The following is a 56,139-nucleotide window of genomic DNA, read 5'->3' on the forward strand; positions in this document are numbered from 1 at the left end:
TCTCGACAGCGGTGCGGGCGGGCAGCCTACTCCAGCAGCCGGACAGGTACGGAGGAGGTGCGCCGCTCGCAGCACAGGGCAAACCTACGCCACCCGGGTGTCGCGCATTTCCGTAGGCTGGCCGGATGCTCGCGACTCCTGCCGACAATCCGTACGAAGAGCCCCGTTCAGGGCGGCTGACCGCCTGGGGCAACGCCATGCTGGGCGGATTCGCACCGCCGGACAACGCGGCGGCCGCCGTCCTCGGTGACGACGACAGCCACCGGGTCACCGGACTGCCCGGCGACACCGGGGCCGACCGGCACGCGCTGACCTGGGCACTCGGGCGCCTCCGGGTGCTCGGCGTGACCGGCCTGCGCCTCGCACTGCCGAGCGCCGGCCATCCGCTCGGGCTGACCGGGCCCGCCGGGTTCAACGCCGGGGCGATGGCCGCGGGCGAGGCGGTGCTCGCCGTCGGGGCTCCGCTGGGGCTGGTTCCCGAGGTGGAGGTGTTCGGCCCGGCCGGGGACCGCTCGGCGACGGTGCTCTGGCGCTGCTCCGAGGTGAACGAGGCGCCGCCCGCCGACGTCCCCTCGCTGCACGAGGCGGAGCGAGAGCTGGCGGACGGACTGCGCGAGACGACGGTGCTGCTGGCCCGGCTGGACGTGGCCGGGGCGGGCCCGGCGGCGATGCGCGCGCTGGAGGCGTACCGCAGGCAGGGGCACGGCGAACTGCTGGCGCCCGGCTACCCGCCTCGCGCGGTGCGGGTGCTGCAGTCGGCCCGGCAGGTGTCGGCGCTGCTGTCGATCGCCTCTGGCGGACACGGGGCCGCGGTCAGCGCCTCCGAGATGGCCGCCCGCCAGGAGGTGCTCGCCCCGCTGCGGCGGACGGCCCGGCGGGCCCAGGTCGCGGCGTACAACGCGCTGGCGGACGAGCGCGGGGCCTGAGAACCCCGGTCGGTCGTGGCCGTCAGCTCTCCCGGGCCGCGCCGTTGCGCACCGCCCACAGTGCGGCCTGGGTGCGGTCGGCGACGTCCAGCTTCATCAGGATGTTGGAGACGTGCGTCTTGACCGTCTTCTCGGAGAGGTTGAGGCCACGGGCGATCTCGCGGTTGGAGCGGCCGTCCGCGATGTGGCCGAGCACCTCGCGCTCACGCTCCGTCAGGGTGCCGCCGCGGCCCTGCGGAGCGCGATGGGTGTCCTCGGACAGGAGCGCCTCGGCGAGCTCCGGCTGCAGCAGGACGTGGCCGGAGTGCACCGAGCGGATGGCGCCGGCCAGCGCCTCCGGGTCCACGTCCTTGTAGACGTACCCGGCGGCGCCGGCCCGCAGCGCGGGGACCATCGTGCGGTGCTCGGTGAAGCTGGTGACGATCAGGATCCGGGCCCGGCTGCCGCCCTCCTTGAGCATCCGCAGCGCCTCGATCCCGTCCACACCGGGCATCTTGAGGTCCATCAGGACGACGTCGGGGGCCAGCTCCTGCGTCTTGGCGACGCCCTCCGCGCCGTCGGCGGCCTCACCGACCACCTCGATGTCGTCCTGTACCTCCAGGAAGGTGCGCAGCCCCCGGCGCACCACCTGGTGGTCGTCCACCAGCAGCACGCGGATCGGCGGGTTGCCGGCCTCGGCGGGCGGGTTGCCGGGCTCGGCGGGCGGGTTCTCAGGCACCGGGGACCTCCAGTTCGACGGCCGTCCCCTTGCCGGGGGCCGAGTCCAGGGTGAGGCGGCCGCCGACGGCGGCGGCGCGGTCGCGCATCGAGACCAGGCCGAGGTGGCGCCCGGCCCGCCGGACGGAGTCGGGGTCGAATCCGCGGCCGTCGTCGGTGACGCGCAGCACGGCGCCCCGGGCCGGGGTGCCGGTGAGGGTGACGGTGACGCGCTCGGCACCGGAGTGCCGCAGGGCGTTGTGCAGGGCCTCCTGGGCGACCCTGAGCACGGCCGCCTCCTGGGCGGCCGGCAGGGCCCGGACGCCGTCGGCGCCGAAGGCCACCGCCGCCGTGTGCGCGCGGTCCAGCACCTGGACCTGGGAGGCCAGGGTGGCCACCAGACCGTCCTCCTCCAGGGCGGCCGGGCGCAGCTCGACGACCACCGTGCGCAGTTCGTCGGCGGCCTCGCCCGCGAGCCTGGCCACCTCGGCCAGTTCGGCCCGCGCGCGGGCGGGGTCGCGCTCGACCAGGGTGGCGGCGGCCTTGGCGGTCAGGCGCAGCGAGAACAGCTTCTGCGAGACGGCGTCGTGCAGGTCGTGGGCGATCCGGGCGCGTTCGCCGGCCAGGGTGAGTTCGCGGCTGCGCTCGTAGAGGCGGGCGTTGGAGAGCGCGATGGCGGCGTGGGCGGCGAGGATCCGCAGCAGTTCCTCGTCGTGGTCGGTGAAGCCGCCGCCGGCGCTCTTGTTGGCCAGGAAGATCACGCCCATCACCTCCTGCCCGGGGGGACCGCCCTCCTCCCCGGCGCCGCCGTCCAGGATGGGCATGCCGAGGAAGGCCACCATGTCGGGGTGCGCGGCGGGCCAGCCGCCGAAGGACGGCGCCCGGCGGACGTCGGCGAGGCGGGTGGGCCCGGTCTCGTGCAGCATCGTGGCGAGCACGCCGTGCTGGCGCGGCAGCGGCCCGATCGCGCGCCACTGCTCCTCGGTGATCCCGTCCACCACGAACTGGGCGAAGCCGCCGTGGTCGTCCGGTACGCCGAGGGCGGCGTACTCGGCGCCGAGCAGGCTGCGGGCGGAGGCGGTGATCCGGCGCAGCACCTCGCGCACCTCCAGGTGCCGGCTCATCGCCAGCACGGCGGCGCTGACGGCCTCGATGCCGCCCAGGCAGGGGTCGCAGTGCGGCGGGGTGGCTGCGGGGTCGGACGGCATATCGCCAACCTACCGCCGCCGGTCTTCGCGGCGCGTCGGTCCGGGGGCGGGCGGGGCGGGGGTCCGCGGACCTAGGTCCCGCCGGCTCCGCCGGGCGCGACGGCGACGGGCGGCCCTCCCGGCGTGGGAGGGCCGCCCGTGCGGACGGTCGGGCGGGTCAGCCCTTGCGCATGACCTCGGGCTCGTGGCGCTTCTGCAGGCGGGTCACCAGCACCCCGAGGAGGGCGGCGAGGATGATCAGGACCGCCCAGTCGCCGAACAGCTGGCCCACGTTGTGGCCCCAGATGGAGTCCCACACCGGGTGCTGCTGATCGCGGTTCCAGGGGCCCATCAGGTGGGAGAGGTCCAGCGTGGTGGCCACCGAGCCGACGCCCCAGCGGGCGGGCATCAGCCAGGCGAACTGCTCCAGGCCGGGCTTGTCGAAGATCTGGAACAGGCAGCCGGTGAACACGACCTGGACGATCGCGAACATCACCAGCAGCGGCATGGTCTTCTCGGCGGTCTTCACCAGGGCGGAGATGACCAGGCCGACCATCATCGAGGTGAAGCTCAGCAGGATGAGGCCGATCGCCATCTCGACCGCGGGCAGGTGGGCGAAGAGCAGGCCCTCGGTGGGCAGCTTGCGGCTCGGCAGGCCGGCGGCGGCGATGATCGTGCCCTGGACGATGCTGAAGAATCCGAGCACGATGACCTTCGACATCATGTACGCCGAGCGGGAGAGCCCGGTGGCCCGTTCACGCTCGTAGATCGCCCGTTCCTTGATCAGCTCCCGGACCGAGTTCGCCGCCCCGGAGAAGCAGGCGCCGATCGCCATGATCAGCAGGATGGTGGCGGCCTCGTTGTTGTAGCCGGGGCTGCCGTCCTTGAGGATCTTCCAGCTCAGGCCGCCCGCGGCCGGGATCACCGTGCTGACCCCGCCGAGGATGGCCGGCAGCAGGATCGAGAGCGCCATGAAGCCCCGGTCCGAGGCGATCACCGACAGGTAGCGGCGGATCAGCGTCCACAGCTGGGAGCCCCAGCTCTGCGGCTTCGGCGGGCGGATCGCCTGCTGCACGATCGGGGCGGACTGCGGGGCCGCCGCGTCGGCGTCGGCGGAGTACTGCTGGTAGTGCACCGAACCGCGGTAGCGGCCGGACCAGTCGTGGTCGGGGTAGTTCTCGAAGGCCTGGAACACGTCGGCCCAGGTCTCGTACCCGAAGAAGTGCAGGGCCTCGTCCGGCGGCCCGAAGTACGCCACCGCGCCGCCCGGGGCCATCACCAGCAGCCGGTCGCAGAGCGCGAGTTCGGCGACCGAGTGGGTGACCACCAGGATGGTGCGGCCGTCGTCGGCCAGGCCGCGCAGCATCTGCATGACCTCGCGGTCCATGCCCGGGTCGAGGCCGGAGGTGGGCTCGTCCAGGAAGATCAGCGAGGGCTTGGTGAGCAGTTCGAGCGCCACCGAGACGCGCTTCTGCTGGCCGCCGGAGAGGGCGGTGATGCGGTTCTCGGCGCGCTTGTCCAGGCGCAGTTCGTAGAGCACCTCGTCGATCCGGCGCTCGCGCTCCGCGGCCTCGGTGTCGCCGGGGAACCGCAGCCGGGCCGCGTACTTCAGCGCGGTGCGGACGGTGAGCTCCTTGTGCAGGATCTCCGACTGCGGGACGAGGCCGATCCGCGAGCGCAGTTCGGCGAACTGCTTGTAGAGGTTGCGGCCGTCGTAGAGGACGTCGCCGCGGTCGGCGGGGCGGTAGCCGGTGAGGGCGCGCAGCAGCGTCGACTTGCCCGAGCCGGACGGGCCGATGACGGCCACCAGCGACTTCTCCGGTACGCCGAAGCTGACGTCGTCGAGCAGGACCTTCTTGCCGCCCTTGAAGTCGACCTCGACGGTCAGGTGGCGGGCGGAGAAGGAGACCGCGCCGGTGTCGACGAACTCCTGCAGCTGGTCGCCGACCAGCACGAAGCTGGAGTGGCCGACGGTCAGCCGGTCCTGCGGACCCATCAGCTGGCGCTGGACGGGCTGGCCGTTGAGGAAGATGCCGTTGTGACTGCCGAGGTCGACGATCTCGTACCGGCCGTCGGGCAGCTGGCGCAGCTCGGCGTGGTGGCGGGAGACCTGGAGGTCGGAGACGACGACGTCGTTGTCGAGCGCGCGGCCGATCCGGACGGTGCGCATGCCGGCGGTCAGATTGCGGATCATCGTCGGCTGCGGGCCCTGGGCCGGCCGGCCGGCGAGGTCGGCCGGGAAGCCCTGCGGGCCGCCGTGCTGGGGGCCGGCCTGGTGCGGGAAACCCTGCTGCTGCGGGACGGCCGGCTGCGGGGGGAGGCCGGGCTGCGGATGCTGCGGGAAGCCCTGCTGCTGCGGGACGACCGGCTGCGGCGGGGAGGTGTTCCACTGCTGGTGCACCGGGGGCTGCTGGAGCGGCGGCTGCTGGGCCGGGGCCTGCGGGGCCCAGGGCTGGGCGACCGGGGCGGCGGCGGCGCGCGCGGTGGCGGCGTCGTGCCAGGCGGGGGCCGCGGCCGCGGCCTGGACCGGGGCGGAGAAGGCCAGCCTGGGGCCGTTCTCGCCGTTGCCGAGGTTGACCACCGCGCCGGGGAAGAGCTGCGCCTGCCGGGTGCGCGCACCGGCGACGTACGTCCCGTTCGTGCTGCCGTGGTCCTCCAGCTGCCAGCCCGCGCCGTTGAAGGTGATGGTGGCGTGCTGCCAGGAGATCCTGGCGTCGTCGAACGGGAAGTCCGACTGCGGGTTGCGCCCGATGGTGTAGGCCCGCCCCGGCTCCAGAGTCCGCTGTTGCCCGTTGATGTCAATGACGAGTTGCGGCACTGCGCGCCTGCCCCGCTCTCTCGGTCCCCCGGTTGACCCCCCTGCGGGGGTGCGCTGATCGTGAAGTGACGGGGGGAATCATTCCAGCCGGCCGACCGTTGGTGAAAGTCACCCTGGTGACTGTGACCAGGTGGCAACGATTCGCGGACGGTCCGTGACAGGGGCGGGGCGGCGCCGGTGAGCCGCCCGCGGGCTGCGTCGCGTCCACGGGCCGGACCGGTACCGCCGCCGCGACGGGCGCCGGGTAGCGTGGGTGGCACCATGAACGCATCGCCCCCGGCCGCTGAGCCCGTCCCCAGCCCGCAGCCCCGGACCGAGGACGAGCGCACCCTGCTCGTCAAGGTGTTCGGCAAGGACCGCCCTGGTATCACCGCCGGTCTGTTCGCCACGCTCGCCGACTTCGACGTCGACGTGATCGACATCGAACAGATGGTGACCCGGGGCCGGATAACTCTCTGTGCTCTGATCACTCCCCCGGCCGGCGGCTCGCCCGGCGCCGAGGGATCACTGCGGGCCACCGTGCACCGCTGGGCCGACGAGCTCAAGCTCCAGGCCGAGATCATCTCCGGTACGGGCGACAACCGGCCGCGCCGGGAGGGCCGTTCGCACGTCACCGTGCTGGGCCACCCGCTGACCGCCGCCGCGGTCTGCGCCCTCACCACCCGGATCACCACGGCCGGCGGCAACATCGACCGCGTCTTCCGGCTCGCCAAGTACCCAGTGACGGCCGTCGAGCTGGCCGTCTCCGGCGTGCCGACCGACGAGCTGCGGGCCGAGCTGGCCCAGGAGGCCGCCACCCAGCGGGTGGACATCGCGGTGGTGACGGCCGGGCTGCAGCGCCGGGCCAAGCGGCTGGTCGTGATGGACGTCGACTCCACGCTGATCCAGGACGAGGTGATCGAACTCTTCGCGGCGCACGCGGGCTGCGAGGAGAAGGTCGCCGAGGTGACGGCGGCCGCGATGGCCGGCGAGCTGGACTTCGCCGAGTCGCTGCGCGCCCGCGTCGCGCTGCTGGCCGGGCTGGACGCCGCCGTGACGGAGAAGGTGCGGACGGAGGTCCGGCTGACGCCGGGCGCCCGCACGCTGATCCGCACCCTGCAGCGGCTCGGGTTCCAGGTCGGCATCGTCTCGGGCGGGTTCACCCAGGTCACCGACCACCTGGTGGAGCTGCTCGGGCTGGACTTCGCGGCGGCCAACACCCTGGAGGTGGTGGACGGGAGGTTCACCGGCCGGGTCACGGGCGAGATCGTCGACCGGGCCGGCAAGGCCCGCTGGCTGGCCCGGTTCGCCGAGCAGGCGAAGGTGCCGCTGGAGCAGACGGTGGCGATCGGCGACGGCGCCAACGACCTGGACATGCTGAACGCGGCGGGCCTCGGGGTGGCCTTCAACGCCAAGCCGGTGGTGCGCCAGGCCGCCGACACCTCGGTCAACGTGCCCTTCCTGGACACCGTGCTCTACCTGCTGGGGATCACCCGCGAGGAGGTCGAGGCGGCCGACGCCCTGGACGGCACCCCGACGGAGTGACCCGTACGAAAGGGGGCGCGGGGTCACCCCCCGCGCCCCCTTTCCGTCCGTGCTCCCCGGCCGTGCTCCTCCGGGTCCGTCCGTCGTCCCCGGGTCTCAGTCCTGCGGCGTGTGGTACGACACCAGCGCCGCCACACCCGGCTCGACGCCCTTCCAGGAGCCGGTGAACGCCAGCACCGCGATGGCCGCCGTGGGGAAGCCGCCCAGCCGCAGCCGCTCCAGCGCCTCCCGGTCGCCCTCGTCGCCGGCCAGCACCTGGGTGAGGCCGAGCACGCCGGGGTTGTGGCCGACCAGGACCACGTCGGCGAACTCGTCCGGGGTCTCCTGGAGCACCGTGATGATCTCGCCGGGGCTGGCCTCGTAGACCCGCTCCTCGTACACGATCTTCTGTGGACGCTTCGGCAGCTCGTGCACGGCGAGCTTCCAGGTCTCCCTGGTGCGCAGGGCCGGCGAGCAGATCACGTAGTCGGGACTGATACCGGAGTCGGACAGCCAGCGGCCGGCGTCCGGCGCCTGGTGCCGGCCACGGTCGGCCAGCGGCCGCTCGTGGTCGTCCACCTGGTTCGGCCAGTCGGCCTTGGCGTGGCGGAGAACGATGATCCTGCGGGGCGTTTCGGCGCTCATACCCAGCAAGCTTGGCAGAAAACCGGCCGACGGGCGCGGTGCTCCGGGCAGCACCACCCGCAGGAGTGGGGCCGATCGGGCGCGCCCCCCGCGGCGGCGCCCGCTCTCAGCCGATGTTCTGCGCGACGATCGCGACCACGGAGAGCAGCACGACGATGCCGACGATCAGAGCGGCGATCTGGCCCAGCTTCTTGTGGCCGTCGGTGGGGTTCGGTTCGAGTACGGGCATGACCCGAGTCTCGCACCCCGCCCGCACCGTGCGGCCACCGGCCCCGGGCCCGGTGCGGGGGCGGGGCGGGCGCGGGAGCCGCGCGGTCAGCGAGCGGCCGGGCGGGCGGTCTCGTCCTCGATGTGCCGGGGCAGCGCGGCCCGCAGGCCGAACAGCATCTGCGGGACCAGCAGCACCGCCAGGAAGCCCATCGGCAGGTACCACCGGCCGGTGGCCTGGTAGAGGCTGCCGACCAGGATCGGACCGGGGATGGAGATCAGGTAGCCCAGGCCCTGCGCGAAGGCGGACAGCTGCGCGACGCCCCCCGAGGTCCGGGCGCGCAGCCCGATCATGGTCAGCACCAGCGGGAACGCGCAGTTCGACAGGCCCATCAGGGTGGCCCAGACCCAGGGGGCGCCGGCCGGCGCCAGGGCCAGGCCGGTGTACCCGACGATGCCGCAGGCCGCCAGGACCACCACGAAGATCCGCTGGTCGCCCCGGCGGGCGGCCCAGTTAGGCAGCACGAAGGAAACCGGCACGCCGACCACCATGGTGACCGCCAGCAGCACGCCCGAGGTGCCCGCCGAGATCCCCGCGTCCTGGAAGATCTGCGGCATCCAGCCCATCGTCACGTACGCGCCGGTGGCCTGGAGCCCGAAGAAGCAGGCCAGCGCCCAGGCGGTCCGGCTGCGCAGGATCGGCAGCCGCTCGGCGGCCCGGGCGGTGGCCGATCCCGCGCGCTCGCGGTGCAGGGCCAGCGTGACCAGCCACAGCACCACCGCGACCGCACCGGCCAGCGCCCAGATCCCGAGGCCCAGCCGCCAGCTGCCGCCGAGCGCCGAGGTCAGCGGCACGGTGACGGCCGCCGCCAGCGCCGTACCGGCGGACAGCGCCATCGAGTAGAGGCCGATCATCGGGCCGACCCGCTCCGGGAAGTACCGCTTGATGACCACCGGGATCAGCACGTTCGCGACCGCCACCCCGGCCAGCGACACCGCGGTGAGCAGCAGGAAGACCGCCGTACCGCCGGCGAAGGCGCGCGAGAGCAGGCCGACGGTGATGGCGCCCGTGCCGGCGGTGACCACCGCCACCGGGCCCATCCGGCGGGCCAGCACGGGCGCGGCGAAGCCGAAGGCGGCGAAGCAGAGCGAGGGGACGGCGGTGAGCAGGCCGGCCACGGTGGCGCTCATGCCGAGGTCCGCGCGGACCTGGTCGAGCAGCGGCCCGAGGCTGGTGACGACGGGGCGGAGGTTGAAGGCGGCCGCGGTGATCGCGACGGCGAGCAGCACGCCGAGGTACGGGGCGCGGGCGGTGGCGGTGGGAGTGGCGGTGGCGGGCGGCCCCGACGGTGCGCCGGAGTCGGTCCGGGTGCCGGTGGGGGTCTCTGCTGCGGTGGGCATGGACGTCATCATAGAATGATGGGATGAATTAGCGCATCCTCGTATCCGTCCCGCTCCGGTGGCGGCCCGCCAGCGCCCCCGGCCTGCCGCCCCCGACCCGCCGCACCGGTTGCGGCACCCGCTCTCGGGCCCCGTCCGCGCCCCGGCAGCGCCCCTGCCGCCGGGCCGGGCGCGGACTTGGCATGATGGCCCGACCCGACCTACCCGCGAGGAGTACCCGTGGCGCTGTCCGCTCCGAGGCGCATCCCCTTGTCCGACCAGGTGATCGCGCAGCTGCGCACCCAGATCACCTCCGGCGAGTGGCCGGTGGGCTCCCGGATCCCGACCGAGGTGGCCCTGGTCGAACAGCTCGGGGTGGCCCGCAACACCGTCCGGGAGGCCGTCCGGGCGCTGGCCCACAACGGGCTGCTGGACATCCGCCAGGGTTCGGGCACGTACGTGCTGGCCACCAGCGAGCTGGCCGGGGTGATGCACCGCCGCTTCGCGGACGCCGACCAGCGGCAGGTGGCCGAACTGCGTGCCACGCTGGAGTGCTCGGCCGCCGGGCTGGCCGCCGGGCGGCGCACCCCGCAGGACCTCGACCTGCTGGACGGCACGCTCGCCCGCCGTGAGGCCGCCTGGCGCTCCGGCGGCGCGGAGGACTTCGTCCAGGCCGACGCGGCCTTCCACCAGGCGGTGGTGGCGGCCGCCCACAACGAGGTGCTCGCCGCCGTCTACGCCGACCTGGGCGAGGTCATGCGGGCCCACCTGCGGTACGACGTCGGGCCCGAGCTGATCGCCGAGCGCTACGTCGGGCACGACGGCATCCTGGCCGCCATCCGGGCCGGGGACGCCCGGATGGCCTCGCTGGAGGCGGGCCGGGCCATCGGGGCCTGCGTACCGGCCGAGGCCTGACCGGGGCGCCGACCGCTCCCACGAGCGGACGCCCGGAACGCGCCTGCCCGGCGTCCGCTCGTGGGAGCGGGCGCCGGGCAGGCGGGTCGGTGCGGCCGGGGCCGCCGGGGTCAGGCGCCGATGGCGTGCAGACCGCCGTCGACGTGGATGATCTCGCCGGTGGTCTTCGGGAACCAGTCCGAGAGCAGCGCGACGACGCCGCGGCCGGCCGGCTCCGGGTCGGCGAGGTCCCACTTCAGCGGGGAGCGGGAGTCCCAGACGGCGGCCAGCTCGGAGAAGCCGGGGATGGACTTGGCGGCCATCGAGCCGATCGGGCCGGCCGAGACCAGGTTGCAGCGGATGTTGCGCGCGCCCAGGTCACGGGCCATGTAGCGGGAGGTGGCCTCCAGCGCGGCCTTGGCCGGACCCATCCAGTCGTACTGCGGCCAGGCGAACTGCGCGTCGAAGGTGAGGCCGACCACCGAGCCGCCGTCCTGCATCAGCGGCAGCAGCGCCGTGGTGAGCGACTTCAGCGAGAAGGCGGAGACCTGCATCGCGGTCGCCACGGACTCCCACGGGGTGTTCAGGAAGTTGCCGCCGAGCGCGTCCTGCGGGGCGAACCCGATCGAGTGGACGATGCCGTCCAGCGTCGGCAGGTGCTCGCGGACCTGGTCGGCGATGCCGGCCAGCTGCTCGTCGCTGGAGACGTCGAGCTCCAGCACCTTGACCGGCTTGGGCAGCTTGCGGGCGATCCGCTCGGTCAGGCTGGGCCGGGGGAACGCGGTGAGGATGATCTCCGCGCCCTGCTCCTGGGCCAGCTTCGCGGTGTGGAAGGCGATGGACGACTCCATCAGCACACCGGTGATCAGGATCCGCTTGCCTTCGAGAATTCCACTCATGTGATCAGTTCCCCATGCCCAATCCGCCGTCGACAGGAATGACGGCTCCGGTGATGTACGCGGCCTCGTCGGAGGCGAGGAACCGCACGGTCGAGGCGATCTCGGCGGGCGCGGCGTAACGGCCGAGCGGCACACCGGCGACGATCTCCTTGCGACGGTCGTCGCTGAGCACCGCGGTCATGTCGGTGTCCACGAAGCCGGGCGCGACGACGTTGACCGTGATGTTGCGCGGGCCGAGCTCGCGCGCCAGCGAGCGGGCGAAGCCCACCAGGCCGGCCTTGGACGCCGCGTAGTTCGCCTGGCCCGGCGATCCGCTGAGTCCGACCACCGAGGAGATCAGCACGACACGGCCCTTGCGGGCCCGCATCATCAGCTTGGACGCGCGCTTGACCACCCGGAAGGCCCCGGTGAGGTTGGTGTCGACGACGGAGGTGAAGTCCTCCTCCGTCATCCGGAGCAGCAGGGTGTCCTTGGTGATGCCGGCGTTGGCGACCAGCACCTCGACCGCGCCGTGCCGCGCCTCCACCTCGCCGAAGGCCGCGTCGACCTGCGCGGCGTCGGTGATGTCGCAGCGGACCGCGAGCACGTCGTACTTCGCCAGCGCCTCGGGGACCTCACCCGAGCGGCTGGTGATGGCGACCTTGTCGCCCGCCTCGGCGAAGGCCTGGGCGATCGCGAGGCCGATGCCCCGGTTGCCTCCGGTGACGAGAACCGAGCGGCTCACGATCCACCTCTCTCCGTGTTTGACCGTGGGACCCCGACGGCGCCCGGACCTGCCGGGACCTGGCCGTCAGGTCGTCCGCGTACGTCGAAACGCGTACGCAGTGTGACGCTATCGGTCGCGCGGAGGATGCGACGAATCGGGCTCCCACAGCGCCTCACCGGCTGAACTGTCGCGTTCTGACAACGCGCCGCCGGCCGCGGGGTGGTCCGGCCCGCCGGGAACAACTCGGGAGGGCGTGCCCGTTGCCCTCTGGGTGCGGGCAACCCGGGGCCGTTCGCTGTGGCGTTGCGCACCTCGGGCGTACGATGCCACCGCCCGGCCCACTCGACCTGACGAATCCCAGTGAAGGCAGAGCCCTGATGAGCGAGGCACAGTCCGCCACCCCCGGCCGACGGGGACGACTGCTGGCCCTGGCCGCCCTGGCGGCCGGCGCGGGAGCGGCCGCCTGGTCGCTGCGCGACCTTCCGGAGGCGTTCGGCCGGCGCCCGGACGCGGAGCGGGAGCAGCGGGTGCGCAACTCGCCGCAGTACCGCGAGGGCGTCTTCCACAACGCACCGTCCACGCTGGCCCGGAACAAGACCACCCCGGACGTCGATCTGGGGACGGTGCGGCGGATGCTGTTCGAGCGCAATGCCGGCACGCCCTCCCTCCCGGTGCCCACCGTCCGCCCCGAGGGCGGGAGCGGCCCGGCCGCCGAGGGCGTGGAGATCACCTGGTACGGGCACGCCTCCGCGCTGGTGGAGATCGAGGGCTCCCGGGTGCTGCTCGACCCGATCTGGAGCGACCGCTGCTCGCCCACCGAGCACGTCGGCCCCAAGCGGCTGCACCCCGTGCCGGTGGAGCTGGAGGAGCTGCCGAAGGTGGACGCCGTGCTGATCTCGCACGACCACTACGACCACCTGGACATGGCGACCGTCAAGCGGCTGGTGCGCAGCCAGTCCGCGCCGTTCGCGGTGCCGCTGGGCATCGGCGGCCACCTGCGGCGCTGGGGCGTGCCGGAGCACCGGATCATCGAGCTCGACTGGGACGAGACCTGCACCCTGGGCGACCTCGTCCTCACCCTCACCTCCGCGCACCACTTCTCGGGCCGGGGCCTGACCCGCAACACCACCCTCTGGGGCTCCTGGGTGATCGCCGGGCCGACCCGCCGGGTGTTCTACACCGGCGACTCGGGCTACTTCGAGGGGTACGCGGCGATCGGCGAGCAGTACGGCCCCTTCGACGCGGCGCTGGTCCAGATCGGCGCGTACGACCAGGCCTGGGCGGACATCCACATGACGCCGGAGGACGCCGTCCTCGCCCACCGCGATCTGCGGGCCGGGCTGCTCGTCCCGGTGCACTGGTGCACCTTCAACCTGGGCCTGCACCCCTGGGCCGAGCCGGTCGAGCGCCTGCTCGCGGAGGCGAAGGCGCAGGCCGTGCCGCTGGCCGTGCCGCGGCCCGGCGAGCGGGTGGACGTGGACAACCCGCCGGAGCTGGACGGCTGGTGGGAGGCGCTGGTCTGACCGGCGGATCCCGGCCGGCCGGCCCCGGCCGGAGGGGTCGGTCCGTGCGCGGGGCGGGCGGGCCGGGCCCCGGCTCGCCCGCCCCGCGCACAGCCATCCTCCGCCGGTGCCAGGGGTTTTGACGTCCGCCCGGGCCGGGCCGGTCGCCCCGGCGCGGGAGGGGTCCGGCGCGCCGGGCTCCGGCGAAACCTGCTGGCGATAAGCCCCTGGGCGGGGAATGATTCGGTACGGACACCCCTGTACGGGGGCGCCCGACCCTCCGAATCATCCCCTACCCAGGGAGCCCGATGCCCTCCACATCCAGCGCCGGCGCACCGCACGGCCGCGCCGTCGATCCGCAGTTCCTGGCCTATCCGCTGCGTGCGCTGGCCGACGCCGCACTCGGCCGCGCGCGCGAACTCGGCGCCTCGCACGCGGACTTCCGTCTGGAGCGGGTCCGCAGCGCGTCCTGGCGGCTGCGTGACGCCCGCCCGGCCGGCACCTCGGACAGCGTCCAACTGGGCTTCGCCGTACGGGTACTGCTGGACGGCGCGTGGGGCTTCGCGGCCGGCGTCGACCTGACCGCCGACGCGGCGGCCGCGGTCGCCGGGCAGGCGGTGGCGGTGGCCAGGCTCTCCGGCGGGATCAGCCGGGCGGCGGGCTCCGGCGAGCGGGTCGAACTGGCCGAGGAGCCGGTCTACCCGGACGCCACCTGGGTCTCCGCGTACGAGGTGAACCCGTTCGAGGTGCCCGACGCGGAGAAGACGGCGCTGCTGGCCGACTGGAGCGGCCGGCTGCTGGCCGCCGACGGCGTCAGCCACGTCCAGGCGACCCTGCTGACGGTGCAGGAGAACAAGTTCTACGCCGACACCGCCGGGACCGTCACCACCCAGCAGCGGATCCGCCTGCACCCCGTGCTGGAGGCCACCTCGGTGGACGAGCGCACCGGCGCCTTCGACAGCATGCGCACCATCGCACCGCCGGTCGGGCGGGGCTTCGAGTACCTGCGCGGCACCGGCTGGGACTGGGACGCCGAACTGGCCGAACTGCCGGTGCTGCTGGCCGAGAAGATGAAGGCCCCGAGCGTCGAGGCCGGCGCCTACGACCTGGTGATCGACCCGTCCAACCTCTGGCTGACCATCCACGAGTCGATCGGCCACGCCACCGAGCTGGACCGCGCGCTCGGCTACGAGGCCGCGTACGCGGGCACCTCGTTCGCCACCTTCGACAAGCTCGGCAGCCTGCGGTACGGCTCCGAGCTGATGCACGTCACGGGTGACCGCACCGCCGAGCACGGGCTGTCCACCATCGGCTACGACGACGAGGGCGTGGCCACGCAGTCCTGGGACCTGGTGAAGGACGGCGTCCTGACCGGCTACCAGCTGGACCGCGGCATGGCGGCGCTCAAGGGCCTGGGCCGCTCCAACGGCTGCGCGTTCGCCGACTCCCCCGCGCACGTACCCGTCCAGCGGATGGCCAACGTCTCGCTGCGGCCCGCCGAGGGCGGCCCGGACACCGAGGGCCTCTTCGAGGGCGTCGAGAAGGGCCTGTACATCGTCGGCGACCGCTCCTGGTCGATCGACATGCAGCGCTACAACTTCCAGTTCACCGGGCAGCGCGCCTACGCGATCAGGAACGGCCGGCTGGCCGGCCAGGTCAAGGACTTCGCGTACCAGGCCACCACCACCGACTTCTGGGGCTCGATGTCCGCCGTCGGCGGCCCGCAGACGTACGTGCTGGGCGGCGCCTTCAACTGCGGCAAGGCGCAGCCGGGCCAGGTCGCGGCGGTCAGCCACGGCTGCCCCTCCGCGTTGTTCCGCAACGTCAACGTGCTCAACACGCAGCAGGAGGCGGGTCACTGATGGCCGCGATTCAGCCCCACGAACTGGTCGAGCGGGCGCTCGGACTCTCCCTCGCCGACGGCTGCGTGGTGATCGCCGACGAGGAGTCGACGGCCAACCTGCGCTGGGCCGGCAACGCGTTGACCACCAACGGCGTCACCCGGGGCCGACGGCTCACCGTGATCTCCACGGTCGACGGCGGCCGGGGCACGGCGTCCGGTGTGGTGGCCCGCGAGGCCGTCACCCTCGACGAGGTGGAGAGCCTGGTCCGCGCCTCCGAGGCGGCCGCCCGGGACGCGGGACCGGCGGAGGACGCCCAGCCGCTGGTCGCCGAGAGGCCGGCCTCGGCCGACTTCACCACGCCTCCGGCCGAGACCTCGGTCGAGGTGTTCGCCGCCTTCGCACCCGCGCTGGGCGCGGCCTTCGCCCGGGCCGCCGCCCAGGGCGAGCTGCTGTACGGCTTCGCCCGCCACGAGGTCACGTCCAGCTATCTCGGCACCTCCACCGGCCTGCGGCTGCGGCACGACCAGCCCACCGGCACCGTCGAGCTGAACGCCAAGACCGCGGATCTCACCGGGTCCGCCTGGGCCGGCGCCGCCACCAGGGACTTCCTGGACGTGGACGTCACCGAGCTGCACCGCACCCTCAGCCGGCGACTGGCCTGGGGCGAACGGCGGATCGACCTGCCGGCCGGGCGCTACGAGACGCTGCTGCCGCCCTCGGCGGTGGCCGACCTGATGGTCTATCTGAGCTGGTCGGCCGGCGGGCGGGACGCGGCCGAGGGCCGCACGGTCTTCTCCCGGCCCGGCGGCGGCACCCGGATCGGCGACAAGCTGAGCCCGCTGCCGCTCACCCTGCGCTCCGATCCGGCCGAACCCGGCCTGGAGGCCGCGCCGTTCGTGCTGACGCACGCCACCGGCGGGGACGCCTCGGTGTTCGACAACGGCCTGCCGCTGACCGCCACCGACTGGATCCGCGACGGCGAGCTGGCCAACCTGCTGACCACCCGGCACTCCGCCGCGCTGACCGGCCTGCCGCTGACGCCCCCGGTCGACAACCTGGTGCTGGAGAGCGGGGACCAGAGCACCGCGCCGACGCTGGAGGAGATGATCGCCGGCACCGAGCGCGGGCTGCTGCTCACCTGCCTCTGGTACATCCGCGAGGTCGACCCGGCGACGCTGCTGCTCACGGGCCTCACCCGGGACGGCGTCTACCTGGTCGAGAACGGCGAGGTGGTCGGCGCCGTCAACAACTTCCGTTTCAACGACTCGCCCGTGGACCTCCTCGGGCGGATCACCGAGGTGGGCCGCACCGAACGCTGCCTGCCGCGCGAGTGGGGCGACTGGTTCACCCGCGCCGCGATGCCGCCCGTCCGGGTGGCGGACTTCAACATGAGCTCCGTGAGCCAGGCCTCGTAGGCCGGCGTCCGGCACCCGGCGGGGAGCGCGTCGCCCGCCCCTCTCGGAAGGCGCGGGCGCGGGCGCACTCGCGAGAGCGCCCGCCGGGTGTCGGTGGCTCCCCGGAGCAGAATCCGACGGGAACCGAAAAAGTGGACGAGAAACGACTGGTCAAGACCTCGAAGACGCTCTCCCGCGTCCTGCGGCACGACCCCGGCTCGGTGGGTCTCACCCTGGACGGGGCGGGGTGGGTCGGCGTGGCCGAACTCCTGGCCGCGCTGGCCGGCGCCGGGCGGGCGGTGAGCCGGGCCGAACTCGACCTGGTGGTCGAGAACAACAACAAGCGTCGTTTCGCCTTCTCCGAGGACGGCCTGTCGATCCGGGCCAGTCAGGGGCACTCGGTGGCGGTCGACCTCGGTCTGGCCGCCGCCGTGCCGCCCGCGGTGCTGTACCACGGCACGGCCACCCGCTCCCTGGAGGCGATCTTCCGGGACGGACTGCTGCCGATGTCGCGCCAGGACGTGCACCTGTCCGCGGACACCGAGACCGCCACCCGGGTCGGCTCCCGGCACGGCCGCCCGACCGTGCTGCGGGTCGACGCCGCGGCGATGGCGGCGGCGGGGCACGAGTTCCGGATCAGCGCGAACGGCGTCTGGCTGACCGACGCCGTCGCCCCGCGCTACCTCAGCCGCCCCACGGACGACGCCCGGGACCGCTCGGTCCGATAGCCGGTCCCGCTCACTCCGGGATCGCGGCCGTCGAGCCGGCGCCGCGCGTTGATGAGCCCGCCGCCACCTCCACCACACCGGAGGTCTTCGCCATGAGCAAGCCCGGCAACTGTCAACAACGCTCATGGTCAATACATCTAGCGCTTCGCGCGGTCGGCCCAGAGCGGTGCCACGGTCGCGATCACCACGATCGCGGCGCCCAGCTGGAACAGATGGCGCCACCAGTCGATCCCCGAGGTGTCCGCGACGCCGAACAGGTGCGCCACCCCGTTGCCGATCATCGCGCCGATCATGCCCAGGACCATGGTGAGCCAGACCGGGACGTCCTGCTTGCCCGGGATCAGCAGCCGGGCGAGGCCGCCGAGCACCAGGCCCTCGATCAGTGCCGAGACGACTGCCCACATGACGGCTCCAGGGGTCCGCGCCACCGACCTCCGGTGGCGCACCCGCATGGCTCACAGTCTTGGCCCCTCCCGGCCCACCCGCACCCCGGGCGGCGGGCAGGGCGCGCGACGCGGGTGGATCCACGCTCCCCCGCTCTCCTGCGCGCGGCCGACGCGGCGTACCGTGAGGATGCCGTGCTGCGAGGAGTGTGCGGCGTGGCGTGCGGGTGCTGACGAAGGCGGTAGGACATGGGCAAGAGCGCCGACGACGGACAGGTCTTCCGGATCACGGGGGCGCGGAGCAGTCTGAGCGAGGACGTCCGTGGCCGCCAGCGCCGCTACGTCGTCTCGATGCTGGCCCGCACGCTCTGCGTGCTGCTCGCCGTGATCATGTGGGACATCCAGCGGTACGTGGCGTACACCGCGCTGGTCGGCGCCGTGCTGCTGCCGTACTTCGCGGTGCTCATCGCCAACGCCGGCCGGGAGCGGGCCCCCGGACTGCCGAGCACCTTCGCGGTGCCGCCGCAGACCCCGCTGATGCTCGGCCCGGGCGGAACCGGCGGCGGCGGGGCCGACCGGTCGGGCGGCCGGCCGGACGCGTCGGAACCGGTCGGCGACTAACTGTCCGCTTCGTCCGGTTAGCTGAGCTTTCAACCCCTGGAAAGCTCAAAGGAACCTCAGATTAATCATGAAAGACCGCCCCGAACGGGGGGTTCGCCATGACATACTGCGTACGCGCTCCGCATCCCCCGTCGGAGCGACGGACCGACGCCGGGCGGCTCCCCCCGTGGCTGCCCGGCGTCGCCATGCCCGGACGCGATCGGCCGCCGGATTCCGGCGACGGCGCGGGTGCGAGACTGGCGGTGCACACTCCCGCCCCTCCCCGCAGCGGAGGGCACCGACGCTCATCAGGACGGCCCGCGATGCACACCCAGGACCAGCAGCCCCCGCTCGGCCTCTTCGCCGGGGCGGCGGGGCAGCCGCAGAGCCCGATCTGTTCCGGCAAGGGCTGCCGCGCCGCCGCGGCGTGGGTCCTGGTCTGGAACAACCCCAAGCTGCACACCCCGGACCGCCGCAAGACCTGGCTGGCCTGCGACGAGCACCGCGAGCACCTCGCGCAGTTCCTGGGCGTGCGGGGCTTCCTCAAGGAGGTCCTGCCGTTCGCCGAATGGACCACCGCCGAGGGCCCCGGAGCCGCGTCCCCCGGGCACTGACCACCGGGGCACTGACCACCCGGGCCACTGACCACCCGGGGCGCCCGTCCCGCCGGAGCACCGGCGGGGTGCGGCGCTAGCCGCCGATCGCGGACATCGGGCGCTCGGGCTGGAGGAACTCCGGGTTGTCGATGCCCGCGCCCGCCTTCTTGCCCCACATCGCGGCCCGCCACAGCTCGCCGATGCCGGCGTCCGGGACGCCGGAGCGCAGGGCCGTGCGCAGATCCGTCTCACCGGTGGCGAAGAGGCAGTTGCGGACCTGCCCGTCGGCCGTCAGCCGGGTGCGGTCGCAGGCCCGGCAGAACGGACGGGTGACCGAGGCGATCACGCCCACGCTCGCCGGCCCGCCGTCGACGAGCCAGCGCTCGGCCGGCGCGGCCCCCCGCACCGTGGACGGCTCGGCGGTGAGAGCGAAGCGTTCGCCGAGGCGGTCGAGGATCTCCTCGGCGGTGACCATCCGGGAGCGGTCCCAGCCGTGCTGCGCGTCCAGCGGCATCTGCTCGATGAAACGCAGCTCGTACCCGCGCTCCACGCACCAGCCGAGCAGGTCGGCGGCCTCGTGGTCGTTGACCCCGCGCATCAGCACCGCGTTGAGCTTGACCGGGTCGAGCCCTGCGGCCTCGGCCGCGGCCAGCCCGGCCAGCACGTCGTGGTGGCGGTGGCGGCGGGTGAGGGTGTGGAAGGTGTCCGGATCCAGCGTGTCCAGCGAGACGTTGACGCGGTCCAGCCCGGCGGCCTTGAGCGCGGCGGCGGTACGCGCCAGGCCGATGCCGTTGGTGGTGAGCGAGAGCTCGGGGCGCGGGGTCAGCTCCGCGCAGGCGGCGACGATCCCGACCAGCCCCGGGCGCAGCAGCGGCTCGCCGCCGGTGAAGCGGACTTCGCGGACACCGAGGTCGCGTACGCCGATGGTGACCAGGCGGACGATCTCCTCGTCGGTGAGCAGCTCCGGCTTGGCGAGCCACTGCAGGCCCTCCTCGGGCATGCAGTAGGTGCAGCGCAGGTTGCACCGGTCGGTCAGCGAGACCCGCAGATCGACGGCCTGACGACCGAAGGTGTCGAGGAGCACCGTGCGCCCCTTCCCTGAAGTGCGGCTGGCCCGGGCCGCTGTCGCGGCCGCCCCCCGCCAGCTTAGCCGCAGCCGCCGGCGACCGAGGAGCGCCGTCCGACCGGTGGAACCGGGCCCGCGCCGGACGGCGGCGGACGCGGCACGGGCGCGGCCGCGTCCTCCTCGACCGTGTCGGGGTGGAGCGGCCGCGCCCGTCGGCGGCTGCGCCGGTGCGCCACGCGGGCCGGGGCGCCTAGTGCGCGCCCAGTCCGGTGAGCGACCGGACCTCCAGTTCGGCGTACTTCGCCGGGTCGGCGCTCTCCTTGGAGAGCAGGGTGCCGATCCAGCCGAGCAGGAAGCCGATCGGGATGGAGACCAGGCCGGGGTTCTCCAGCGGGAACCAGTGGAAGTCCGAGTGCGGGAAGAGCGAGGTGGCCTTGCCCGAGGTGACGGTGGAGAACACCACCAGCAGCACCGAACTGATCAGGCCGCCGTAGACCGAGCAGACCGCGCCCCGGGTGTTGAAGCGCTTCCAGAACAGCGAGAAGAGCAGGGTGGGCAGGTTCGCCGAGGCCGCCACCGCGAAGGCCAGGGCGACCAGGGCCGCGGTGTTCAACTTCTCGGCGAATATGCTCAGCACGATGGCCACGGCGCCGATCGCGATCGCCGCCAGCTTGGCGGAGCGGATCTCCTCCTTCTCACCGGCCTTGCCGCGCCGGATCACGTTGGCGTAGAGATCGTGCGCGAAGGAGGCCGAGGAGGCCAGGGTGAGGCCGGCGACCACGGCGAGGATGGTGGCGAAGGCGACCGCCGAGATCACCGCGAGCAGCACCGCACCGCCGGTGGAGCCGGCCCCGCCACCGAGCTTCTCCGCGAGCAGCGGGGCGGCGGTGTTGCCCGCCGCGTTGGAGGCCTTGATCACCTTGGGACCGACCAGCGCGGCGGCGCCGAAGCCCAGCGCGAGCGTCATGAGGTAGAAGCCGCCGATGATGCCGATCGCCCACAGCACCGACTTGCGGGCGGCCTTGGCGGTGGGCACCGTGTAGAACCGCACCAGGATGTGCGGCAGGCCCGCGGTGCCCAGGACCAGCGCCAGGCCGAGGCTGAGGAAGTCGAGCTTGGTGGTGCCGGTGACGCCGTACTTGAGGCCCGGCTCCAGGAAGGCGTTGGCCTTTCCGCTGGCGTCGGCGGCGGCTCCCAGCAGGGCCGAGATGTTGAAGTGGTACTTGGCGAGCACCAGGATCGTCATCAGCGCGGTGCCGACGATCAGCAGCACCGACTTCACGATCTGCACCCAGGTGGTGCCCTTCATGCCGCCGACGGCGACGTAGACGACCATCAGCGCGCCGACCGCCACGATCGTCCAGCGCTTGGCGGCGCCGCCCTCCACCCCGAGCAGCAGCGCGACCAGCGATCCCGCGCCGACCATCTGGGCGAGCAGGTAGAAGATCGACACCACGATGGTGGAGATGCCGGCCGCCGTCCGCACCGGGCGCTGGCGCATCCGGAAGGCCAGCACGTCGGCCATGGTGTAGCGGCCGGAGTTGCGCAGCGGCTCCGCGACCAGCAGCAGGGCGACCAGCCAGGCCACCAGGAAGCCGATCGAGTAGAGGAAGCCGTCGTAACCGAAGAGCGCTATGGCGCCGGCGATGCCGAGGAAGGACGCGGCGGACATGTAGTCGCCGGAGATGGCCAGGCCGTTCTGGAATCCGGTGAAGCCGCGTCCGCCGGCGTAGAAGTCGGCGGCGTCCTTGGTCTGGCGGCCGGCCCAGATCGTGATGCCCAGGGTGGCGAGGACGAAGACACCGAACAGCGTCATGGTCAGGCCGCGGTGCTCGGTCGCGGCCGTGGCGAGCTGCGCGCTCGCGATGCTGGTGGTCATTCGCCGGCCTCCCTGGGCGCGTGGACGGTTGCCGTGTCGAAGCGCGCGCGGATGGCCGCGGCGGGCGGGTCGAGCCGGCGGTCCGCGAAGCGGGCGTACCAGGCGGCGATCACGAAGGTGGAGAGGAACTGCAGCAGGCCGAGCACCAGCGCGACGTTGATGTGGCCGACGACCTTGGTGGCCATGAAGGCCGGGGCGTAGCTGGAGAGCAGCACGTAAAGCAGGTACCAGAGGACGAAGCCGACGGTCACGGGGAACGCGAAACTGCGGAAGGAGCGCCGCAGATCGCGGAACTCCTCGCTCTCCTCGATGCGTTGGACGTGTGACTCGTCGGTGACGGTCGGCGGTGATTCCACTCGGTGTCTCCTGGCTTCCTCGTCGGATCGGAGCACGGCGCAGCGGCCGGACGTGAGGGGCGTCACAGTCCTGGGTGCGCCGCCGATGCTAGGAGTGATCGAAGGGTCGCGAGAAGACCTTGCGCACGATCAGCCGGATCTTCACCCCGGTGTGTTCGCGAATTGGCCGAAACGCGTCAGGTTCACACACGCCCGCGGGGCGGCGCCGGTCTGGGCGCCGCCCCGCGGGCGGTTCGGTGGGACACCCGCCGGGCGCGTGGCCGGGCGGGCGGCCGGCTCAGAAGGCGATCCGCACCTTGAGCGCCGAGCGGTCGTCCATCGCCCGATAGCCCTCCGGAACACCGTCCAGGTCGACGGTGCGGTCGAAGACCGGGCCCGGGTCGATGGCGCCGGAGAGCACGTCCTGGAGCAGCTCGGGGATGTACGCCCGGGCCGGCGCGACCCCGCCGCGCAGCGAAACGTTGCGGCCGAACATCTGGCCGATGTCCACCCCGGCGCTGCCGCCGTGCGGCACGCCGACGTAGCCGACCGCGCCGCCGTCGCGGGTGATCGAGATCGCGGTGCGCATCGACTCCTCGGTGCCGACCGCCTCCAGTACGGCGTGCGCGCCCTGACCGCCGGTCAGCTCCTTGATCGCCTCGACGGCGGCCTCGCCGCGCTCGGCGACCACGTCGGTGGCACCGAAGGTGCGGGCGATGTCGGTCCGCGCCCGGTGGCGGCCGAGCGCGATGATCCGGCCCGCACCGAGCCGGTGGGCGGCGAGCACGCCGCAGAGGCCGACCGCGCCGTCGCCGACCACCGCGACGGTCGCGCCCGGCCGCACGCCGGCCGAGACGGCGGCGTGGTGGCCGGTGGACATCACGTCGGAGAGCGCGAGCAGGCCGGGCAGCAGCTTCTCGTCGGAGGCGGCCTCCTTGGGCAGCCGCACGAGGGTGCCGTCGGCGAACGGGACGCGGACCGCCTCGCCCTGGCCGCCGTCCGAGCCGACCTCACCCCAGAAGCCGCCGTGCGGGCAGGAGGTCTGCAGGCCCTCGCGACAGAAGTCACACGTGCCGTCCGACCAGACGAACGGGGCGACCACGAGGTCGCCCCGCCGCAGGCCGCGTACCTCCGAGCCGATGTCCTCGACGACGCCGAGGAACTCGTGCCCGATCCGCTGGCCCGCGACGCGGGCCGCCACACCCCGGTAGGCCCACAGGTCACTGCCGCAGATACAGGCGTTGACCACCCGTACCACGGCGTCGGTGGGGTGGCGGATCGCGGCGTCGGGCACCTCCTCGATCCGGATGTCGTTGGGGCCGTGGATCACGGTGGCGCGCATGAGGGATCGTCCTTCGGAGGAGGCTGCCGCCGGGGTGCGGGCGGCCGGAACGCATTCGACAGGGTGTACGACGAACACGCTCACCACTCTATTCCGGCGGGGGGTGTCGGACATTCGGGCCGGAGCGGCCCTCCGCGGCGCTTATTCTGTTTGACCATGCACGCGATCCAGTCACCGACCGACAGCGCCCCGTGGGTGGTCCCCCTGCCGGCGCAGCGCGCCGCCGCCCCGGCCGAGGGCTTCGCGGTGGTGGACGTCGAGACCACCGGCCTCGGCCGCTCGGACCGGGTCATCTCTGCCGGCGTCTACCAGCTGGACGCCGAGGGCGAGGTCACCGACCAGTGGTACACCCTGGTCAACCCCGAGCGGGATCCGGGCCCGGTCTGGATCCACGGCCTCACCAGCGAGGTCCTGCGCGGCGCTCCGACCTTCCGGGAGATCGCCGAGGAGCTGGCGGAGCGGCTGCGCGGGCGGGTGATGGTCGCCCACAACGCGCTCTTCGACTGGAACATGATCTCCCGCGAGTACTCGCGGGCCGGCCTGCGCGCCCCGGTGGACCACCGGATCTGCACCATGGTGCTCTCCCGTGACCTGCGGCTGCCGCTGCCCAACGGCAAGCTCGCCTCGCTGGCCGCGCACTTCGGCGTGCAGCAACGGCACGCGCACAACGCGCTGGACGACGCCAGGGTCCTGGCGGAGGCCTTCCGGCCGAGCCTGCACCTGGCCCGCCAGGGCGGGGTCCCGCTGCCGCTGCAGGCCTGCGTGGCGGTCACCGACCTCGGCGAGGAGGAGCCCGCGGCCCCCGGCCGCAGCTCCTGGACCGGCTCGTCCTACCGGGCCGCCAGGAAGCGCCCGCCCTGCCCCTACCCGAACCCCGGGCGCTGGGAGGACGGGAGGCCGCTGATGCAGGGCATGCGGGTGGCGATCACCGGCGACACCGCGACCGACCGCGAGGTGCTGGAGGACCGCGCCGTGGAGGCCGGCCTGCACATCGCGACCTCGGTGAGCCGGCTCACCAGCCTGCTGGTGACCAACGAGCCGGGCAGCTGGAGCGGGAAGGCCCGCAAGGCCCGGGACCTCGGCACCCCGGTGATCGGCGAGGACGCCTTCCTGCAGCTGCTGCGCGAGGTGGCACCGCACGCGGACCGGGCCTGACGACCCCGGTGTCCGGCCCGCGCGTGAGGTGGGCGTACGGTGCCAATGTGTACCGTTTTCTGCTCTCCCGGCGCTGGGTGATCACCGTCCTGATCGCCCTGCTGCTGATCCCCGCCACCGTCCGGCTGGGCTTCTGGCAGCTGCACCGCCACGAGGCCCGGGTCGCCCGCAACGAGCTGATCGCCCGCTCGCTGACGGCGCCGCCGGTCGCCTTCGACTCGCTCAGCGCCGCCGGCGCCGCCGTGTCCAAGGACCTCACCTGGCGGGCGGTCACCGCGGCCGGGACGTACGACGCCGCGAACGAGTTCGTGGTGCGCAAGCGCACCGACGCGGGCGGGGACAACATCGGCTACTTCGTGGTCACGCCGCTCAGGCTCGCGGACGGCAGGGGCGAGGTGCTGGTCAACCGGGGCTGGGTGGCCTCCGGCGGGTCGGCGACCACCTACCCGGAGGTCCCGCCCGCGCCCTCCGGCGAGATCACCCTGACCGGCCGGATGCGGGCGGACGAGACCTCGGCCGGCAGCGGGATCCGGGACCGCGGCGGACTGCCGGACCGCCAGTTCAACCTGATCAACAGCGCCCAGCAGGCCACCCGGAGCCACGCCGCCGTGCTCCCGGGCTACCTGGAGCTGACCGCCACCGACCCGGCCCCGGCGAGCCAGCCCGAACTGCTGCCCGAGCCCAACCACTCGGACATCGGCCCGCACATGGCGTACGCCGTCCAGTGGTGGCTGTTCACCGCGATGATCCCGGTCGGGGTCGGGATTCTGATCCGCCGCGAGGCCAGGGACCGAGCCGCCGAGCGGGCCAGGCCGGCCGTGGAGTCCGGCGCCGCCCCGGATCCGGTCCCGGCGGCCTGAAGCGCGGGGCCGGCCCGGCCGCGCGGGGCCGGTACCGGCCCGCTCTCAGAGCACGTCCTCCAGATCGCGCAGCAGCCTGGCCTTGGCGCGCGCGCCGACCAGCGACTTCACCGGCTCCCCGTCCACGAACACCATCAGCGTCGGCATCGACAGCACGGCGTACGCCACCTGCGTCTGCGGATTGACGTCCACGTCCAGGGTCACCACCTTGAGCCGCCCGGCCTGCTCCCGTGCGACCTCGGCCAGCACCGGCGCGATCATCCGGCACGGCGGGCACCAGTCGGCGGTGAAGTCCACCAGCACCGGGCCCGTGGCGGCGAGCACCTCCGCGGCGAACGACTCGTCCGTGACCGACTCGACCCCTGTCACCTGCACCATCGGGTTCCTCCCTCTAGTCGTGCGTTCCGTGGGCCAGCTCGCAGCGCGGCTCCGGTCCCGGGCCGGCGGCGCCGGCCTCCAGTTCGGCCCGCGACAGCTGGGCCCCCACCTGCTCGCGGACCTGCCGCAGCCGCTCGATGCAGGCGTCCAGCTCCGCGAGCTTGCTGCGGTAGACCTCCAGCGAGGCCGGGCAGGTGTCACCCGCCGGATGGCCGGCCTGCAGGCACTCCACGAACGGCCGGGTCTCCTCCAGGCCGAACCCGAAGTCCTGCAGCAGCCGGATCTGCTGGAGCAGCCGCAGGTCCTCCTCGCCGTAGGCCCGGTAGCCGTTGCCGCTGCGCCGGGCCGGCAGCAGCCCGCGCGACTCGTAGTACCGCAGCGTCCGGGTGGTCGTCCCGGCCCGTCTGGCCAGCTCGCCGATCCGCATCCCTCGCTCCTTCCGGCCGCACCGCGCCGCCGGGACCGACGGTAGACCCTGACCCTGACGTCAACGCCAGCCGCGGGCGGTACCGGGCGGGCGGGCGCGGCTGCGACACGGACCGGACCCGGCAGCGGCGAGCGGCGGTACGGGCGGGCGACAATACCGTCCATGGATCTTGGATTGCAGGACAAGGTGTACGTGATCACCGGCGCCACCCGGGGCCTGGGCCTCGCCGCCGCCCGGGAGCTGGCCGCGGACGGCGCCCGGGTGGTGATCAGCGGCCGCTCCCGGGAGTCGGTAGACGCGGCGGTGGCCGAGCTGGGCGGCGAGGCCCGCGCACACGGCGTGGTGGCGGACAACGCCGACCCCAAAACGGCCGCGCGGCTGATCGAGGCGGCTCGACAGGGGTTCGGGCGACTGGACGGCGTGCTGATCAGCGTCGGCGGCCCGAAGGCCGGCCCGGTGGTGCTGGCCGACGACGAGACCTGGCGCGGCGCCTTCGAGTCGGTGTTCCTCGGGGCGCTGCGAATCGCCCGGGCGGCGGCCGCCGAACTGGACGCCGGCGGTGTGATCGGCTTCGTGCTCTCCGGCTCGGTCCGTGAGCCGATCTCGGGCCTCGGGGTCTCCAACGGACTGCGACCGGGCCTGGCGATGGCCGCCAAGTCGCTCGCCGACGAGCTCGGTCCGCGCGGCATCCGGGTGGTCGGCCTGCTGCCGGCCCGGATCGACACCGACCGGGTCCGCGAGCTGGACGCGCTCAGCGGGGACGCCGAGGCCGCTCGGGCCCGGGCCGCCTCGGCGATCCCGCTCGGGCGCTACGGCACGGCCGAGGAGTTCGGCAGGGTCGCCGCCTTCCTGCTCTCCCCCGCCGCCTCCTACCTGACCGGTGTGATGATCCCGGTGGACGGCGGGGCCCTGCGCGGGCTGTGAGGCCCGGGCGCTGCGGCTCAGAGCACCCGCGGGTGCTTGGGGGTGGCGGCGGGCTTCTTCGTCGCCACCCGCAGCCGCAGCCTGGCCGGCAGCCCGTTCAGGCCCACGCTCGTCCTCGCCTCGGTGAGCGGGCCCGCCTCGATCCGCCGCAGAAGGGTCGCCGGATCACCGCCCGGCGCCAGCAGGACGGTGCCGCGCACGGCGAGCCGCTTGCCCCGGCCCTCCATCCGCACCCGCGCCCGCTGGACCTCCGGCAGCCGCTGCACGCCGGAGCGGAGCGCGTCCTCCAGCGCCTTGGTGCGCAGCCGCAGCCGCAGCCCCGCGTCCGCCGGGGCGGGCAGGGCCAGACTGCTCGGCGCGGTGCGGCGCAGCTGGGCGAAGAACCACCAGAGTCCCAGCACGATCACCAGGGAGAGCGCGCCGACCACGGCCGGCCACCACCAGTCCCGGTCCGTCCAGCGGGTCCGTGAGGCATGGCTGAACAGCGGCTGGTCGGGCGAGGTGAGCGGCCACCAGTGCGGCGGGTCGAGGTTCAGCCGTGCGTACAGGTCGAGGCCGCCGGCGAGCACCAGCAGTCCGCCGAGCAGCAGGAGCACCCCGGCCACGGCCAGCAGGATCCGGTTGACGGTGGACCGGCTCATTGCCCGACTCCTCTCCCGGCCCGGCCCGGCGGGCGCGGGCCGCTCACAGCTTCGTCCGCAGGGTGCGGACTTCCAGGGCCACCGGGCGGGCCAGGGCGATCCGGTCGAGTTCCGCCGCCAGCGTGCGCTGGACGGCCGCCGGGTCGGCCGGTCCGGTGATCGTCACCCGGGCCCGACGGCGGTTGATCCGTACGGTGGTGTCCTCGACGCCGGGCACCTCGTGGGCCCGGGTGAGCAGCAGGGCGCCGACGCCGGCCCGGTCGATCACCGCCTCGGTCGCCACCGCCCCGGGCGGCGGGCGCAGCGGCAGCCAGCGGCGCAGCCCCGGGGCGAACGCCAGCCGGCAGAGCCAGCCGCCGACGACGACGGCCGCGCCGGCGCCGATCAGCACCCAGAGGTCGTCCAGATGGCGTGTCTGCAGCTGTTCGGCGAGGTCCGCGCGCCACTGCCGGGCCGGGTGGCCGGTGCGTACGGCGACCACGTCGTAGAGCAGGGCGCCGCCGGCCACCAGCGCCACCAGGACGACCAGGCCGGCGGCGACGGTCCGGGGGGCACGGGGGCGGCGCACCCGGACGGTCGGCGCCGGCGCGGCGTCGGTGCCGGCGTCGGTGCCAGTGCCGGTGCCGGTGCCGGTGCCGGTGCCGGTGCCGGGAGCAGCGTCCGGGCCCGTACCCGGAGCAGCGTCCGGGCCCGGGTCCGGCGCGGCGTCGAGCTCCGGCGCCTCCTCGGCGGGCGGAGCCTCCTCGGCGGGCGGTCCCGGTCCGGGTTCCGGTTCCTCGGTCGGTCCGGTCATCGCCGCCTGCCCTCCCCGAGCGTCATCTCATTCCCCGTCCGTCTTCGGCAGCAGCCGCTCGACCACGACCGTCACCTCGGCCACCCGGGTGCCGGTGAGCGTGACGACCTGCTCGGCCACCCGGTCGCGCACCGCGCGGGCGAGCGACGCGAGATCGGCGGGGAAGGGCAGCTCGACGCCGACCCGGACGGTGGCGGTACGGCCCGGCACGGAGACGGACACGTCGGGCGGGGCTCCGCGCCCGGCCCGGCCGACCCAGGCCGTCTCCAGCGCGTCCCGGGCGGCCCGGGCGGCGATCTTCGCGAACACCCGGTCGGCGATCCGCAGGCTGCCCCGTCGGCCGTCCGCCGCCGACGGCGCGACCACGGCCGGCATCAGCGGCGCCGGTCGCGGCCGCGCAGCAGATCGCCCAGGTCGCCGAGGTCGATGTCGCCCTCCAGCAGGCGGCCCGCCACGAAGCCGATCGCACCGAGGACGGCCACCAGCAGGAAGGCCGCGAACCCGCCGAAGTAACCGGCGAAGCCCAGGGCCATTCCCACCACCAGGCCGACGATGGCCAGGTTCATCCACTGCTCCTCGTATGTGCCGGCAACCGCCGGGGATGGGCGCGACCTTTACCGCTACTGCAACTTGGGCCGCTGGCCGGACGGCACCGGCTCCTCGTCCTCGTCGATGTCCGGCTCGTCCGGCAGGTGCACGTCGTTGACCGCGATGTTCACCTCCACCACCTCCAGACCGGTCATCCGCTCGACCGCGCTGATGATGTTCTCCCGTACCTGGGTGGCGAGCCGGGGGATCACCACGCCGTACTCGACGACCAGGGCGATGTCGATGGCGGTCTGCTTCTCGCCGACCTCGGCCTTGATGCCCCGCCCCATGCTCGACTTGTTGCCGGGCACCTTGTCGCGCATCGCGCCGAAGGTGCGGGACAGTCCGGAGCCCAGGGCGTGGATGCCGGAAACCTCGCGGGCGGCCATGCCGGCGATCTTCTCCACCACTCCCACCGCCAGTGCGGTGCGTCCCCGCTCCGCGGACGGATTCGATCCGCCCGACGATCCGGTGGAGGGGTTGGCGGTGCCGGCGGCGGTGTTCTTGTGCAGCGCGTTGGGCGTCGGCGTGTCGGGCATGAGGGGATCTCCTGTCGTTGCGTGTCCAGCTATATCGCAATTCATCCCAACTCTGGCATTCCGCCACGTAACGCGCTCCCGGAAAGCACGGACGGCCCGCACCCCCACCGGGGCCGGGCCGTCCGTGTGCCGCCCGGTCGGGCGGCGGGATCCGCGGTCAGTCGCCGATGCCGGCCAGATCCCGCATCCGCCGGGCCTGTGCCACCCGTTCGGCCGAACGCTGCTCGTCGAAGGAGCGGGAGCCGGCGCCCTGGAGCAGCGCCTTGGTCTCGATCACCGCGTTGCGCGGGGCCGCCAGCAGCGCGGCCGCGAGATCCCCGACGGCGGCGTCGAGCTCGGCGGCGGGCACCGCGAGGTTGGCCAGACCGGTCGCCACCGCCTCCTCGGCGCCGACCCAGCGGCCGGTCACGCAGATCTCCAGCGCCCTTGCGTAGCCGACGAGTTCGGTCAGCGGCTTGGTGCCGGCCAGATCCGGCACGAGGCCCAGCGAGGTCTCCCGCATGGAGAACTGGACGTCGTCGGCGACCACCCGCAGGTCGCACCCGAGGGCCAGCTGGAAGCCGGCGCCCACCGCGTGCCCCTGGACCGCCGCGATGCTGATCAGATCCGGGCGGCGCCACCAGGTGAACGCCTCCTGGAAGCCCGCGATGGTGTCGTCGACGTCCTTGTCCTCGGCCGCGGCGAGCTGGAGGAAGTTCCGCTCGCCGGGGATGCCCTCGGGAGTGAACATCGCGCGGTCCAGGCCGGCCGAGAAGGAGACGCCCTCGGCCCGCAGGACGACCACCCGGACGGTACCGGGCAGGACGCGGCCGGCTTCGGCGAGTGCCCGCCACATCGCGGGCGACTGGGCGTTGCGACGCTTGGGCTGACAGAGCGTCACGTGCGCGACCGCGCCGTCGATCTCCAGTCGTACGCCGTCCTGCTCCCCGGGCTGGGCCTGCGGATCGGTGGCGGGAGTGGTCATGGGGCACCTCCGGCGGTGAGGGGGTCGCGCGACTGCGCGCCGCCGAGAGGGTGGCGGCGGACCACGGCCGGCGATGGGCGCGAAAGACCCCGCCGCCTGGCTACCGGAGAGTAACAAACTTGCGCCGGAGGTGACAGGGGCGCTCCGGCGGGCCCGTCGGCCCCCGCCGGGCGACCGGCTCCGGACATGACGATCGGCGGCCGGTTCGCCCGGTCCGGGGGCGGACGACCGTCGCGTCGTCTCCCCGGCCGGCGCACCGCCGCCGATTCATCCTGGGTCTCGGCCTCACGGCCGCGCACAGCGCCCGGCGCGGCGACCGTGACCCCCTCGGGCCCGTCCGGCCGTACCGCCCGTCGACATGACGGAGTGTCAGGAACCAGCTCCAGCAGTAGCCTTGTTCTTGCCCCGCGTGGCACCGCCGCGGCCCCGGAGGATCACTCCGGACTCGCTGAGCATGCGGTGCACGAAGCCGTACGAGCGACCGGTCTCCTCCGCCAGCGCGCGAATGCTCGCTCCGGAGTCGTATTTCTTCTTCAGATCGGCCGCGAGCTTCTCACGCGCGGCACCGGTTACCCGGCTGCCCTTTTTCAGAGTCTCGGCCACCCGTGCCTCCTCGTAGCGTTGCTCGGTCAGATTCCCATGATCACCCATCGACAGCATCCTGGCCACCCATTCGACAAGGTGGATGTCGCGAAGCGCGGGGCACCGGTGGTGATCGCAGCGCACAAGGGCGCTCACGCTGGGTGCACGCCCCCCTGACTCCGAGTGCCCCGGCGGGACGAAAGAGCTGATCAGCACGGCCGCCCCGGCACCTCGGAAGCGAAGGGCCCATGGAATCCCACACAAACGGAATCCCGGACCACTTCATTCCCGGACACACCGGGAGGACCAGTTCTTCTCGTACGGACGGCGGACCGGCGTCTACGTCGAACAGCCGGGCCGGGCATGACTGCGGCCCCGCGCACCGTGGTGCGCGGGGCCGCAGGCACCGCAGGGTGGAACGCGCCGTGGGTCAGGCCAGCGAGACCAGGTCCGCGTACGCCGGGCTCCAGAGGTCCTCGACGCCGTCCGGCAGCAGGATGATCCGCTCCGGCTGGAGCGCGTCCACCGCGCCCTCGTCGTGGGTGACCAGCACGACGGCGCCGCTGAACTCGCGCAGCGCGCCGAGGATCTCCTCCCGGCTGGCCGGGTCGAGGTTGTTGGTGGGCTCGTCGAGCAGCAGCACGTTGGCGCTGGAGACGACCAGCGAGGCCAGCGCGAGCCGGGTCTTCTCGCCACCGGAGAGCACCCCGGCCGGCTTGTCCACGTCGTCGCCGGAGAAGAGGAAGGAACCGAGGATCTTGCGGATCTGCACCAGGTCGGTGTCCGGCGCCGAGGATCGCATGTTCTCCAGCACCGTCCGCTCCGGGTCGAGCGTCTCGTGCTCCTGCGCGTAGTAGCCGATCTTCAGGCCGTGACCCGGGATGACCTCGCCGGTGTCCGGCGACTCGACGCCCGCGAGCATCCGCAGCAGGGTGGTCTTGCCGGCGCCGTTGAGACCGAGGATGACCACCCGCGAACCGCGGTCGATCGCCAGGCCGACGTCGGTGAAGATCTCCAGTGAGCCGTACGACTTGGACAGGCCCTCGGCCGTCAGCGGGGTCTTGCCGCAGGGCGCCGGATCCGGGAAGCGCAGCTTGGCGACCTTGTCCGAGACCCGGACCTGCTCCAGCCCGGCCAGCAGCTTCTCGGCGCGGCGGGCCATGTTCTGCGCGGCCACCGTCTTGGTCGCCTTGGCGCGCATCTTGTCCGCCTGGGAGTTGAGCGTCGCGGCCTTCTTCTCGGCGTTGGCGCGCTCGCGCTTGCGGCGCTTCTCGTCGTCCTCGCGCTGCTGCTTGTACTGCTTCCAGCCCATGTTGTAGATGTCGATCGCCGCGCGGTTGGCGTCCAGGTAGAACACCTTGTTGACGACCGTCTCGACCAGCTCGACATCGTGCGAGATCACGATGAAGCCGCCCTTGTACGTCTTCAGGAAGTCGCGCAGCCAGGCGATCGAGTCGGCGTCGAGGTGGTTGGTGGGCTCGTCGAGCAGCAGGATGTCGGCGTCCGAGAAGAGGATCCGGGCGAGCTCGACCCGGCGGCGCTGGCCACCGGAGAGGGTGTGCAGCTCCTGGCCGAGGATGCGGTCCGGCAGGCCGAGGGCGGCGGCGATGGTGGCGGCCTCGGCCTCGGCGGCGTACCCGCCCTTGGTGAGGAACTCGGTCTCCAGGTTGGAGTACTTCCTCATCGCCTTGTCGCGGGTGGCGCCCTTGCCGTTCGCCATCCGCTCCTCGTTCTCGCGCATCTTCTTCAGCACGGTGTCGAGGCCGCGGGCCGAGAGGATGCGGTCGCGGGCCAGCACGTCGAGGTCGCCGGTGCGCGGGTCCTGCGGGAGGTAGCCGACCTGGCCGGAGTTGGTGACCGACCCACCGGCCGGGATGCCCTCACCGGCCAGCACCTTGGTCAGCGTCGTCTTGCCGGCCCCGTTGCGACCGACCAGGCCGATCCGGTCGCCGGGGGCGATCCGGAAGCTGGCGGACTCGATCAGGACGCGGGCGCCGGCACGCAGTTCGAGGGCGTTCGCGGAAATCATGGCTGGGTACTCCTGGGACGTGGGCGGGCACGGGCACCCGGGGCACCCAGAGGCTGGGGCGGGTCCGGCGCGGCGGGGTTGGCGGGCGTCGTCACGGGGAACACGGCCGGCCGGGAACGCACCTCCGAGGTGCGCCGACCGGCTCGCCGTCCGCCCGTCAGTGCCCGGAGAAGTCAGCCATGGCGCCCAGTCTACCGGGCGCGGCGCGCGGCCCGGCCAGGGCGGCCGATTCGGCCGGTTCCGGCCCCTGCCGGCCCCGGCGCCCGGGGGTCACGGCGTCCGCCGCCGTCAGGGCCCCGGGTTCGGCGTCGCAGCGGTGCAGGCGCCCTGCGGCCGGACCGCCGCGAAGGGCTCGCTCACGCTGCCGCAGGCCGGCTCCGGGGCCGCCGCCTTCGTGTCGAAGACCCGGCTGCCGATGATCGGTCCGTCCTCGATCCGCACCCGCTGCCCGTCCAGGGCCCGCAGCTGGACGTCCGGGCCGGCGGCCAGGTTCCAGCCGGTGCTGTCGAGCCGGAACCCGGTGATCCCGCCGTACGCCGGGTGGCCGGTGCCGCCGCTCGCGGTGCAGCTGCGCGGAACCAGCACCGCGTAGTCCGTGTGGACGGTGCGGGTGGGGTCGTAGACGCAGGTCCCGGGCGGGCTGGAGTTGTACCGCAGATCACCGTCGGCGTCGCGGAAGCCCATCGTCAGCCCCGGGGTCACCACGGCCGCCCAGGCCGAGGCCTGGGTGGTGGCGTCCGGCGGCACGGTGTACAGCGCGACCGCGGCGCGCTCCACGGCGAGCTGCTTGCGCTGGGCGTCGGTGCGCTTGTCAGCGCTCGGCTCCCCGTCGCCGCGCAGCCACTCCGCGAGACCGGGCACCGCGCGGTGCCAGCGCACCGAGTGGTCGGACGGACGGACGGAGGTGACCAGGCCGTCGTCCCAGAGCACCACGGCGCTCTCGCCCGCCATCGCCAGGTAGAGCGCGGTGGCTCCCTCCCGGCGGTAGGACCAGGAGTGCTCGCCGGTGGCCGGATCGTACGCCTCCAGCCCCGGGCCCACCTTGAGTTCCAGACCGGCCGTGTCCAGCGACTGCGCGGTCACCGGGCTCGCGTCCGCACCACCGGGCTCCGCCACCCTGTCGCCGAACGGAACCGGCTTGTTGGCGTGCGCGGCCGCTCCCGCCAGGAGAACCAGCAGGACCGCCAGGGCAGGGAGGATCGATCGGGGGGTGAGGACTCGCAACGGCTTCCAGGACACTGGCGGAGCGTACCTTCCGCACGCCCCGCGGGTCAGCCGGAAACCCCCGCCCGTCGGCCCGCCGGACACCCGCGCGCAGTGCCCCGCGGAGCCCTCCGCGCCCGCCCGCCGACCAGCGCCGTCGGGCACGGCGCGGCACGGCCCCGCCCGTGCCGGGGCCGCCGCGGTGCGCCCGCGCCCCGGCGGCGGACTGTTACAGAGGTGGTACACAGTCGGCCCCCGGCGGGCCGGGACACCCTCGGACGGCCGGGTGTGGCCGACCCGCTCCGCGGCCGCTCCCGGGCTCCCGGGCTCCCGGGCTCCGGAGCCCCGGCCGCCCCGGGGGCTCCGGCCGCCCAGGGGGCTCCGGCCGTTTCGGCCGTCCGGCGGACGGTCACCCGGACGAGCGGTCCCACCGGGCCGGTCCGCGCCCGGTGGCCTCCGCCGTCTGGATCGAACGGCGGGTCGGCCGACGTCCACTTTAGGGTGACATTGGGCTTTTCTGACGCCTTGTGGGCTTACTGTCAGAATCGCGGGCCCCGACCGGCCCCGGTGGTGACGCCCAGAGGAGAGACCATGCGAATCGGCCGCCTGACCCTGGCCGCCGCCGCGCTGCTGATGCTGACCACCGCGAGCATCCCGGCCGGGACGCCGCTCGGCTCGGCCGAACGGGGCGCCGCACTGTCCTCGGACGGCATCGGGACGCGCGGGGCCGCGCCCCGGCCTGCCGTTCAACGCCCCGCCCATGAACCGGAGTTCGGGGCCTTCGTCGGCTCCTGGGACAACTACATCCCACAGATCTCCCGCTATGCCCAGTGGCTCGGCAACGCCAACGTGCAGGTCGGCCACACCTATCTGGCCGGCAACACCTGGGCGGACGTGGAGGGCGAGCCGGTGGTGCTCGGCCTCTGGTCGCAGTGGCGGCTCGCCGACCCGTCGCGCACGCTGGTGCTCGGCGTGCCGATGCTGGTGCCCAACGAGGCCGCCGTACCCGACGACCAGGTCGCGAAGCTGCTCGCCCAGGGCGCCCGCGGCGACTTCGACCAGCACTTCCTGCGACTGGCCCGCAAGCTGGTCGCGCTCGGTGGGAACGACACCGTCCTCACCCCGGGCTGGGAGATGAACGGCACCACCTACACCCACCGCTGCAAACCCGACCCGACCGCCTGGAAGGCCTACTGGCGGCGGATCGTGGCCGTGATGCGGTCGGTGCCCGGGCAGCGGTTCCGCTTCGACTTCACGCCCAACCGCGGCCTGGACGCCATCCCGTGGACCCGCTGCTACCCCGGTGACGACGTGGTCGACATCATCGGCATGGACAGCTACGACCAGCCGGCCGGTGCCACCTTCGACACCTACGTCTCCGAGCCGTACGGCCTGCAGGACCAGGTGGAGTTCGCGGCCAGGCGCGGCAAGCCGGTCTCGTACCCCGAATGGGGCCTGTTCCGCAACGGCGACAATCCGGAGTACGTGCGGCGGATGGTGGAGTGGATGCGCACCCACGACACCGTCTACCAGACCGTGACGGACTACTGCCCGCACGGCTTCTGGCAGTGCGAGCGCAATCCGCGCTCCAGCGCCGTGTTCAAGCAGCTGATGTCCGGCTCGAAGGGCTCCGCCTCCCCCGCGGCGCGGCCGCCGTCAGCTTCGCCCGCGGGCCACTAGCGCCTCCTTCAGCCGCGGCAGCCGGGCCCGCAGCACCCGGACCGCGGCCTGCCGCGCGCGGACCGCGGCCGCGCGGACGGCGACCGCCGGGGCCGCCCGGCCGGGGCCGAGCAGCAGGTGCTGGTTGGCCAGCGCGTCGGGGCGCCAGCGCTGCTTGTAGGGCTCCTGCCCGCGCAGCAGGCTCAACACCGGGATGTCCGCCTCCACCACCTCGTCCAGCGCCGCGCCGAACAGCAGTCCGGCGATGTCGAGCCGCTCGCGCAGCGCGGGGTGCGCGCCGTAGAGGTAGAGCCCGCCGAAGACCGGCGAGAGCAGCACCAGGTTCACCGCGACCAGTTCGCCGTCCAGCCGGAAGCGGTGGACCGCCGCGCGCCCGGTCGCGACCAGACCGGTGGTGGAGTCGGTGAGGTGGCGGGCGAACCGCTCGGTGCGGTGCTCGGCGGTCACGCCGCGCTCCCGCCACTGGAGGAAGTGCAGTCTCAGCAGCTCCTCGACCGCCGCCGGCACCTCGGCGCTCGTGACGCTGGTGACCTCCACCCCGGCCTGCGCGATCCGGCGCAGCTTCACCCGGCTGCGCTGGGCGGTCTTCCCCGGCAGCCGCTTGAGCAGCTCCTCCATGGGGACGGCCGGCAGGTACTGGCAGAGCGAGTCGGCGAGCCGGTACCGGCGCCCGCGCCAGTGCTCGAAGACCAGCTGCACGGCGGCCCGCGGGTGCACCTCGCGCAGCTCCAGGCTCTGCCAGAACCGGGTCAGCGGCAGCGCCGCGGCGAACTCGGCCGCGGCGCGCTCCGCGCAGGAGTCGTCCAGCAGGATGTCGGTGAAGTCGATCAGGCCGCCGCCGAGACCGCTCAGGCCGCCCAGCAGGGCGGCCAGCGGGCCCGGCCCGCGCTGGAAGGCGCCCGCGCCGACCAGCAGGCCGTCCCGGCGGACCAGGACCACCACCAGCGCGCCGGGGTGGCCGTAGCTGCGCCACCAGGACGCCTGCCAGGAGGCGGACTGGAACGAGGTGGCCGTCCGGCAGCGGGTGGCCAGGTCGTCCCACTCGGCGGCGAGCTCGGCGATCGCCTCGTCCTCGCGGCGGATCTCGCTGCTCCACCGCCCGGTCTCCGGGGTCCGCGCCGAGAGGCCGGCCGGCGCGAGGTCGGCACTCATCGGCTGCCCGCGGCGGGGACGGCGTCCTTGCCCGCCCCGGCCGCGGCCGACGTGCCGCCGGGCCGGAGGCCGGCGCCGGGCTCGGACCGGTCCGCCCCGGCCGCGGGGCCGGCGCCCCGGCCGGCGGCCCCAACCGCGGCGGGCGCCTGCGCGGGGACGGCGGCCGGGCCGGGGGCCTCGGGGCGACGGCGGGTCATCATCACCAGGGCGCCGATCAGCACACCGGCGGCGGCGCCCACCGCGACGTCCAGCTGCTTGGAGGGCGAGGTCGGCTGGTCGGACGCCGCGGCAGCGGCCAACGGCACCAGCTTCACGCCGGTCTCGGCGGTGCTCGTGTTGCCGAACACCACCAGCGACCCGGCCACCGCGTCGGCGGCCTGCGCCGCCTCCTTGGGGCGCGCTCCGGTACCGGTGATCTCGATCACCGGCGCGTCCGGCGAGGTGGTGCCGTGCACCAGCGCCGCGAGCTGGGGAACGGTGCGGCCGGTCGCCGCCGCCGCGCCCGCGAGCACCTGCGGCTGCCCGGCGAGGCGGCCGTACGCCTGGGCGAAGCTGACCGCGCTCGCGCCGTCCCCCGGGTTCTGCGGCGCCACCACCACGTAGGCGCTGGCGGCGTACACCGGGTGCGCGGCGACCGCGTAACCGGCCCCGGCGGCGGCGCCCAGCGGCACCGCGAGGGCCACCGGCCACCAGCGGCGGGCCAGTTGGCGAGCGCTCTGGCGCAGTTCGGACATCGGGACTCCTCGGTAGGACGTGACGGTTGAGGTGGTACGGGCGGGTGCTCGGGGTGCGGCCGGCTCGGCCCGCGTGCCGGGCCGGGCGGCTCAGGGGCCGGACGTGGCCCGCCCGGGGAGGCGGGCCCGGCTCTCGGCGCGACGCGCGGCGGGCACCAGCCGGTCGTAGAGGGCGCCCAGCTCGGCCCCGACCCGGGCGATGTCGTAGTGGGCGACGGCGGCCGGCGGTCCGCTCGGCGGGGGCCCGCCGGGGCCGGAGCGCCGGTGCGGCCCGTGCGACGCGTGGAGCTCGCGCAGCTCCGAGGCGTACGTGGCGGCGTCCGAGCGGATCCGGCGCACCCCCGGGGCCGCCCCTGCGGGGAGCTCGTCCAGTGCCGGGCAGGCGCTGTGGCGCACCGCAAGACCGGCCGCGAGTGCCTCCAGGACCCCGAGGCCGAACGTCTCCTCGACCGAGGGGGCCGCCAACACGTCCAGGGCGGTGAGCAGTTCGGGGACGTCGTCGCGCTCGCCGGTGAGCACCAGACGCCCCCGGACACCCAACTCGTGCGCCCGGCACTCCAGCGCGCTCCGCTCCGGGCCCTCGCCGACCAGGACCAGCCAGGGGCCGGACGGGCCCGGGCCGACCAGCTCCCGCAGTGCCTCCAGCAACACGTCGAACCGCTTGCCCGGCACCAGCCGGCCGAGGCCGCCGATCACCCAACTGTCCTGCGGCAGGCCGAGTTCGGTCCGCAGTCGACGGCGGACCGCGGCCCGCTCCGCGGCCGGCCGGGCGTACCGCGCGGCGTCGATGCCGTTCGGGATCAGTTCCACCCGGGCCGGCGGGACGCCCCAGCCGTGCAGCGTCCGCTCCACCTGGCGCGAGACGGCCACGGTGGTCCGCCCGAGGCGTTCGGCGGCCAGGTAGAGGCCCTTGACGCCGGGGGTCACCGGGCGGCCCTCGATCACCCCGGGGTGCAGCGAGTGCTCGGTCGCCAGCACCGCGCGGACGCCCGCCAGCCGGGCCGCCAGACGTCCGTACAGGCCCGCCCGGTAGAGGTGGGTGTGCACCAGGTCGAAGTCGCCGTCCCGGATCAGCCGCGTCAGCCGGGGCAGTGCGCCGACGTCGCGGTTACCGGTCATGGCCAGGTCGTGGACGGGGACGCCGTCGGCCCGCAGCGCGGCGGCGACCGTCCCCGGATTGGTCAGCGCGACCACCTCGCAGCGCTGGTGCGCGGGTAGGTTGCGGACCGTCAGCAGCAGCTGGCGCTCCGCGCCGCCCGAGGCCAGGCCGGTGACGACGTGCAGCACCCGCAGCGGGCGCTCGCTCCGCCCGGTCACCGGGCGGCCCGCCGCCCGGCGGGCAGGCTGCGCCGCAGGCCGGTGACGGTGTCGCGCAGGCGGTGGCGGCCCCGTTTGGCCCGCAGCCGCCAGCCGCCGTCGCGGTCGCCGACGTAGCAGCGCGGCAGCGCGAACCGGCCGGTCAGCGGCGAGTGGGCGATCGCGACGGCGTAGTCGTAGCCGGCGTCGCGGACGGCGAGGGTGGCGGGCAGGTCGACCGCGCCGTACGGGTAGCAGAACCCGGTCACCGGGCCGCCCACCAGGTCCTCCAGGGCGCGGCGGCTCTCCACGGTCTGCCGTACCAGCCGGTCCGCCGGCAGGCCGGGCAACGCCTGGTGGCCGAGGCCGTGCGAGCCGATCTCCCATCCGGCCTCGGCGAGTTCGGTGACCTCGTGGGCGGTCAGGAGCTTCTTGCGGGGGCCCTTCGGGTCCCAGTCGTTGGCCCGGCCGAGCAGATCGGGCACCACGTACGCGGTGGCCGTGAAGCCGTGGCGCTGGAGGATCGGCACGGCGTGCCGGGCGAAGTCGGCGTACCCGTCGTCGAAGGTGAGGCCGACCAGCCGCTCGGCCCGGCCGTCGGCGCGGGCGCGCATCAGCTCCCGGGTGGAGACGCCCCGGCGGCCGCGCCGGTGCAGCCAGTCCATCTGCTCGGCGAACCGCTCCGGGCTGACGGTGAGCAGATAGGGGTCCTCCCGCTCGACCGCGACGGAGTGGTACATCAGGATCCACGGCGCCGTCGGCGGGGCGGTCCGGGGACCGGGCGACGCCGGGCGTCCGGGGTAGGGCAGCGGGCGGTACGGACCGGGCGCCGTGGTGGCGGAGCGGCGTCGCGCGCCCGACAGGACCGAGCGGACCGGGCCCCGTTCAGCGTCCATGGGGCAGCTTCCCTTCATCGGCGGTGGGTGGCGGGCACAGGGCCCGGACGACGGAGAGCACGGGGTCGCGCACCTCGGCGGCGCCGAGACCGGTGCCCAGGGCGGCGAAGACCAGCGCCACCGTGACGCCCCCGAACAGCGTCGAGAGCAGCGGGTCGGCCGGCACCGCGGCGGCCAGGGCGCCCGCCGCGGTGGCTCCGACGGCGGCCGCGAGCAGCCGCGCCTGACCGCCCAGCACCCGGGGCACCCGGACCGCGATCCCGCGCAGCAGCAGCCCCCGCAGCAGCAGGGCGGCGGTCGCGGTGATGCCCGCCGCGTTGCCCGCGGCCAGGCCGAGCGCGCCGTACGCGGGCATCGCCAGCACACCCACCGCGACCGTGACGCCGAGACCCAGCACCATGGCGGCGGCCGGGTACCAGTCGAGCAGTCTGCGCCCGCCGTCGTCGGTGCCCGGCTCGTCGGCCCGGCGGACCACCGGGCGGACCGAGAAGTACGGCCGGACCATCACGCCGATCAGGGCCTGCGCCGGCAGACCGAAGCTGTACACCCGGATGACCGCGGCCGTGGCCGCGGTGTCCTGCGGCCCGAAGGCGCCGCGCTCGAAGAGCAGGGCGACCACGGACGGCGCGCAGGCCATCAGGAAGGCGGTGCCGAGCAGGACGACGGCGGCGGCCTGGCCGAGGTCCTTCTCCACCCGGTCGCGGGCGGCGCGCAGATCCCCGGCCGCCAGCGCCCTGGCCACCAGCGGGAAGGTCACCGTGCAGATCAGGATCGCCGCCGTCATGGCGAGTTGCGACACCTTGGCCGCGTAGTTGAGGTGCGAGATGGTGCCGGGCGGCAGCCCCGAGCCCAGGTAGCGCTCGATGAACACCTGGGCCTGGCGGGTGAGCGTGAAGGCCGCCACCGGGACTATCGCGAGCGGGATCAGCACCAGGCGGTGGCCGCCCACGGCTCCGGGCGCCCGGCCGGCGGCCGGGGACCGGGGCGGGCGTCCGACCCGCAGCCGCCGCAGGAACGGACCGGCCAGCAGCGCGGCCATCAGCAGGCTTCCGCCCGCCACGCCGACCGCCGCCGAACGCACGCCCCAGACCGCGTGGCAGCTCAGCAGCACGGCCAGGATGCCGAGGTTGTAGACGACGTAGATGCCCGCCGGGGCGGTGAAGTCGTGGTGCGCGCGCAGGGCGGAGCCGAGGTATCCGGCCAGCCCGAACGGCAGGATGGTGAGCGCGGTGATCCGGGTGCAGGTGACCGCCAGCCCCGGGTCGGGCAGCCCCGGGGCCAGCAGCTCGACCAGCTGGGGGGCGCCGACGGCGGCGCCGAGCGATAGCGCGCAGAGCGCGGCCAGCAGCCAGGGCAGCGTGGCGTTGACCAGCTGGCGTACCGGATCGGGCCCGTCCGGGTTCTCCTCGCGCAGGACCAGGGCCAGGCTGAAGGCCGGCACCATCAGGAAGGCCATCGCGTCCTCGATCAGCAGCGGCGCCGCCGTCTCGGGCACCGTCCAGGCGACCAGGAAGGCGTCGGTGCCCTGGTTGGCCCCGAAGAAGCGGGCCAGCAGCAGGTCCCGGAGCAGGCCGAGGGCCGACCCGGCCGCGCTGAGCAGGGCGGTGACGCCGAACGCCCGGGCGAGGAAGCCGCGCCGGTGCGGGGCCTGGGCCCGGGGCGCCCCGGGCGCCGGTCGGGCGGTGCGGGCGGCCGGCAGCGGGGTGGCCGGGAGGTGCCCGGGTGGCAGCTGGGCGTCCATCGTCCGGGCGGGCTGTTCGGCGTTCATACCCCGGCCACCCCGGCCACCCCGGTCGAGCCGGTCGGACCGGTCGGGCCGGCGCCCGGGGGGCGGGCGGGCAGCGCCGTGTGCGCCGCGAGCCCCAGCACCACCGAGGTCAGCACGGTGGTGGTGCCGCCGATGTCGGCGTACAGGAAGTCGACCAGCACCCAGACGAGCAGCGCCAGGGCGGCGACACCCGTGCCGCTCGCCCGGCGCAGGCAGCCGAGCAGCAGGCCGAGGAAGAGGGCGAGGTAGGCGACCACCCCGATCAGGCCCTGCTCGCTGAGCACCAGGAAGTACATGTTGTGCGGCGAGAGCAGCGGCTCGCGCTGGAACCCGATGCTGGAGTCCTCCGCGTCACTACCGGAGGACAGCCGCAACGGCGCGTGGCTGTCGCGCAGTTGCTGGAAGGCCTTGGGGCCCGCACCGCTCACCGGGTGGTCCTGCCAGATCCGCTGCGCGGTGGACCACAGGTCGTAGCGGTCGCTGACGGACTGGTCGGGGGCGGCCGAGACGGATCCGATGCTGGTCAGCCGGGTGGTGACACCGGAGGCCCCCAGGCCGAGGCCCCCGACCAGCACGACGGCCGCGGCCGTCGTCACCAGCGCCCCGCGGACGGCCAGCCGGGCGTCGGAGCGCAGCAGCAGGACGGCGGCCGCCACGCCGGTGGCGATCCAGCTGCCCCGGCTGAAGGAGACGGCGAGCGGGAACACCAGGAAGGCGGCGGCCGCGTACATCGCCCGGCGCAGCCGGCGGTCCCCGCCCGCGCCGCGCTCGGCCAGGGCCAGCGCGAGGGCGCAGAGCAGGCCGAAGCCGACCACGCTGGACATCGCCATGATGTCCAGCGCGCCGAAGGTCCCGACCGCCCGGATCGGCCGGCCGGTGTAGGAGGCGCCGGTCCGGGTCAGGTACTGGTGCGCGCCGACCACCCCCTGGATCAGCGCGGCGATCACGAAGGACCCGAGGATCAGCCGCTGGTCGGTGCGGTCGCGCAGGGAGCACAGCACCGCGGCGGGGACGAGCACGAACACCTGGGTCAGCCGGACGAAGCCGGTCAGGCTGGCCGCCGGGTCGATCGAGGCGACGGTGGCGACGGCCGCGGCGATCACCACGGCGCCGAGCAGCGCGCAGACGGTGCGGCTCAGCGCCGCCGTCCGGCCGCGCAGCAGATCGAGGCCGGTGACGGCGACCAGGGCGAGCGAGGCCAGGTCGGCGGGGGTGACATGGACCGCGGCGGCGACGTCCTTCTCCCCGGTCGGGACACAGACCAGCAGCACGGTGGCGGCGGCGAGCAGGCTCGGCCGGGCCGGCAGCCGGGCCGCTGCCCGGCGTAACACCGGGGCGGGGCGGGCGGTGAGGGTGAGTGCCACGGGTCAGCTCCCGTCCGGGTGGACCATCAGGACGGCGGTGCGGAGCAGGAGCTTGACGTCCTGCCAGAGGCTCCAGCTCTCGATGTAGCGGTTGTCGAAGCGGGCCCGGTCCTCGATCGAGGTGTCCCCGCGCAGGCCGTTGACCTGGGCGAGCCCGGTGAGGCCGACGGGGACGCGGTGCCGGTCCGCGTACTCGGGGTACGCCTGGCCGAAGCGCATCACGAAGTACGGGCGCTCGGGGCGCGGGCCGACCAGGCTCATGTCGCCGCGCAGGATGTTCCACAGCTGCGGGAGCTCGTCGAGCGAGCTGCGGCGCAGCAGTCTGCCGACGGCGCCCATCCGGTGGTCCTGGGAGATGTTCCAGCGGGTCGCCGACTCGTGCTCGTTGCTGGGGCGCAGGGTGCGGAACTTGAGCAGGGTGAACGCCTTGCCGTCCAGCCCGGTGCGCTGTTGGCGGAAGAGCACGCCGGGGCCGGTGTCGAAGCGGACGGCCAGGGCGCAGGCGGCGAGGACCGGGGCGAGGGCGATCAGGCCGAGGGCGGCCGCGGTGACGTCCAGCGCGCGCTTGGCGGCCCAGCCGGGGCGGCGCATCGCGGGGCGGGCGACGCGCAGGCAGGGGAAGCCCCAGAGGTGGTCGCCGCCGCGCGGGCGCGGGCCGCTCCCGTCCAGCGAGCCGTACTCCCGCAGGGCCGGCACCAGCCAGACCTGGCAGCCCAGCCGGGCTGCCTCGCGCAGGGCCGCGGCCGTCTCGGCCTCGTCCGCGGCGCCCCCGGTGGCGACCACGTGGTGGACGCGGTGGCGGCGGATCTCGCGTTCGAGCACCTCGCGCCCGCCCAGCACCGGCAACCCGGTGCTGCCGGCCAGCAGGACCGGATCGGAGTCGAGGAAGCCGACCGGCCGCAGGCCGTACTCCTGGCGCTCCGCCAGAGTGGCGGCGATGCGCTGGCCGAGGTGGCCGGCCCCGAGCATCAGGACGGGGCTCGGCCGCCGGCGGCGGGCCCGGCGCACCTGGCGGTAGGCGAGGGCGCGGCCGCAGCCGTCCAGCAGCAGGAAGACGGCGAGCAGGGTGAGCAGCCGCAGCGGGGTGCCGGTCCCCGGATCGGGCCAACAGCCGTCCAGGCAGCCGGCGATCGTGACGGCGAAGGCGGTGGCCACCACCGAGCGGGCCACCAGGGCCGGCAGTTCGTCCAGTACGGAGAGGGTGAGCCGGGTGCGGTAGAGGCCCCCGGTCAGGTTCAGCGCGAGCAGGAGCGGCAACAGGGTCGCGGTGCCGAGCAGCGGGTGGGCCCGGCCGGTGGCACCCAGGGTGCCGGTGCCGAGCAGGGTCGCGGCGCCCAGCGCGAGGACGTCCACGGTGACCAGGGCGGCGGGCAGGGCCAGCCGGGAGCGGAACGGGCGGCGGTGGCGGCCGATCGCCGCCGCCGCGCGGGCCTGGGCGGCGACGGCGGGGCGCTCCAGGACTCCGGTGGCGGGCCGGCGGGTGGCGGAAAGGGGCCCGCCGGGCCTCGGCACGCTCTCGTGGTCAATGGTCATCAGCGCACGAACTCCCCTGCTGTGTGCCCGTGCCGTCGGGAGGGCGGTACCGGGTCGCCCGGGTCGCCGCTCCCGGCCCGGCGGGCGCGGTCCAGGTCGTGCCTGCCGCCGCGAGCGACGTTCAGCCTGGTGCGCGGAATGTCGTGACGAAGCGAAATGAAGCAGGCAAATTCAGACACTACCGAAAGCTCGCTTGATTTCCGGAAGTTGACGTGCCACTTCATTCCACCCGCCCATTAATAGGAAATTCCGACTTGAAGCCTCGTCCTATTCGGTTGAGGTGCGAATACGGCAGCACCTTCGCGGCGAGCATTCACGGCTGGTAAAACGATCAGATCCGCCCAGGGACACGGTCGTTCCCACGCCCGGCCGTCCGACCGGGCGTCCGCGCGTCCGGCTCCGCCCGCACAACCGTCCGGTACAGCGCGTCGACCAGCGAAACCATGCTCCGCACGTCGTGGTGCGCCACCGCGTGCGCCCTGGCGAGCGCTCCTCGCCGTTCGCATTCGATCGGATCGGCCAGCGCCCGCGCGACACCGTCGGCCAGCGCCGCCACGTCCCCGGCGGGCACCACCCCCCGCGCCCGCTCCTGCGGCGGCAGGCACTCCCGGGCGCCCGGGACGTCGCTCAGCAGCACCGGCCGACCGGCCGCCATCGCCTCCAGCGGTGCGAGCGCCATGCCCTCCCAGCGCGAGGGCAGCACCACGAGGTCCGCCGCCGCCAGCCAGGGGCGCGGATCCGGCACGTCGCCGACCGCCCGCACCCGGTGCGGCTCGGCCAACCGCCGTACGGTCGCGGCGATCTCCGCCTCCTGCGGCCCCCCGCCGACCAGCGCCAGCCGCGCGGCCGGCACCCGGCGGGCCACCTCGGGCCAGGCGGCGAGCAGGACGTCCTGGCCCTTCTGCCGGCAGAGCCGGCCGACGCAGACGGCGAGCGGGGCCTCCAGGTCGAGGCCGAGCGAGATCCTGGCCGCCCGGCGCTCGGCCGGTGCGTAGTGGCGGACGTCCACGCCGTTGGACACCACCGCCCAGTCGGCCGGCAGCCCGGCCGCCTCGCCGTCGAGCCGCTCCTGCTCGCTCACGCAGAGCACCCGCCGGGCCCAGCGGACCGCGTACCGCTCCCAGCGCCGGGTCGCCGCCGCCAACGGGCCCTCGACCGCGGCGAAGGACCAGGCGTGCGGCTGGAACACCGTGGCCACCGTGCCCCGGACGGCCAGCCGGCCGGCCAACCCGGCCTTGGCGCTGTGCAGATGGAGCACGTCCGGCGCGGCGGCCCGGACGATCCGGCCCAGCCGCCACGCCTCCGCGGCGGTCGACGGGCCCGGCGAGCGACGCGCCTGCCAGCACTGGACCAGGGCCCCCGCGGCGGCGGCCTCCGCGGCCAGCCTGCCCCCTGTCGGGCAGGCCACCAGCACCCGGTGGCCCGCCTCGCGTTGGCCGCGGACCAGATCGACGATGACCCGGGCGACGCCGCCGTCGACGGGCTGGGCGATATGAAGGATCGTCATGGGCACGGCCGCGAGCCTAGGTACGGACGACCCCGCCCGGGGGCCGCCGCCACGCCGCCGGTCCGACGTCCACCCGTACGGCGCGATGCGGCCGTACGGGTGTCCGACCCGCTCGAACGGACTTACCCGTCAACGGGGTTGATCGGTACGTCCGACCGTCAGGCGACCGCGCCGGCCAGGTTGGCGAGCACCTCGTCGTGAATCCGGTTGAGGCCCTTCGGGGCGAAGGTGCGCTCGAAGAAGCCGCCGATGCCGCTCGCACCCTGCCAGGTGGTCTCCACCGTCACGCGGGCACCGCCCTCACCGGCCGCCGACACCGTCCAGGTGATCACCATGCTGGAGTTGGCGTCGGTCTCCACCAGCTTGTCCGGGCTCGGCGCCGAAACGGTGAACAGGCAGTCCCGCACCCGCTTCTCGGTGGCCTGCAGCCGCCAGTGCACCTGGGTGCCCGCGCCGGTGCCGCCGGCCCGCACCTCGTACTCGCTGTACTGCCCGGGCAGCAGCTTCGGGCGGACGTCCCGGTAGTCGGCGAGCGCCTCGTACACCCGCTCGGGGGATGCCTCGTAGACCCGCTCGGTGGTGGCGTACACCTGTCCCATGACCTGCACTCCTCGACTGCTGGACTCCGGTTGCTCCGGCAAGCCAACCACCGGGGCGGCCCGGTACCAAACCCGACCCGGCGGGGCGGCGCGCAGCACGGCCGGTCGGCGCCGGAGCCGGCGACGGGCCGGGGCCCGGGAGGCGCCGGAACCGGCCCGACCGGGCCCCGGCCCGTGACCCCGGAGGTCCGCGCGGAGCGTGACCCGGCGCCATGACCCGGCGCCGTGACCCGGCGCCGTGACCCGCCCGACAATGCGTTCGCGGTGGAGCCGGGCCCCCGGGCTAGAGTGGCCGGTGTGCTCGATCTGGTGACCGCAGTCCGCTACGTCGACCCGCTGCGCGCGGGCGGCTCCGTACCCGGCGTCGTGGAGACCGACGACCTCGGCACGTACGTGGTGAAGTTCTCCGGCGCCGCGCAGGGCCGGAAGGCGCTGGTGGCCGAGGTGATCGTCGGCGAGCTGGCCCGGCGGCTCGGGCTGCGGGTGCCCCCGCTGGTCCTGGTCGACTTCGACCCGGCGGTGGCGGCGCACGAACCCGACGCCGAGATCCAGGACATCCTCCGCGCCAGCGGGGGCCTCAACCTCGGGATGGACCTGCTCCCCGGCGCCCGCGACTTCCGGCCGGGCATGATCGACGTGGATCCGGCCGAGGCCGGCCGGGTGGTCTGGCTGGACGCCCTGACGGCCAACGTCGACCGGACCGTCCACAACCCCAACCTGATGGTCTGGCACGGCCGGCTCTGGCTGATCGACAACGGCGCGGCGCTCGTCTTCCACCACCGCTGGCCGGCCGCCGGCGCGGCCGTCGGCCGCCGCTACGACCTGAGCAGCCACGCCCTCGGCGGCTACCGGCCCGATCTGAGGCGCGCCGACGCCGAACTCGCACCGCTGGTCACCCCCGAGCTGCTGCGCGAGGTGCTGGCCCTGGTGCCGGACGAGTGGCTCACCGACGAACCGGGATTCGACTCCCCCGCCGACCTGCGGGAGGCGTACGTCGGGCACCTCTCCGCCCGGGCCGCCGACTCGGCCGCCTGGCTGCCGGAGGCGTTCACCACCCCCGAGCAGCGGCGCGCGGCCGAGGCCGAGCGGGCGGCCGCCAGCCGGGCGGGCCGTCCGGCCTGGCTCCAGCAGGTGCCCGACCTGCACGGGAAGCCCGCGGTGGAGATCGACGGACGCGGCCACTTCGGCTGACGACCGGGTGGGGAGCGGGCCGACGGCCCGCTCCCCACCCGGTCCGGCCTCCCGCGCTCCGGCCTACCGGAGCGCCGCGGCTCACGCGGGTCGGCGCGTCAGCGGTACGCCGCCTCGGCGGCGCGATGCGTCAGCGGTACCCCACCACGGCGGGTCGGCGGTACCCCGCCTCGGCGGTGCGTCAGCGCCACCACTGGACCGCCTTCCGCGCGTTGATGATGCCCGCGCCGTAGAAGCCGTTGTCGTTCTCACCGCCCTCGCAGGTGGCCGTGTAGGCGCCGGTGCCGCCGGGGTTGTAGACACCGGCCGGGCAGGCGTGCGACTCGGCCTGGTCCAGCAGCATCTTGGTCAGCTCGTCGGGGCTCGCCCACGGGAAGGTGCTGGCGAGCAGCGCGACCACGCCGGTGGTGTGCGGAGAGGCCATCGAGGTGCCCTGCATGTAGCCGTAGCCGCCACCGGTGACGGTGGAGAGCACCCGGCCGTTCTTGTCCGGGGTGTTCGGGATCTGGTAGCGGGCGTCGCCACCCGGGGCGGCCACGCTCACCACGCCCTTGCCGTAGCTGGAGTAGTACGACTTCTCACCGTTGACGCCCACCGAGGTGGTGGCGATCACGCCCGGCAGTTCGGTCGGCAGCGAGGGGCAGCTCTGGTCGATCGGCCTGCCGCCGGGGGTGGTGTCGTCCGGGCTGCTGGTGTCGGTGGTCTTGTGCGCGAGGTCGATGTTCTCGTTGCCCGCCGCCGCGACGTTCAGCACGCCGTTGCGCTGCGAGAACGCGACCGCCCGGCGCACGGCGGTGGTGATGGCCGCCTGGTCCGGGTCGTTCTTGCAGTTGAACATCCACGGGTCGATGTAGTAGCTGTTGTTGGTCACCTTGAAGTGGTGCTCGCCGGCCCAGACGAAGCCGCAGACGGCGTACTCCGGGTAGATGAAGCCGTCGTCGTCCACCACCTTCACCGCGGCGAGCCTGACGTTCGGCGCGATGCCGACGATGCCCTTGCCGTTCTTGGCGGCGGCGATGGTGCCGGCCACGTGGGTGCCGTGCGGGCTGGTGGTCGGCTGCCAGGCCTGCCAGGCGGTGTTCGGCTTGCCGCCGTCGATGCAGGAGACCGACTGCGAGGCGTCGACGTTGGCCGCGAGGTCCTCGTGGGTCGCCTCGATACCGGAGTCGAGCACGCCCACGGTGACGTCGCGGCTGCCGAGCGAGAGCTCGTGGGCCTTGTCCGCACCGATCAGGCGCAGGTCCCACTGGTTGGCCTCCAGCGGTTCGCTGCCGTCCGCGGGAGTGGCGGCGGACGGGGCGGCGGCCTCCACGGTGGCCTCGACGTCGCTCTGCACGACGCCCTTGGTACGGCTCGCGCCGACCGAGTCCACGCCCTTGACGGTACGCAGTTCGGCCGCGAAGGCGGTGTCGGTGGAGCGGGCGATCACCACGCCGATCTGCTCGTAGGAGTAGACCACGGTGCCGCCGAGGTCGGTGATCGCGCGTTCGACCTTCTGCACCTGGCCGTGGTTGGCCTTGGTGTTGACCACGTAGCTGAGCAGCGGTCCGGTCGTGCTCCCCGCCGTCGGAGTGGCCGCGACGGCGGCGCCCGCCGGGAGCGCGAGCGCCCCCGCGGTGGCGAGGGCGAGCCCCGCTGCCAGGCTGGTCCGGCGTATCCGAGACATTCTCATAGGGGTTGACCCTCCCGAGACTCAGATGAACCTGCGGGTTGGCAGGTCCATGGGAATGATCGGGACATTAGTGAACAGACGTTTCAATCCGCAAGGGGCTGACACGGATTCAACACACCACGGGCACGCCGAAAGGGCGCACGGCCTGTGTCGGTCAGGCCGTGCGCCCGGCTTTCGGTGGGGTGACGGGATCAGGCGTTGAACAGATCCCCGTAGGTGGCCATCGCGGTCGCGATGTCCGCCTGCGCCCAGAACCGGTGGTACGTGAACGTCGGGGCGGCCCCGCCGTTCAGGTAGGTCTGGACCTTCGCGAACGACGGGTCGTTCTTGTTGAAGGACCGGATCGACAGGAAGGTGGACGAGGAGTTGATCGGGTCACCGTTGGGCATGGTGCCCGTCCAGCCCGAGGGCACCGAGACGGAGTCGTTGAAGCGGCTGTAGTCCGTCCGGGTCTCCGGGATGGCGATGCCCAGCGCGTCCTGGCTGTTGTTCCACATGCCGTCCAGCAGCTTCTGGGCGGCCGTCTTCGCCGCCGCGTTGCCGGACTTGGCCGAGTAGTACGACAGCAGCTTGGCGAAGGAGCCCGCCACGCCGACGTCCTGGGTGTAGTCGACCACGTTGACGTGCAGGCCCGTGTTGGCGCCCGGCGTCGTCGCGTTCCAGGTGTCGGGCGCCCCGCTCCAGGACAGCGTCGACGGGATCTGGTAGGTGCCGTTGGCGTTGAAGGTGCTCTTGGACAGCGCCCAGGTCACCCACTTGTCCAGAACGGCCTTCGCCTTGGCGTCGCCGCTCGCGTAGTAGTACTCCGCGACCCGCTCCATGCCCCAGGCCTGGAAGCCGAACCACTGGTTGCTCGGCGGGTCGTGGTAGACCGGCGCCTCGTCGTAGTACATCCCGTAGAAGGTGGGCGTACCGGTCGGCGGGGTGGCGTAGCTGCCCTCCCAACTGTTCGTCGCACCACCGGAGATGGCACCCTCACTCGACTGCAGCCACTGGATGAACTCCATCTGGCGGCCCAGGCTGACGGTCCAGTCCGCCTTGCCGGTGGGCGTCTTGGGCGCGAGCGACGCGTCGTTCACCAGGGCGTAGGCGGCCATCGGGTTCTGGTAGCCGCCGTGCGCGGCACTGTCGCCGATCCGCCAGGACCAGCCGGCACTGGTGTCGCTCGCGCCACCCCAGGCGTAGTACCAGGAGAGCAGGTAGTGCGAGGAGTCCTTGCCCGAGCCGGCCGCACAGGTGCTGGCCCCGACGCAGTTGCCGATCTTCTTGAAGTACTTGTCGTACATCGAGTAGCGCAGGTAGTCGCCCATCTTGCCGGCCTTGGCGACCGTGGTGGCGACGGAGGCGCCGTTGCCCTGGGCCTTCGCCCAGGTGTCCGCCCAGTAGGCGGCCTGGATGGCGCGGGCGTCCGCGTCCGGCGCGTCGGTGTACTTCCACTGCTTGGCGTACGAGGAGTCCTTCACGAACAGGTCCAGGTAGCCGTTCTTGCCGCCGTAGGCGAACTTGTCGCAGGTCGGCTGGGGGATGGTCTCCCAGACCGACTCCTGGGCGCCGCGCTGGTAGGTGTTGATGTACGACGGACCGGTGTCGCTCGGGCCGGCCTCGCACTTGCCGGGCGCGTTGCCGTAGCCGTACACGTTGTCGACGTCCTGCAGCCAGTGCATCCCGTAGATGTCGCTGGTGCCGTAGGTGCTGCTCAGCTCGGACGCGATCGGGTCCTGACCCGCCGTCACCGAACTGTCCAGCTGCGCCGGGTAGTCACTTGGCAGCGGGCGCTCGGGGGCGTAGGTCGCGGGCTTGGAGGCGTTGTAGAAGCTGTTGGTGGCCTGATCGGCGTGGGTGGGGATCATGTACGTTTCCATGAGCGTCCACGCCGAGTTGAACTTCGTCCAGTCCTTGGTGACCCGGCCGTACTGGGCCTCCAGCCAGAGCAGGTAGCTGTACGCCTCCGAGGTCGTCTCGTGGCCCTGGTCCGGCGCCTCGACGAGCAGCGTCTCCACCGAGTGGTAGGGGATGCCCTCGGGTGAGAAGTAGCCGTTCGCCGGGTCCTTGATCTTGTTGTAGAGCTGCAGGAAGCGGTCGTTGTACACCCCGCTGGCGGCGGCGAGTTCGGTCACCGTGACGACCGAGGAGCTGTACCCGGGAGCGGTGGAGGTGAAGGTCGCCGAGCCCGTGCCCGCCGCGTCCGCGGTCAGGGTGACGCTCTGCGCGGTCGCCCAGTTGGCCGGGGTGAAGGTCAGGCTCGCACCGCCGGTGACGGACAGCCCGGTGTTGCCGGCGGTCCGCGCGGTGGCGACGGTGACGTTCGCCGTCGGCTGGGCGGAGAGCTTCAGCGCGAACGTGGCGGTCTTGCCCTGGGCGACCGAGACGCTGGTCGGCACGGCCGAGATGGCCGGGCCGGCCGCCACCGTGACGCCTGCCGGGGTGGACTCGCTGCTGGCGCCGGTGCTGTCGTACGCCTTGGCGTACACCGAGTGGCTGCCGGCGGCCGCGCCCGTCCAGGTGAAGCCGTACGGGGCGGTGGTCGAGGTGCCCAGCAGGGTGGTGTTGTCGTAGAACTCGACCTTGCTGATGCTCGCCCCGTCGGAGGCCGTGGCGGTCGCACTGATCGGGATGCTCGCCCCGGCACCGTAACTCGACCCGGGCGTGGGGCTGGTGAGCGTGGTGACGGGCGCCGCGTGGGCACCGGTGCAGCTGACGCCGTTGACCGCGAAGGCGGTCGGCGCGGTGTTGGTGCCGCTGTAGGCGAAGTTCGCGCCCGCGGTGGCCGAACCACCCGGTGCGATCGTCCCGTTGTACGACAGGCTGCTGACGCTGACGTTCTTGCCGGACTGGCTCCAGGTGCCGTTCCAGCCGCTGCCGGAGAGGGTCTGGTTGCCGGTGTACGCGTAGCTCAGCGTCCAACCGCTGATCGCGGCGGTGCCCTTGTTGTTGACGGCGACGTTGGCGGTGAAACCACTGCCCCAGTCGTTGGTCGTGTAGTCGACGGTGCACTGGAGCGAGGCGGCCGAGGCCGGCGCGCCGACCGCCGTGGTCAGACCCGTGGCGAGCAGGGCCAGTGAGACGCCGAGCGAACCGGTGAGGCGGCGTCCGGGTGTCCGGGGGTGCAGGGTGGGAGGTGACAAGACGAGCTCCATCTGGTGGGGGGAAGCGGGTCCTTGCCGTGCATGCGGTGCGGTCGCGGGACGCCGCGACCGGTGGGGCCGAGCCGCTGCGTTCGCGAGGCTGTGGGAGCGCTCCCAAGAATCGGACCGGCCGGGAGAGGTGTCAAGAGGGTGCGCGCGAACCCTCTTCAGTTCCCATCTGGCGGACAAACCCCAAGCCAGAAAAGGCTTATGGATTGTCATGGCAGGCACTGGTCGCTATCTTCCGTGACGGGCATGTGGGAGCGCGCCCACGAAATCGCTCGATCTTGGCACCTCTAGGAGCACCCCATGTCCGTCCGCAGAAAAGCCCTCGCGATGGGTTCGGCGCTGGCCGCAGCCGCCGCCGCGACCCTCGCGATGGTCGGCCCCGGCAGTGCCGCGGCCGCCACCACCGCCTGTACCGTCGACTACTCCACGAACGACTGGGGCAGCGGCTTCACCGCCAATGTGAAGATCAACAATCTGGGCACCGCCGCGGTGAACGGCTGGACGCTGAGCTACGCGTACACCGGCAACCAGACCCTCTCCGGCAGCGGCTGGAACGGCACCTGGAGCCAGTCCGGCAAGAACGTCAGCGTCAGCAGCCTGTCGTACAACGGGACGATCGCACCGGGTGGTTCGGCCGGAACCGGCGCCAACTTCGCCTACAGCGGCACCAACACCGCGCCGACCGCCTTCGCGGTGAACGGCGTCAGCTGCACGGGCGCGGCGGGCACCGCCTCCCCGAGCCCCTCCGCCTCCGCGAGCCCGACGGCGACCACCTCCCCGACCGCCAGCCCCACGGCCACCACCAGCCCCACCGCGACGGCCAGCCCCACGGCCACCGCGACCGCGACCGGCGCCGCCCCGGCCCTGCACGTGGTCGGCAACACCCTGGCCGACGCCTCCGGCAACACCGTGACGCTGCACGGCGTCAACCGCTCCGGCACCGAGTTCATGTGCGTGCAGGGCTACGGCTTCTTCGACGGCCCGGTGGACGCCGCCTCCATCGCCGCGATCAAGAGCTGGAAGGTCAACGCCGTCCGCGTCCCGCTCAACGAGGACTGCTGGAACGGCGCCTCCAACGTCAAGCCCGAGTACGCCGGCGCCAACTACCGCGCCGCGATCAAGACCTGGGTCGACGCCCTGCGCACCAACGGCATCACCCCGATCGTCGAGTTGCACTGGGGCCACGGGCTGTACACCGGTAACTCCTCCGGTTGCTCCGATGTGAACGCCACCTGCCAGAAGCCGATGCCGGGTGCCGAGGCGGTGCCGTTCTGGTCGTCCGTCGCGGACACCTTCAAGGACAACACCTCGGTCGTCTTCGACCTGTTCAACGAGCCCTACGCGGACCGCGCCGTCTCCGGCATCGACCAGGCGTGGCTCTGCTGGCGTGACGGCGCCGGCGCCTGCCCCGGCATCTCCTACCCGGTCAGCGGCATGCAGACGCTGGTCAACACCGTCCGCGCCACCGGCGCCAAGAACGTCATCCTGCTCGGCGGGCTCGCCTACTCCAACGACCTCGGCCAGTGGCTGACCCACAAGCCGGTGGACCCGACCGGCAACCTCGGCGCGGCCTTCCACGTGTACAACTTCAACACCTGCTCCACCGTCGCCTGCCTCGACTCCACGGTGGCGCCGGTCGCCGCCCAGGTGCCGCTGATGGCCGGCGAGATCGGTGAGAGCGACTGCGCCCACGGCTTCGTCGACCAGGTGATGTCCTGGCTGGACGCCAAGAAGCTCTCCTACCTCGGCTGGACCTGGAACACCTGGGACTGCGGCTCCGGCCCCTCGCTGATCAGCAACTTCGACGGCACACCGACCAACTTCGGCATCGGTGTGCGCGACCACCTGCGCGCGATCGGCTGACCAAGTGATCGGCTGACGAAGCGATCGGCTGACCAAGTGGTCGGCCGGGGGCGGTGGAGCGGGCCTCGCGCTCTCCACCGCCCCCGGTGCGTCGCCGCCCCCGTGGGATGCCCGCGGTGGTGGCAGCACCCCAGCCGGCCGAGGGGCGGCCCGTCTCAGAGCCCGTACACCCGGCGGGCGTTGTCCGTGGCGATCAGTCGGGTGAGACGGGCCGCTTCGGCGGCGGAGCAGGCGCCGTCCCGTCGCCAGGCCGCCAGCAACGCGCCCAGGCCGTGCCGGAACTGGGCCGCGCCGACCAGGTGGAGTTCCGGCAGGCCGTAGCCGTCCGTCGAGAACATCACCTTGCCGAACGGCGCCGACTCCAGCAGCTCCCCGAGCACCGCGGACACCTGCGGTCCGGCGTACGAGGCCGTCAGTCCGAGGTCGGCGTACACGTGCGGGAAGACCTGCGCGAGCCAGCCGGCCTGCCGGTGGTAGGGGTAGCCGTGCAGCAGCACCAGGGGCACGCCACTCGGCTCGGCGACCCGGATGAAGTCGGTCAGCAGGGACGGGTCGGCCCGGTGCAGGGTCAGGTCGGGATCGCCGAACCCGGTGTGCAGCTGGAGCGGTCGGCGGGTCTCGGCGCAGACCTCCAGCGCCACCCCGAGCAGGTGCCGCAACAGCACCGGATCGGTCAGCCGGCCGCCGCCGGCGCCCAGCCGGGCCCCGGCGGCCGCGAGCACCTGGAGCCGCCCCGGGCGCTCGCCCGGGATGTCGAGCCCGTACCGGTAGGCCAGCACCGACTTCACGCCGACGGCTCCCGCCTCGACGGCCGCTCCGACCGCCTCCCGCACGGCCGACGGCCAGGCGGCCGCGCCCACGGCGAGTGACTCGGCGATCGTCTCCAGCCGGACCACCTCCCGCACCCGGGCCCCCGCCAGGACGCCGAACCGCTCCGGTGTCAGCAGCGGCCGGCCCGCGGCGGCGGTCAGCCCGGTGTCCAGCAGGCAGGTGTCCAGACCGGCCGCGGCGAGCAGCCGCCGGGCGGCCTCGGGCGCCCCCAGTTCGCGCCGACGTGCGAGGTAATCGGCGGCGGGTGCGTGCGCGGGCAGGCCCAGTGCGGGCGGGCACCAGCGGCGGACGGCGAGCCCGAGAGCA

51 protein-coding genes (1 of these 51 running past the window's edge) are annotated in these 56,139 nt (G+C 73.7%); 15 read left to right on the top strand and 36 right to left on the bottom strand.

From position 1 onward, the window contains the following. Window positions 1-125: 125 nt before the first annotated feature. Window positions 126-926: a hypothetical protein gene (locus OG823_RS09305; RefSeq protein WP_371478981.1), complete on the top strand. Its 801-nt coding sequence runs from the start codon at window positions 126-128 to the stop codon at window positions 924-926. A gap of 22 nt (window positions 927-948) precedes the next feature. Here OG823_RS09305 and OG823_RS09310 read toward each other — a convergent pair whose 3' ends face one another. The 3 genes from OG823_RS09310 to OG823_RS09320 form a co-directional block, all read right to left on the bottom strand. Beyond that, the gene (locus tag OG823_RS09310) at window positions 949-1,644 is read right to left on the bottom strand and encodes a response regulator (protein ID WP_371478982.1); all 696 of its coding nucleotides are present in this window, start codon (window positions 1,642-1,644) and stop codon (window positions 949-951) included. After that, the gene (locus OG823_RS09315) at window positions 1,637-2,830 is read right to left on the bottom strand and encodes a GAF domain-containing sensor histidine kinase (protein WP_371478983.1); all 1,194 of its coding nucleotides are present in this window, start codon (window positions 2,828-2,830) and stop codon (window positions 1,637-1,639) included. The genes OG823_RS09310 and OG823_RS09315 overlap by 8 nt, the downstream gene beginning before the upstream one ends. Window positions 2,831-2,987: 157 nt before the next feature. Continuing rightward, window positions 2,988-5,627, bottom strand: coding sequence for an FHA domain-containing protein (locus OG823_RS09320; protein ID WP_371478984.1), 2,640 nt, complete (start codon window positions 5,625-5,627; stop codon window positions 2,988-2,990). Between the two features lie 261 nt (window positions 5,628-5,888). Between OG823_RS09320 and serB the strand changes: the two genes are divergently transcribed. Further along, window positions 5,889-7,151, top strand: coding sequence for a phosphoserine phosphatase SerB (gene serB / locus OG823_RS09325; RefSeq protein WP_371478985.1), 1,263 nt, complete (start codon window positions 5,889-5,891; stop codon window positions 7,149-7,151). Window positions 7,152-7,247: 96 nt separating this feature from the next. Here serB and OG823_RS09330 read toward each other — a convergent pair whose 3' ends face one another. From OG823_RS09330 to OG823_RS09340, 3 genes are all read right to left on the bottom strand, one after another. Continuing rightward, entirely contained in the window at window positions 7,248-7,775 is a 528-nt protein-coding gene (locus OG823_RS09330; protein ID WP_371478986.1) for a histidine phosphatase family protein, read from the bottom strand. 106 nt (window positions 7,776-7,881) lie between these two features. Further along, window positions 7,882-8,004 (bottom strand): SGM_5486 family transporter-associated protein, encoded by a 123-nt coding sequence (locus tag OG823_RS09335; RefSeq protein WP_371478987.1) that lies wholly within the window; start codon window positions 8,002-8,004, stop codon window positions 7,882-7,884. An 86-nt stretch (window positions 8,005-8,090) separates the two neighbouring features. Then, window positions 8,091-9,383, bottom strand: coding sequence for a CynX/NimT family MFS transporter (locus tag OG823_RS09340; protein WP_371478988.1), 1,293 nt, complete (start codon window positions 9,381-9,383; stop codon window positions 8,091-8,093). A 219-nt stretch (window positions 9,384-9,602) separates the two neighbouring features. On the opposite strand from OG823_RS09340, the gene OG823_RS09345 reads away from it, so the two are divergent. Next, window positions 9,603-10,277 carry a FadR/GntR family transcriptional regulator gene (locus tag OG823_RS09345; protein ID WP_371478989.1) on the top strand — a complete coding sequence of 225 codons (675 nt, stop codon included), beginning with the start codon at window positions 9,603-9,605 and terminating at the stop codon, window positions 10,275-10,277. A gap of 110 nt (window positions 10,278-10,387) precedes the next feature. Here the strand turns inward: OG823_RS09345 and fabI are convergent, their stop codons facing one another. Beyond that, window positions 10,388-11,155, bottom strand: coding sequence for an enoyl-ACP reductase FabI (gene fabI / locus OG823_RS09350; RefSeq protein ID WP_371478990.1), 768 nt, complete (start codon window positions 11,153-11,155; stop codon window positions 10,388-10,390). A gap of 4 nt (window positions 11,156-11,159) precedes the next feature. Beyond that, window positions 11,160-11,879 carry a 3-oxoacyl-[acyl-carrier-protein] reductase gene (gene fabG / locus OG823_RS09355; protein ID WP_371478991.1) on the bottom strand — a complete coding sequence of 240 codons (720 nt, stop codon included), beginning with the start codon at window positions 11,877-11,879 and terminating at the stop codon, window positions 11,160-11,162. A 359-nt stretch (window positions 11,880-12,238) separates the two neighbouring features. On the opposite strand from fabG, the gene OG823_RS09360 reads away from it, so the two are divergent. The 4 genes from OG823_RS09360 to OG823_RS09375 all read left to right on the top strand — a co-directional run bounded on the left by OG823_RS09360 (window position 12,239) and on the right by OG823_RS09375 (window position 17,329). Continuing rightward, a complete protein-coding gene (locus OG823_RS09360) occupies window positions 12,239-13,384 on the top strand; it encodes an MBL fold metallo-hydrolase (RefSeq protein ID WP_371478992.1) in 1,146 nt (381 codons plus the stop codon). Between the two features lie 287 nt (window positions 13,385-13,671). Further along, on the top strand, window positions 13,672-15,225 hold the full coding sequence (locus OG823_RS09365; RefSeq protein WP_371478993.1) for a TldD/PmbA family protein: 1,554 nt from the start codon (window positions 13,672-13,674) through the stop codon (window positions 15,223-15,225). Next, the gene (locus OG823_RS09370) at window positions 15,225-16,622 is read left to right on the top strand and encodes a metallopeptidase TldD-related protein (protein WP_371478994.1); all 1,398 of its coding nucleotides are present in this window, start codon (window positions 15,225-15,227) and stop codon (window positions 16,620-16,622) included. The genes OG823_RS09365 and OG823_RS09370 overlap by 1 nt, the downstream gene beginning before the upstream one ends. 131 nt (window positions 16,623-16,753) lie before the next feature. Further along, window positions 16,754-17,329, top strand: a complete 576-nt coding sequence (locus tag OG823_RS09375) for an RNA 2'-phosphotransferase (protein ID WP_371478995.1) — start codon at window positions 16,754-16,756, stop codon at window positions 17,327-17,329. A gap of 137 nt (window positions 17,330-17,466) precedes the next feature. On the opposite strand, the gene OG823_RS09380 is transcribed toward OG823_RS09375, so the two are convergent. After that, window positions 17,467-17,733, bottom strand: coding sequence for a GlsB/YeaQ/YmgE family stress response membrane protein (locus OG823_RS09380; protein WP_371478996.1), 267 nt, complete (start codon window positions 17,731-17,733; stop codon window positions 17,467-17,469). 228 nt (window positions 17,734-17,961) lie between these two features. Here OG823_RS09380 and OG823_RS09385 point away from each other — a divergent pair, with 228 nt between their 5' ends. Beyond that, window positions 17,962-18,333 (top strand): DUF3099 domain-containing protein, encoded by a 372-nt coding sequence (locus OG823_RS09385; RefSeq protein WP_371478997.1) that lies wholly within the window; start codon window positions 17,962-17,964, stop codon window positions 18,331-18,333. 302 nt (window positions 18,334-18,635) lie between these two features. Further along, a complete protein-coding gene (locus OG823_RS09390) occupies window positions 18,636-18,926 on the top strand; it encodes a hypothetical protein (RefSeq protein ID WP_371478998.1) in 291 nt (96 codons plus the stop codon). 76 nt (window positions 18,927-19,002) lie between these two features. On the opposite strand, the gene moaA is transcribed toward OG823_RS09390, so the two are convergent. From moaA to OG823_RS09410, 4 genes are all read right to left on the bottom strand, one after another. After that, window positions 19,003-19,992: a GTP 3',8-cyclase MoaA gene (gene moaA, locus OG823_RS09395; RefSeq protein WP_371478999.1), complete on the bottom strand. Its 990-nt coding sequence runs from the start codon at window positions 19,990-19,992 to the stop codon at window positions 19,003-19,005. Between the two features lie 232 nt (window positions 19,993-20,224). After that, entirely contained in the window at window positions 20,225-21,853 is a 1,629-nt protein-coding gene (locus OG823_RS09400; protein WP_371479000.1) for a cation acetate symporter, read from the bottom strand. Then, entirely contained in the window at window positions 21,850-22,209 is a 360-nt protein-coding gene (locus tag OG823_RS09405) for a DUF485 domain-containing protein (protein ID WP_371479001.1), read from the bottom strand. The genes OG823_RS09400 and OG823_RS09405 overlap by 4 nt, the downstream gene beginning before the upstream one ends. A 277-nt stretch (window positions 22,210-22,486) precedes the next feature. Continuing rightward, window positions 22,487-23,530 (bottom strand): zinc-dependent alcohol dehydrogenase family protein, encoded by a 1,044-nt coding sequence (locus OG823_RS09410; RefSeq protein ID WP_371479002.1) that lies wholly within the window; start codon window positions 23,528-23,530, stop codon window positions 22,487-22,489. A 156-nt stretch (window positions 23,531-23,686) separates the two neighbouring features. On the opposite strand from OG823_RS09410, the gene OG823_RS09415 reads away from it, so the two are divergent. Both OG823_RS09415 and OG823_RS09420 read left to right on the top strand, forming a co-directional pair. Next, a complete protein-coding gene (locus OG823_RS09415) occupies window positions 23,687-24,685 on the top strand; it encodes a DEDDh family exonuclease (RefSeq protein WP_371479003.1) in 999 nt (332 codons plus the stop codon). Window positions 24,686-24,732: 47 nt separating this feature from the next. Next, entirely contained in the window at window positions 24,733-25,545 is an 813-nt protein-coding gene (locus OG823_RS09420) for an SURF1 family protein (RefSeq protein ID WP_371479004.1), read from the top strand. 45 nt (window positions 25,546-25,590) lie between these two features. Here the strand turns inward: OG823_RS09420 and trxA are convergent, their stop codons facing one another. After that, a complete protein-coding gene (gene trxA / locus OG823_RS09425) occupies window positions 25,591-25,923 on the bottom strand; it encodes a thioredoxin (protein ID WP_371479005.1) in 333 nt (110 codons plus the stop codon). A 13-nt stretch (window positions 25,924-25,936) separates the two neighbouring features. After that, on the bottom strand, window positions 25,937-26,350 hold the full coding sequence (locus tag OG823_RS09430; protein WP_371479006.1) for a MerR family transcriptional regulator: 414 nt from the start codon (window positions 26,348-26,350) through the stop codon (window positions 25,937-25,939). A 162-nt stretch (window positions 26,351-26,512) separates the two neighbouring features. Here OG823_RS09430 and OG823_RS09435 point away from each other — a divergent pair, with 162 nt between their 5' ends. Further along, entirely contained in the window at window positions 26,513-27,274 is a 762-nt protein-coding gene (locus OG823_RS09435; protein ID WP_371479007.1) for an SDR family oxidoreductase, read from the top strand. Between the two features lie 17 nt (window positions 27,275-27,291). On the opposite strand, the gene OG823_RS09440 is transcribed toward OG823_RS09435, so the two are convergent. The 9 genes from OG823_RS09440 to OG823_RS09480 form a co-directional block, all read right to left on the bottom strand. After that, window positions 27,292-27,915, bottom strand: coding sequence for an alkaline shock response membrane anchor protein AmaP (locus OG823_RS09440; protein WP_371479008.1), 624 nt, complete (start codon window positions 27,913-27,915; stop codon window positions 27,292-27,294). Window positions 27,916-27,958: 43 nt separating this feature from the next. Then, window positions 27,959-28,708: a DUF6286 domain-containing protein gene (locus OG823_RS09445; RefSeq protein ID WP_371479009.1), complete on the bottom strand. Its 750-nt coding sequence runs from the start codon at window positions 28,706-28,708 to the stop codon at window positions 27,959-27,961. Between the two features lie 27 nt (window positions 28,709-28,735). Beyond that, the gene (locus OG823_RS09450) at window positions 28,736-29,083 is read right to left on the bottom strand and encodes an Asp23/Gls24 family envelope stress response protein (protein WP_371479010.1); all 348 of its coding nucleotides are present in this window, start codon (window positions 29,081-29,083) and stop codon (window positions 28,736-28,738) included. Next, on the bottom strand, window positions 29,083-29,274 hold the full coding sequence (locus OG823_RS09455) for a hypothetical protein (protein ID WP_371479011.1): 192 nt from the start codon (window positions 29,272-29,274) through the stop codon (window positions 29,083-29,085). Before OG823_RS09455 ends, OG823_RS09450 begins: the two co-directional genes overlap by 1 nt. A gap of 54 nt (window positions 29,275-29,328) precedes the next feature. Next, window positions 29,329-29,835 carry an Asp23/Gls24 family envelope stress response protein gene (locus tag OG823_RS09460; protein WP_371479012.1) on the bottom strand — a complete coding sequence of 169 codons (507 nt, stop codon included), beginning with the start codon at window positions 29,833-29,835 and terminating at the stop codon, window positions 29,329-29,331. A gap of 157 nt (window positions 29,836-29,992) precedes the next feature. Beyond that, window positions 29,993-30,799 carry an enoyl-CoA hydratase/isomerase family protein gene (locus tag OG823_RS09465; protein ID WP_371479013.1) on the bottom strand — a complete coding sequence of 269 codons (807 nt, stop codon included), beginning with the start codon at window positions 30,797-30,799 and terminating at the stop codon, window positions 29,993-29,995. A gap of 369 nt (window positions 30,800-31,168) precedes the next feature. Further along, window positions 31,169-31,402 carry a helix-turn-helix domain-containing protein gene (locus tag OG823_RS09470; RefSeq protein WP_030059940.1) on the bottom strand — a complete coding sequence of 78 codons (234 nt, stop codon included), beginning with the start codon at window positions 31,400-31,402 and terminating at the stop codon, window positions 31,169-31,171. Window positions 31,403-31,811: 409 nt separating this feature from the next. Further along, window positions 31,812-33,410, bottom strand: a complete 1,599-nt coding sequence (locus tag OG823_RS09475; RefSeq protein WP_371479014.1) for an ABC-F family ATP-binding cassette domain-containing protein — start codon at window positions 33,408-33,410, stop codon at window positions 31,812-31,814. Window positions 33,411-33,698: 288 nt separating this feature from the next. Then, window positions 33,699-34,649: a hypothetical protein gene (locus tag OG823_RS09480; RefSeq protein WP_371479015.1), complete on the bottom strand. Its 951-nt coding sequence runs from the start codon at window positions 34,647-34,649 to the stop codon at window positions 33,699-33,701. Between the two features lie 555 nt (window positions 34,650-35,204). On the opposite strand from OG823_RS09480, the gene OG823_RS09485 reads away from it, so the two are divergent. Further along, window positions 35,205-36,293 (top strand): glycoside hydrolase family 26 protein, encoded by a 1,089-nt coding sequence (locus OG823_RS09485; protein ID WP_371479016.1) that lies wholly within the window; start codon window positions 35,205-35,207, stop codon window positions 36,291-36,293. On the opposite strand, the gene OG823_RS09490 is transcribed toward OG823_RS09485, so the two are convergent. The 9 genes from OG823_RS09490 to OG823_RS09530 all read right to left on the bottom strand — a co-directional run bounded on the left by OG823_RS09490 (window position 36,270) and on the right by OG823_RS09530 (window position 47,142). Further along, window positions 36,270-37,445, bottom strand: a complete 1,176-nt coding sequence (locus OG823_RS09490; protein ID WP_371479017.1) for a GNAT family N-acetyltransferase — start codon at window positions 37,443-37,445, stop codon at window positions 36,270-36,272. The genes OG823_RS09485 and OG823_RS09490 overlap by 24 nt on opposite strands. Then, window positions 37,442-38,179 carry a Wzz/FepE/Etk N-terminal domain-containing protein gene (locus OG823_RS09495; protein WP_371479018.1) on the bottom strand — a complete coding sequence of 246 codons (738 nt, stop codon included), beginning with the start codon at window positions 38,177-38,179 and terminating at the stop codon, window positions 37,442-37,444. The genes OG823_RS09490 and OG823_RS09495 overlap by 4 nt, the downstream gene beginning before the upstream one ends. A 90-nt stretch (window positions 38,180-38,269) precedes the next feature. Further along, on the bottom strand, window positions 38,270-39,496 hold the full coding sequence (locus OG823_RS09500; RefSeq protein ID WP_371479019.1) for a glycosyltransferase: 1,227 nt from the start codon (window positions 39,494-39,496) through the stop codon (window positions 38,270-38,272). Next, a complete protein-coding gene (locus OG823_RS09505; RefSeq protein ID WP_371479020.1) occupies window positions 39,493-40,371 on the bottom strand; it encodes a polysaccharide deacetylase family protein in 879 nt (292 codons plus the stop codon). Before OG823_RS09505 ends, OG823_RS09500 begins: the two co-directional genes overlap by 4 nt. Continuing rightward, a complete protein-coding gene (locus OG823_RS09510) occupies window positions 40,361-42,139 on the bottom strand; it encodes a lipid II flippase MurJ (protein ID WP_371479021.1) in 1,779 nt (592 codons plus the stop codon). Before OG823_RS09510 ends, OG823_RS09505 begins: the two co-directional genes overlap by 11 nt. After that, the gene (locus OG823_RS09515) at window positions 42,136-43,503 is read right to left on the bottom strand and encodes an O-antigen ligase family protein (protein ID WP_371479022.1); all 1,368 of its coding nucleotides are present in this window, start codon (window positions 43,501-43,503) and stop codon (window positions 42,136-42,138) included. The genes OG823_RS09510 and OG823_RS09515 overlap by 4 nt, the downstream gene beginning before the upstream one ends. Window positions 43,504-43,506: 3 nt before the next feature. Beyond that, complete coding sequence (locus tag OG823_RS09520; protein WP_371479023.1) at window positions 43,507-45,036, bottom strand: exopolysaccharide biosynthesis polyprenyl glycosylphosphotransferase; 1,530 nt, start codon at window positions 45,034-45,036, stop codon at window positions 43,507-43,509. 331 nt (window positions 45,037-45,367) lie between these two features. Further along, a complete protein-coding gene (locus OG823_RS09525; protein WP_371479024.1) occupies window positions 45,368-46,543 on the bottom strand; it encodes a glycosyltransferase in 1,176 nt (391 codons plus the stop codon). Between the two features lie 158 nt (window positions 46,544-46,701). Continuing rightward, window positions 46,702-47,142 (bottom strand): SRPBCC family protein, encoded by a 441-nt coding sequence (locus OG823_RS09530; RefSeq protein ID WP_371479025.1) that lies wholly within the window; start codon window positions 47,140-47,142, stop codon window positions 46,702-46,704. Window positions 47,143-47,439: 297 nt separating this feature from the next. Between OG823_RS09530 and OG823_RS09535 the strand changes: the two genes are divergently transcribed. Further along, window positions 47,440-48,333, top strand: coding sequence for a HipA family kinase (locus OG823_RS09535; protein ID WP_371479026.1), 894 nt, complete (start codon window positions 47,440-47,442; stop codon window positions 48,331-48,333). Between the two features lie 181 nt (window positions 48,334-48,514). Here the strand turns inward: OG823_RS09535 and OG823_RS09540 are convergent, their stop codons facing one another. Both OG823_RS09540 and OG823_RS09545 read right to left on the bottom strand, forming a co-directional pair. Then, window positions 48,515-50,005 carry a S8 family serine peptidase gene (locus OG823_RS09540; RefSeq protein WP_371479027.1) on the bottom strand — a complete coding sequence of 497 codons (1,491 nt, stop codon included), beginning with the start codon at window positions 50,003-50,005 and terminating at the stop codon, window positions 48,515-48,517. A gap of 191 nt (window positions 50,006-50,196) precedes the next feature. Continuing rightward, the gene (locus OG823_RS09545; RefSeq protein ID WP_371479028.1) at window positions 50,197-53,142 is read right to left on the bottom strand and encodes a glycoside hydrolase family 48 protein; all 2,946 of its coding nucleotides are present in this window, start codon (window positions 53,140-53,142) and stop codon (window positions 50,197-50,199) included. Between the two features lie 297 nt (window positions 53,143-53,439). On the opposite strand from OG823_RS09545, the gene OG823_RS09550 reads away from it, so the two are divergent. Beyond that, complete coding sequence (locus tag OG823_RS09550) at window positions 53,440-55,002, top strand: cellulase family glycosylhydrolase (RefSeq protein ID WP_371479029.1); 1,563 nt, start codon at window positions 53,440-53,442, stop codon at window positions 55,000-55,002. Window positions 55,003-55,157: 155 nt separating this feature from the next. Here the strand turns inward: OG823_RS09550 and OG823_RS09555 are convergent, their stop codons facing one another. After that, window positions 55,158-56,139, bottom strand: partial view of an amidohydrolase family protein gene (locus OG823_RS09555; protein WP_371479030.1) — the 3' portion only. 152 nt of this gene lie beyond the right edge of the window; 982 of the gene's 1,134 nt are visible here — the last part of the coding sequence; its start codon lies off the right edge, out of view — the gene reads right to left on this strand; the stop codon is at window positions 55,158-55,160.

This window comes from Kitasatospora sp. NBC_00315 (assembly GCF_041435095.1).
In the GTDB taxonomy this organism is placed as follows: Bacteria; Actinomycetota; Actinomycetes; order Streptomycetales; family Streptomycetaceae; genus Kitasatospora.

Bases quoted from the DNA above. Each gene is read 5' to 3' on its own strand.
- OG823_RS09340 (WP_371478988.1), bottom strand. From the start codon at position 9,383: ATGCCCACCGCAGCAGAGACCCCCACCGGCACCCGGACCGACTCCGGC.
- OG823_RS09525 (WP_371479024.1), bottom strand. From the start codon at position 46,543: ATGACGATCCTTCATATCGCCCAGCCCGTCGACGGCGGCGTCGCCCGG.
- OG823_RS09400 (WP_371479000.1), bottom strand. From the start codon at position 21,853: ATGACCACCAGCATCGCGAGCGCGCAGCTCGCCACGGCCGCGACCGAG.
- OG823_RS09495 (WP_371479018.1), bottom strand. From the start codon at position 38,179: ATGTCCGAACTGCGCCAGAGCGCTCGCCAACTGGCCCGCCGCTGGTGG.
- OG823_RS09455 (WP_371479011.1), bottom strand. From the start codon at position 29,274: ATGAACCTGGCCATCGTCGGCCTGGTGGTGGGAATGGCCCTGGGCTTC.
- OG823_RS09445 (WP_371479009.1), bottom strand. From the start codon at position 28,708: ATGACCGGACCGACCGAGGAACCGGAACCCGGACCGGGACCGCCCGCC.
- OG823_RS09305 (WP_371478981.1), top strand. From the start codon at position 126: ATGCTCGCGACTCCTGCCGACAATCCGTACGAAGAGCCCCGTTCAGGG.
- OG823_RS09315 (WP_371478983.1), bottom strand. From the start codon at position 2,830: ATGCCGTCCGACCCCGCAGCCACCCCGCCGCACTGCGACCCCTGCCTG.
- OG823_RS09430 (WP_371479006.1), bottom strand. From the start codon at position 26,350: ATGCGGATCGGCGAGCTGGCCAGACGGGCCGGGACGACCACCCGGACG.
- OG823_RS09450 (WP_371479010.1), bottom strand. From the start codon at position 29,083: ATGCCGGCCGTGGTCGCGCCGTCGGCGGCGGACGGCCGACGGGGCAGC.
- OG823_RS09510 (WP_371479021.1), bottom strand. From the start codon at position 42,139: ATGAACGCCGAACAGCCCGCCCGGACGATGGACGCCCAGCTGCCACCC.
- OG823_RS09360 (WP_371478992.1), top strand. From the start codon at position 12,239: ATGAGCGAGGCACAGTCCGCCACCCCCGGCCGACGGGGACGACTGCTG.
- OG823_RS09490 (WP_371479017.1), bottom strand. From the start codon at position 37,445: ATGAGTGCCGACCTCGCGCCGGCCGGCCTCTCGGCGCGGACCCCGGAG.
- OG823_RS09540 (WP_371479027.1), bottom strand. From the start codon at position 50,005: ATGAGAATGTCTCGGATACGCCGGACCAGCCTGGCAGCGGGGCTCGCC.
- OG823_RS09520 (WP_371479023.1), bottom strand. From the start codon at position 45,036: ATGACCATTGACCACGAGAGCGTGCCGAGGCCCGGCGGGCCCCTTTCC.
- OG823_RS09335 (WP_371478987.1), bottom strand. From the start codon at position 8,004: ATGCCCGTACTCGAACCGAACCCCACCGACGGCCACAAGAAGCTGGGC.
- OG823_RS09390 (WP_371478998.1), top strand. From the start codon at position 18,636: ATGCACACCCAGGACCAGCAGCCCCCGCTCGGCCTCTTCGCCGGGGCG.
- OG823_RS09385 (WP_371478997.1), top strand. From the start codon at position 17,962: ATGGGCAAGAGCGCCGACGACGGACAGGTCTTCCGGATCACGGGGGCG.
- OG823_RS09465 (WP_371479013.1), bottom strand. From the start codon at position 30,799: ATGACCACTCCCGCCACCGATCCGCAGGCCCAGCCCGGGGAGCAGGAC.
- OG823_RS09365 (WP_371478993.1), top strand. From the start codon at position 13,672: ATGCCCTCCACATCCAGCGCCGGCGCACCGCACGGCCGCGCCGTCGAT.
- OG823_RS09380 (WP_371478996.1), bottom strand. From the start codon at position 17,733: ATGTGGGCAGTCGTCTCGGCACTGATCGAGGGCCTGGTGCTCGGCGGC.
- OG823_RS09550 (WP_371479029.1), top strand. From the start codon at position 53,440: ATGTCCGTCCGCAGAAAAGCCCTCGCGATGGGTTCGGCGCTGGCCGCA.
- OG823_RS09485 (WP_371479016.1), top strand. From the start codon at position 35,205: ATGCGAATCGGCCGCCTGACCCTGGCCGCCGCCGCGCTGCTGATGCTG.
- OG823_RS09505 (WP_371479020.1), bottom strand. From the start codon at position 40,371: ATGGACGCTGAACGGGGCCCGGTCCGCTCGGTCCTGTCGGGCGCGCGA.
- serB (WP_371478985.1), top strand. From the start codon at position 5,889: ATGAACGCATCGCCCCCGGCCGCTGAGCCCGTCCCCAGCCCGCAGCCC.
- fabI (WP_371478990.1), bottom strand. From the start codon at position 11,155: ATGAGTGGAATTCTCGAAGGCAAGCGGATCCTGATCACCGGTGTGCTG.
- OG823_RS09415 (WP_371479003.1), top strand. From the start codon at position 23,687: ATGCACGCGATCCAGTCACCGACCGACAGCGCCCCGTGGGTGGTCCCC.
- OG823_RS09330 (WP_371478986.1), bottom strand. From the start codon at position 7,775: ATGAGCGCCGAAACGCCCCGCAGGATCATCGTTCTCCGCCACGCCAAG.
- trxA (WP_371479005.1), bottom strand. From the start codon at position 25,923: ATGGTGCAGGTGACAGGGGTCGAGTCGGTCACGGACGAGTCGTTCGCC.
- OG823_RS09460 (WP_371479012.1), bottom strand. From the start codon at position 29,835: ATGCCCGACACGCCGACGCCCAACGCGCTGCACAAGAACACCGCCGCC.
- OG823_RS09545 (WP_371479028.1), bottom strand. From the start codon at position 53,142: ATGGAGCTCGTCTTGTCACCTCCCACCCTGCACCCCCGGACACCCGGA.
- OG823_RS09410 (WP_371479002.1), bottom strand. From the start codon at position 23,530: ATGCGCGCCACCGTGATCCACGGCCCCAACGACATCCGGATCGAGGAG.
- OG823_RS09530 (WP_371479025.1), bottom strand. From the start codon at position 47,142: ATGGGACAGGTGTACGCCACCACCGAGCGGGTCTACGAGGCATCCCCC.
- OG823_RS09475 (WP_371479014.1), bottom strand. From the start codon at position 33,410: ATGATTTCCGCGAACGCCCTCGAACTGCGTGCCGGCGCCCGCGTCCTG.
- OG823_RS09440 (WP_371479008.1), bottom strand. From the start codon at position 27,915: ATGAGCCGGTCCACCGTCAACCGGATCCTGCTGGCCGTGGCCGGGGTG.
- OG823_RS09435 (WP_371479007.1), top strand. From the start codon at position 26,513: ATGGATCTTGGATTGCAGGACAAGGTGTACGTGATCACCGGCGCCACC.
- OG823_RS09370 (WP_371478994.1), top strand. From the start codon at position 15,225: ATGGCCGCGATTCAGCCCCACGAACTGGTCGAGCGGGCGCTCGGACTC.